This window comes from Streptomyces sp. NPDC008121, assembly GCF_042957155.1.
In the GTDB taxonomy this organism is placed as follows: Bacteria; Actinomycetota; Actinomycetes; order Streptomycetales; family Streptomycetaceae; genus Streptomyces.
In genome coordinates this window covers 1-57,671 of the sequence record NZ_JBIBHT010000003.1, presented here as the reverse complement: position 1 = coordinate 57,671, position 57,671 = coordinate 1, and the positions used below count along the sequence as shown (strand labels likewise).

Genomic DNA, 57,671 nt, shown 5'->3' with positions numbered 1-57,671 from the left:
CGCGTACGGTCCGGCGCAGCACGTCCCGTCGGGCCCGGTGCCCGTCGTACGCCGCCACGGCCTCCGCGCGCCGCACGGCGCCGACCCGGCCGCCGACGACGCCGTAGCCGTACACCGCCGCGTGCTCGGCGGCGAGGGCGGCCTGGGCCGCTTCGAGGGCGCTCATCCCCGGGCTCCTTCGGTCAGCAGGTACGCGTGCGCCGCACCGGCCGCCGCGACCGAGGCGAGCAGCCGGGCGTACTCGGGCGGGGCGTCGAGCAGGGCGGCCGTGTGGACGTCGGCGGTGGCGCGGACCGCCGCGGTCAGCTCCCGCAGCGCCGCGGCCGGATCGGCCGGTACGACGGCGGCGGCGGCGGACGCCGACGGGCGCGCGCCGCCGGGGGACCGCCCGCCCGGGCTCGCGTCCGGGCCGTGCGGGTCCCGCGCGGCGGCGGGGCCGACGCCCGGAGCGGACGAGGCGGCCGGGTCGCCCGTCCCCCCGTCGCCCAGCGCCGTGGTGTGCGCCGCCACCGAGGCCCGCAGCGGCGCCAGCCGGGCGGCCAGCGACGGATGGGCGGTGAGGACCGCGTCGAATCGGGTCAGCAGGGCGCCGCTCGCCGCCGCCGACCTGCGGCGCAGCGCCTCCTCGGCGCGGGCCGCCCGCTCGGCGGCCGACGGGGTGCGCGGGCCGTCCGGGCCGGCCCCGGAGGTGCAGCCGGCCAGGGTCACCGCACCGGCGCCCGCCGCGAGGAGCGCGCGCCTGCCTACCGTCCCCGTGCGCCCCACGTTCGCTCCCTCTGCCTCGATCCACGATCCCGAAGATCACCGCAGGCGAGCGTACCCGCGGCCCGGCCCCATGGACGGCAACACCCCTTGGGACCGGATACCCTTTGGTCTGACACGCGACGACACCACAACAGCACACGCGGCCGAGGAGTCACCCGGATGAGCACCACCCAGAGCGACAGGCTGCGCGGACTCCTGGAGCCGCTCGTCCACGCGAAGGACCTCGATCTCGAAGAGATCGAAGTGTCCCGGGCCGGCCGCCGAGGACTGCTGAGGATCATCGTCGACTCGGACGAGGGCGTCGAACTCGACACCTGCGCCGAGCTGAGCCGCGCCATCTCCGCGAAGCTCGACGAGACGGACGCGATGGGCGAGGGCGAGTACGTCCTCGAGGTCAGCTCGCCCGGCGCCGACCGTCCGCTGACCCAGCACCGGCACTACGTCCGGGCCGCCGGCCGTCTGGTCAAGCTGCAGCTGCACGAGGGCGACGACGTGATCGCCCGGATCCTGACCGTGGACGACGACGGCCTCGACCTCGAGGTGCCGGGCGTGAAGGGGCGCAAGCCCACCGCCCGCCGGGTCGAGTTCGCCGACATCGCCAAGGCGCGTGTCGAGATCGAGTTCAACCGCAAGGACAAGAAGGAAGAGGAGGCGTAGCCGTGGACATCGACGTGAAGCTCCTGAAGGGCTTGGCACAAGAGAAGGAGATCTCCTTCGACCTGTTGGTCGAGGCGATCGAGTCGGCCCTCCTCATCGCCTACCACCGCACCCCCTCGGCCCGCCGCCACGCGCGCGTGGAGCTGAACCGGCAGACCGGTCACGTGACCGTGTGGGCGAAGGAAGACCCCTCCGACCTCGAGGAGGGCCAGGAGCCCAAGGACTTCGACGACACCCCGTCGGACTTCGGCCGGATCGCGGCGAGCACCGCCCGCCAGGTCATCCAGCAGCGGCTGCGCGACGCCGAGAACGACGTCACCTTCGGCGAGTACGCCCGCCGGGAGGGCGACATCGTCGCCGGCCAGGTGCAGCAGGGCAAGGACCCGAAGAACGTCCTCGTCAAGCTGGACGACAAGCTGGAAGCCATCCTTCCGGTGCAGGAGCAGGTGCCGGGCGAGGACTACACGCACGGTCTGCGGCTGCGTACGTACGTCGTCCGGGTGGCCAAGGGCGTCCGCGGCCCGTCCGTCACCCTCTCGCGCACCCATCCCAATCTGGTGAAGAAGCTCTTCGCCCTGGAGGTGCCCGAGATCGCGGACGGTTCCGTCGAGATCGCGGCGATCGCCCGTGAGGCCGGTCACCGTACGAAGATCGCGGTGCGCTCCACCCGGTCGGGTCTGAACGCCAAGGGCGCCTGCATCGGCCCGATGGGCAGCCGTGTCCGCAACGTCATGGCGGAGCTGCTCGGCGAGAAGATCGACATCGTGGACTGGTCGGACGACCCGGCCGAGATGGTGGCCAGCGCCCTGTCCCCGGCCCGGGTCTCCAAGGTCGAGATCGTCGACCTGGCCGCCCGCTCGGCCCGGGTGACCGTGCCGGACTACCAGCTCTCCCTCGCCATCGGCAAGGAAGGGCAGAACGCCCGGCTCGCCGCCCGCCTCACCGGCTGGCGCATCGACATCCGTCCGGACACCGAGCAGCCGGCGGGCGACGACCGCGACCGCGACTGATCGTCCGGGCGAGGGAATAGATCACGCCGTGGTGACGTTCCGCTACGACGAGATCACGACAAAAGACCGTTCGACTTCTGCCCTGAACGGGTGAGGTCGCTACGGGGAGGTAGACTTAAACGTGTCTGGCCGGACGCATGCCCGCGTATGCCCTGAGCGAACCTGTGTGGGATGCCGGGAGCGAGCGGCCAAGAGCGATCTGCTGCGCATCGTGGCGGTCGAGGGCGCATGCGTCCCCGATCATCGCGGTACGCTGCCCGGCCGGGGTGCGTATCTGCACCCCGCCTTGGTCTGTCTCGACCTGGCGGTCCGCCGCAGGGCGTTCCCGAGGGCCTTCAAGGCCCAGGGACCGTTCGAAACGGCGTCGGTACGACAGTTCGTCGAGCAGGCGGCACCGTAAGAAGAAGTACGGCACGGATCACCGTGCGGTCAGGTACCTCGCGAGTTGGAAGTAGGTCGAGATTGCGATGAGCACTCGATGAGTACGCGATGAGTACGCCCATGAAGTAGCGACGGTCCGGCGGTAACCGGACCTAAAAGGAGCGAAGTGGCTAAGGTCCGGGTATACGAACTCGCCAAGGAGTTCGGCGTGGAGAGCAAGGTCGTCATGGCCAAGCTCCAAGAACTCGGTGAATTCGTCCGTTCGGCGTCCTCGACGATCGAGGCGCCGGTCGTGCGCAAGTTGACTGATGCACTGCAGGGGCCCGGCGGCAACGCCGGCAAGTCCGCTGCCAAGCCGGGCGCGCCTCGCAAGGCCGCCCCCTCGAAGCCCGCTGCGCCGTCTCCGGCCGGCGCGGCACGTCCCGCTGCCCCCAAGCCCGGCGCCCCGGCTCCCAAGCCGGCCCCCGCCGCGCCCGCCGCCCCGGTCACCCCGGCGGCTCCGGCGAGCAGCACCCCCTCTCCGGCTCCGGCCGCCTCGGGCCCCCGCCCGGGCCCGAAGCCCGCGCCCAAGCCGGCCACGCCGGCTCCGGCCACCCCCGAGTTCACCGCGCCTCCGTCGGCTCCGGCCGCCGGTCCGCGTGCCGGTGGCGGGACCCCCGGTCCCCGCCCCGCGGGTGGTGCCCGTCCGGGCCAGCAGGCTCCGCGTCCGCAGGGCCAGGGTGCCCCGCGTCCGCAGGGCCAGGGCGCTCCGCGCCCCGGTGGCTCCCGTCCGGCCGGTCCCCGTCCGGGCAACAACCCCTTCACCTCGGGTGGCTCCACCGGAATGGCGCGCCCGCAGGCGCCCCGTCCCGGCGGCGGCGCTCCCCGTCCCGGCGGCCCCGGTGCCGTTCCGGGTGCCCCGCGTCCGCAGGGCGGCCCCGGCGGCGCCCCGCGCCCGCAGGGTCAGGGCGGCGCCCGTCCCACCCCCGGTGGCATGCCTCGCCCGCAGGCTCCCCGTCCGGGCGGCGCGCCCGGCGGTAACCGTCCCAACCCGGGCATGATGCCGCAGCGTCCCGCTGCCGGCCCGCGCCCCGGTGGCGGTCCCGGCGGCCGTGGCCCCGGTGGCCCCGGTGGTCGTCCCGCCGGTGGCGGTGGCGGTCGTCCCGGTGGCGGCGGCGGCTTCGCCGGCCGTCCGGCCGGCCCCGGCGGTGGCGGCGGCGGCTTCGCCGGTCGTCCCGGCGGTCCCGGCGGTGGCGGCGGCGGTCGTCCGGGTGGTCCCGGCGGTGGCGGCGGCTTCGGCGGTCGTCCCGGCGGCTTCGGCGGCCGTCCCGGCGGCCCCGGTGGCCGTGGTGGCACGCAGGGCGCCTTCGGTCGCCCCGGCGGTCCCGCGCGTCGCGGTCGCAAGTCGAAGCGGCAGAGGCGCCAGGAGTACGAGGCCATGCAGGCCCCGTCGGTCGGCGGCGTGATGCTGCCCCGCGGCAACGGCGAAGCCATTCGCCTGTCGCGCGGTGCCTCCCTCACCGACTTCGCCGAGAAGATCGGCGCCAACCCGGCGTCGCTCGTCGCGGTGATGATGAACCTCGGCGAGATGGTCACGGCGACGCAGTCGGTCTCCGACGACACGCTGACGATGCTCGGCGAGGAGATGAACTACACCGTTCAGATCGTCTCGCCGGAGGAAGAGGACCGCGAGCTCCTCGAGTCCTTCGACATCGAGTTCGGCGAGGACGAGGGCGGCGAAGAGGCCCTGGTCTCGCGTCCGCCGGTCGTGACCGTCATGGGTCACGTCGACCACGGTAAGACCCGACTGCTCGACGCCATCCGCAAGACGAACGTCATCGCGGGCGAGGCCGGCGGCATCACGCAGCACATCGGTGCCTACCAGGTCGGTACCGAGGTCAACGGCGAAGAGCGTCGCATCACCTTCATCGACACCCCGGGTCACGAGGCGTTCACCGCCATGCGTGCCCGTGGTGCGAAGTCGACCGACATCGCGATCCTCGTGGTCGCGGCCAACGACGGCGTCATGCCGCAGACGATCGAGGCGCTCAACCACGCCAAGGCCGCCGGCGTCCCGATCGTCGTCGCGGTCAACAAGATCGACGTCGAGGGTGCCGACCCGACCAAGGTCCGCGGTCAGCTGACCGAGTTCGGTCTGGTGGCCGAGGAGTACGGCGGCGACACGATGTTCGTCGACATCTCCGCCAAGCAGGGTCTGCACATCGACTCCCTGCTGGAGGCCGTCGTCCTCACCGCCGACGCCTCGCTCGACCTGCGGGCCAACCCGAACCAGGACGCGCAGGGCATCGCGATCGAGTCCCACCTCGACCGCGGTCGCGGTGCGGTCTCGACCGTCCTGGTCCAGCGCGGAACGCTGCGCATCGGCGACACCGTGGTGGTCGGCGACGCGTACGGCCGCGTCCGGGCGATGCTCGACGACAAGGGCAACAACGTCGAGGAGGCGACCCCGTCGACTCCCGTCCTGGTGCTCGGTCTCACCAACGTGCCGGGTGCCGGCGACAACCTCCTGGTCGTCGACGAGGACCGTACGGCCCGTCAGATCGCCGAGAAGCGCGCCGCGCGTGAGCGCAACGCCGCCTTCGCCAAGCGCGTCCGCCGGGTGTCCCTCGAGGACCTCGACAAGGTGCTCAAGGCCGGTCTGGTCCAGGAACTCAACCTCATCATCAAGGGCGACGCGTCCGGTGCGGTCGAGGCTCTCGAGGCCTCGCTGCTCCAGCTCGACGTCGGTGAAGAGGTCGACATCCGGGTCCTGCACCGCGGTGTGGGTGCGGTCACCGAGTCCGACATCGACCTGGCCATGGGCTCCGACGCCATCGTCATCGGCTACAACGTCCGGGCTGCCGGCCGTGCGGCCCAGATGGCGGAGCGCGAAGGCGTCGACGTCCGGTACTACTCGGTGATCTACCAGGCCATCGAGGAGATCGAGGCGGCTCTGAAGGGCCTCCTCAAGCCGGAGTACGAAGAGGTCGAGCTCGGTACGGCGGAGATCCGCGAGGTCTTCCGCTCGTCCAAGCTGGGCAACATCGCCGGTGTCCTCATCCGCTCCGGCGAGGTCAAGCGCAACACCAAGGCGCGCCTCGTCCGCGACGGCAAGGTCATCGCCGAGGACCTCACGATCCACGGTCTGCGCCGCTTCAAGGACGACGTCACCGAGATCCGCGAAGGCTTCGAGGGCGGTATCAACCTCGGAAACTTCAACGACATCAAGATCGACGACGTCATCGCGACGTACGAGATGCGCGAGAAGCCGCGCGCCTGAGGGCAGCGGTAGGCAGGGGCCGGTCGGCGGAAGTTATTCCGTCGATCGGCCCCGGCCGTTGCGTGTACGGTTCTGGTGTCCCTGCCAAGCGATGGCGTGGCAGGCCACCGAACCCGAACCGGCGGGACATCCGGCACCGCATGTACGTGGGGACTCTGTCCTTCGATCTGCTCCTCGGCGACGTTCATTCGTTGAAGGAGAAACGCTCCGTCGTCCGGCCCATCGTCGCCGAGCTCCAGCGCAAGTTCTCCGTGAGCGCGGCCGAGGTGGGCGACCAGGACCTCCACCGCAGGGCCCGGCTGGGCGTCGCGCTGGTGTCCGGGGACCCGGGGTTCGTATCGGACGTACTGGACCGCTGCGAGCGGCTGGTGGCGGCCAGACCCGAGGTGGAGCTGTTGTCGGTGCGACGACGGCTCCACACTGATGAAGACTGAACGAGCAAGGCGAAGAAGGAGAAGGACCAGTGGCCGACAACGCGCGGGCGAAGAAGCTGGCGGACCTCATCAGGGAGGTGGTCGCCGAGAAGCTGCTGCGCGGCATCAAGGACCCGCGCCTGGGTACGCACGTGACCATCACGGACACCCGCGTCACCGGTGACCTGCGGGAGGCCACGGTCTTCTACACGGTCTACGGCGACGACGAGGAGCGGGCCGGCGCGGCCGCCGGTCTGGAGAGCGCCAAGGGCGTGCTCCGTTCCGCGGTAGGCCGGGCGGCGGGCACCAAGTTCACGCCCACCCTGACCTTCGTCGCGGACGCCCTCCCCGAGACCGCCAAGACCATCGAGGACCTCCTCGACAAGGCGCGCGCCTCCGACGCGCAGGTCCGCGAGGTCTCCTCCGGCGCGCAGTACGCCGGCGGGGCCGACCCGTACCGCAAGCCCGAAGAGGACGAGGACGAAGAGGGCACCACCGCCTGATGAGCACCGCAAAGACGCCCGACGGCCTTGTCATCGTCGACAAGCCGTCGGGCTTCACTTCGCACGACGTCGTGGCCAAGATGCGCGGGATCGCCAAGACCCGCCGCGTCGGCCACGCGGGCACGCTCGACCCCATGGCGACGGGCGTCCTCGTCCTCGGTGTGGAGCGGGCGACCAAGCTGCTCGGTCACCTCGCGCTGACCGAGAAGGAGTACCTCGGCACCATCCGCCTCGGCCAGACGACGATCACCGACGACGCCGAGGGTGAGATCACCGCCTCCGTGGACGCCTCGAAGGTGACCCGCGAGGGGGTCGACGCGGGTGTGGCGGAGCTGACCGGCGCCATCATGCAGGTGCCGTCGAAGGTCTCGGCCATCAAGATCGACGGCAAGCGGTCGTACGCGCGGGTGCGCGGCGGCGAGGAGTTCGAGATCCCGGCCCGCCCGGTGACGGTCTCGTCCTTCCAGGTGTACGACATGCGCGAGGCCGTCGCCGAGGACGGCACGGCCGTCGTCGACCTGGTCGTCTCGGTGGTCTGCTCCTCGGGGACGTACATCCGCGCCCTCGCCCGTGACCTGGGCGCGGGCCTCGGCGTCGGCGGTCACCTGACCGCGCTGCGCCGGACCCGGGTCGGCCCGTACAAGCTGGACGCGGCCAGGACCCTGGACCAGCTCCAGGAGGAGCTGACGGTCATGCCGGTCGCCGACGCGGCCTCGGCGGCGTTCCCCCGCTGGGACGTCGACGAGCGCCGGGGCGGGCTGGTGCTCAACGGCGTCCGCCTGGAGATGCCCTCCTACCCGGCGGGGCCGGTCGCGGTCTTCGGACCGGAGGACCGGCTGCTGGCCCTGGTGGAGGAGCAGAAGGGCAAGGCGAAGAGCCTCGCCGTCTTCGGCTGACCCGACCGCGAGGGATGCTTCGCGAGCGAGGGCCTTACCGTGGAGCGGGCACGCACGCGTGCCCGCTCCACGATCCCCCTCCGGGAGGTTTCTCTCCACCACGGCCCCCTCATTCACCCCTTCGGACGGGCGCTCGGAGTGAAACGGGGGAGCACAAGGGGGCGCGTTCGGCTCCTGAGCTTCTCGGGGTGATCACCGTCGACCTACCGTCGACACCATGGGAAGCGTGGACCTGGCGACGCTGGTGCGGATCTGTGATCCGGCGGGCCGGCCACGGGGGACCGGCTTCGTCGCCGACGACCGGGGCACGGTGGTCACCAGCCACGAAGCCGTCGACGGACTCGCCCGCCTCGTCCTGCACGGGCCGGGCTCTTCGGGCTTCCCGGGCTCCATGGATTCTTCGGGCTCCCCGGATTCACCGGACTCTTCGGGCTCCCCGGATTCACCGGGCGCGGGCGGCTGCAGCGTGGGCGCGGACGCCGTCACCGCCTTCCCCGAATCCGGTCTCGCGCTCGTGCGGACCGAAGGTCTGGGCGTGCGCCCCCTGCCGATCTCGGCCCGCCGTGAGATCGAGGCGGGGACGTACGTACGGATCGCCGCCCACGGCTGGCGCGAGGCGCGGGTGCTCGCCCCGGCCCGGGTCACGTACACCGCCACCGACCGCTTCCACGTCCTCGGCGACGCCGTCGAACTCGCCATCGGCACCGAGGGCGCCGAAGCCCTCCGCCACGGCGGACAGGCCGCGGGCGGCCCCGTCCTCGACCCCGCCACCGGAGCCGTCCTCGCCGTCCTCGGCACCGCGCTCCACGGCGACCACCGGGCGGCCGGGTACGCGCTGCCGCTCGCGACGGCCGGACCGCTGGCCGAACTCCTCCGGCGCAACGCCGCCACCGTCCCCTGCTACGGCCACGACCTCAACCTCGCCGGGGTCCTGGAACTGACTGCCACCTCCACCGGCGCGGCCGCCGCCCCCACCGCCTGGGCCGCACCCGAACCCGTCGCACGCGCCGAGTGCGTCCGGGAGTTCGCCGCCTTCGCCGCCGGCGATGCCCTGGTCCTCGCCCTCGTCGGCGTTCCCGGCACCGGACGCACCACGGCGCTCGCCGCCCACTGCGCGCACCGCGCCCGGGGCGCCGAGCCCGCCCCCACCCTCTGGCTGCGCGGCGCCGACCTGCGTGCCGACGACACCTCCGTCGCCGACGCGGTCGGCCGCGCCCTGCGCCAGGCCGGGCGCATCGTCGCCACGTCCGGGGCCCTCGGCGACGCCACCACCGCCACCCCGGAACGCGCGGCCGCGCTCGCCCGCGCGGCCGATCGCCCGCTGCTCCTCATCCTCGACGGCCCGGAGGAGATGCCCCCCGCCCTCGCCCACCGCCTGGCCGCCTGGACCACATCTACCGAGTCCTGGCTGCGCGCCCACGGCGCCCGCCTCATGCTCGGCTGCCGCCCGGAGCACTGGGAACAGGCGAGCGGCCTCTACTCCCCATCCGCTCTCCACAGCCCGGCCCGCCCGGCCCTGACCGCCCCGCGGGGAGCGGCCGCCGACCCGGCGGCCGGCCTCGGCGCCGGACAGCGCGCGGCCGGGGGACGGAGTGCCGGGTCGGCGGCAGGGCATGGGCGGGGCGCCGGGATGGGCGACGGGCTCGGTCTCGCGAGGCCCCACGACGAGCCGGTGCCCGGCGCCGCGGCCGGGGCCCGGCAGGGAGTCGAGGGCGGCCCCGATGGGTGGCCCGCGTCCTGCGCGGAGGCGGGGCAGGGGAGGGCGCCCGTCCCGTACCGCGGGCCGGGGATGGCCGGGGCCGTCGTGATCGGGGACCTCGGGGAGGAGGAGGCGCGGCTCGTGCGACAGCGGTACGGGCTGGACGAGGGCGGTCTCGCCGCCGCCGACGCCCGCCATCCGCTGGCGCTGCGACTGCTCGCCGAGGTGCGGGAGGCGCTGCCGGGGGAGGTGCCGGGGCGGCCCGGGCGGGAGGACGTCTTCTCCGCCCACCTGGACCTGATGTGCCTGCGCGTCGCGGTACGGATCGCCGCCGGGTCCCGGCCCCTCGTCCGGGGCACCGCCGTCCGCCGGCTCGCCGCGCGGGTGGCGGGCCGGGTCCACGAGGCCGCCCGCCGCTGCCTCGGCCCCGGCCAGGGCGAGCTGGACCGGGAGTCCTTCGAGGAGATGTTCCCGTGGCGGACGGGCTGGGCCTCCGCCGTACTCACCGAGGGCCTCCTCGTCCCGGCCGGCCCCGGCTACCGCTTCGGGCACGAGGAGCTCGCGGACTGGCTGCAGGGCGCCCACCTGGACGTCGACGGCGCCCTGCACGCCCTGGTCCACCGCTGGCACGAAGGCGCCCCGGTACGGCTCCCCTCCCGCTCCCCAGCCGCCACGCTCCCCTCGGCAACGGCCTCCGCCTCCGCCGCGGCCTCGGTCCCGGCCGCGGCCTCCGCCGCGCCCGGCGGCGCGCGAGAGGTGGGCCCGCGCTCGCTCCCCGTACCGCGCCACCGCGTCGGACCCGTCCTCCAGGCCCTGCTCCTCCTCGACCGCGAACAGGGCCCCGACGCCCTCGCCCTCCGCCTGGCCGGACTGGCCGACGCGCTCGCCCGGCTCGCCCACGCCGGTCTCGACGCCACCGACGGCGCCTGGTGGGGCGGTCGGCTCCTCGCCGACTCCCTCCGGTGCGTGCCCGACCCGAAGCCGTACCTCCCCGTCCTGCGTCATCTCGCCGATCTCCTCGGCGGCCACCGTCCGCCCGAGGGCCGCCCCCGGCCCGCCGACGCGTTCGCGCCGTTCGGACCCGGCTTCTGGGAGGCCCTGCGGGTCGGCGAGGACGAGCGCATGGACCTGCTGCGGCGGCTGGTCACCGCCGACGGCCCGGCCCGCGCGGACGGCCCGCCCCGCTACCTCGACACCGTCGCCGCGCGACTCGCCGCCGACCCCCGAGGCGTGCAGCCCTTGCTGTGCCGGTGGTTCGGCGACCGCAGGCCGCTTCCCGCCACCCCGTACGCGACCGTCGGCACCGCCGCCCAGGCGCTGCTCCACACCCACCGCGCCCCGGCCGTCGACGACCTGTGCGAGGCGCTGGTCGCCACCGCGCACCCGCTCGCCGACGGCCTGCTGACCGCGCTCGCCGAGGACGAGCCGTCCGCCGTCTGCCGGGCCGTCGACCGCTGGGCCCACGATGACGGCCGCCCCGAACGCAGGGCCGCGGCCGCCGCGTACGGAGACCTGGTGGCCGAACGCCTCACACCCGTCGCCGAGCCGCCCCCCTGCGACACCGGGGCCACCGGGCCCGACGTCGGACATCTCGCGACCGGGCCCGACCCGGTGCGCCCCATGCGGGTGCCGGACCGGCGGCCGTCGACCGCCGCCGGGCCCGACTCGGTGCGCCCCATGCGGGTGCCGGACCGGCGGCCGTCGACCGTCGCCGGGCCCGACTCGGTGCGCCCCATGCGGGTGCCGGACCAGCCGCCGTCGACCGCCGCCGGGCCCTCCCCGGCCGGCGCCGCCCTCCGTCCGGTTCCCTCCCCGTCGCTCGCGGTCCCCCTTCGGCCGCCCGCGCCCGACGCCGCGCACCGCACGGCCGACGCCCCGCCGCGCCCCACCAGCGACGATCGGCAGCTCCTGCGCTACGCCGCCCTCGCGTTGCTCGCCCGGCCGCGTGATGCCGGGCTGCACGGGCGGGCCCTCGGGATCCTGATCCGCGATCCGCACACCCGGGCGCGCCACCTCCCGCGTGCCCTCGCGGAGCCCGGCGTGCCCGCGCGGGCCCTCGTCCGGGCGCTCCCCACCGACCCCGAGCCAGTGCTCGCCGCCCTCCGTGACCGGCTCGACGGCCCCGAGGAGGCGGCCGGAGAGGTCCTGGCCGCCCTCGCCGAGATCACCGCGCCCGCGCTCGCCCGCCGCGCCGCCGCCCTCGTCCGCGAGTACGTCGACCGCCACCCCGGGCCAGGGCCGGCCCGGCACGCCGCCGCGTACGCCGACCGCCGCCTGGAGCACGGCCCCGCCGCCCGCGCCGTCCTCTTCCCCCTGGTCACCGGCCTCCTCCGGGACCACCCCGCGCACCTCCGCGCCGCCTTCGCCCCCGTCCTCGCCGCGCCCGGCACCGGCGCCTCCCGTCTCCTGCGGGACGAACTCCTCGACGTACTCCTGCGGTACGAAGCCGAGGCGCCCAGCGGCCCGGCCGTCCTGGACGCGCTGCTGCGCGCCGCCGCCCGCGGCTGCGAACGCCGCCCCGACGTCCGCACACGCGACCTCGTCCACCGCACGGGACTGCTCCTCGTCCGCACCCCGGACGGCGCGGCCCGCCTCGACCGGCGGATCGCCGAGCTCGCCCGCGAAGTCCCCGGCTTCGCCGCCCGGCTGGCCGACGGCCCGCCCGACGGGCCCGCCGCGTGGGCCGCGCTCGTCGGCCCCGAGACCCGCAGGACCGTCGAGACCCTCGGCAGTTCCATGCCGATGCGAACCGAAAGCCTGGGACATGGCAGTCTTAGACCTGCGTAATCGGCGAACAGGCGGACGAGGAGCGGTCACAGTGCAACGCTGGCGTGGCTTGGAGGACATCCCCCAGGACTGGGGGCGCAGCGTCGTCACCATCGGCTCCTACGACGGCGTACACCGCGGGCACCAGCTGATCATCGGCCGGGCGGTGGACCGGGCGCGCGAGCTGGGCGTCCCCTCGGTCGTCGTCACCTTCGACCCGCACCCCTCCGAGGTCGTGCGGCCCGGCAGCCACCCGCCGCTGCTCGCCCCGCACCACCGGCGCGCGGAGCTGATGGCGGAGCTGGGCGTGGACGCGGTGCTGATCCTGCCGTTCACGGCCGAGTTCTCGCAGCTGTCCCCGGCGGACTTCATCGTGAAGGTCCTCGTGGACAAGCTGCACGCGAAGGCCGTCATCGAGGGCCCCAACTTCCGCTTCGGCCACCGGGCGGCCGGCAACGTCGCCTTCCTCGCCGAGCTCGGCGGCACGTACGACTACGAGGTGGAGGTCGTCGACCTCTTCGTCAGCGGTACGGCCGGCGGCGGCGACCCCTTCTCGTCCACGCTCACCCGCCGTCTGGTCGCCGAGGGCGACATGGCGGGCGCCCACGAGATCCTCGGCCGCCCGCACCGCGTCGAGGGCGTCGTCGTGCGCGGCGCCCAGCGCGGCCGCGAGCTCGGCTTCCCCACGGCGAACGTCGAGACTCTGCCGCACACCGCCATCCCCGCCGACGGGGTGTACGCGGGGTGGCTGACGGCGGCCGGCGAGCGCATGCCGGCGGCGATCTCCGTCGGCACGAACCCGCAGTTCGACGGCACGGAGCGGACGGTCGAGGCGTACGCGATCGACCGCGAGGGCCTCGACCTGTACGGGCTGCACGTGGCCGTGGACTTCCTGGCGTACGTCCGCGGCATGCTGAGGTTCGACACGCTGGACGACCTGCTCGAAGCGATGGCCGGGGACGTCAAGCGCTGCCGTGAGCTGACCGAGACGTACGACCGGGAGCACCCGGCCGCCTGAGCCCGGCCGGACACCTCCGCCCGGCCGGAGATCTGGACCGGCCGGACACCTCCGCCCGGCCGGAGATCTGAACCGGCCGGACATCTGAACCCGGCCGGACATCTGAGCGTCACCGGACATGTGAGCCCCGCCTGACATCTGAGCCCCGCCGGACCGCCTGAGCCCGGCCCGGCGCGGGACGGCCGATCGGGCCCCCGCCCGCCGTCACCAGGTGACCATCAGCTCCTTCGGGCCGCGGATCAGCCCCTTCACCTGCCACACCGTCTCCTCCGGCGCCCCCGCCAGACGCAGCTCCGGATAGCGCCGCAGCAGCGTCTCCAGCATCACCTCCGACTCCATCCGCGTGAGCATGGCGCCCATGCAGTGGTGTGGGCCGTGCCCGAAGGACAGATGACCGGTGCCCGTCCGGTCGAAGTCGACGTCGTGCGGGTCCGCGAAGACCTCCGGGTCCCGGTTCGCGGCGAGGTACGACGCGTACACCGCCTCACCCGCCCGGATCAGCACGCCTCCGACCTCCACGTCCTCGGTCGCGATCCGCGGCAGCCCCACGCCGTTGCGGTGCGGGATCCAGCGCAGCAGCTCGTCCACCGCCCGGGGGAGCAGCTCCGGCTCCGCCCGCAGACGCGCCATCAGCTCCGGACGGGTGAGCAGCAGCCACACCATGTTGGCGCTGTTGTTGCGGACGGCGTGCGCGCCGCTGATCAGGATCGCCATCGCCAGCGACACGGCTTCGTCCCCGCTGATCCGCCCCTCGCCGAGGGCCTCCGCGAGCTCCCCCGCGAGGTCGTCCCGCGGCTCCGCGCGCCGCTGTTCGAGCAGCCGGGTGACGTAGCCGCGGATCTGCGCCTTGGCCGCCCTGCTGCTCTCCGGGCCGGGGCCCGAGGACAGGATCAGATCGGGCCAGGAGGCCAGCTGCGCGCGGTCCTCGTCGGGGATGCCGAGCAGATCGCAGACCACGGCCATCGGCAGCGGCCCGTGCAGATGCCTCATCAGGTCGGCGGGCCGGCCAGTCTCCTCCATGCCGTCGAGCAGCCGGTCCGCCGTCGCCTGCGCCGCCGGACGCAGCCGACGGGTGCTCTGCCCGGTGAACGTCCTGGTCACGGCCTTGCGCAGCTGCGTGTGGTACGGCGGATCGGCGTAGTTCAAGGCCGCCTTGGATGCCACCATGTGGCCGGTCATGCCGGTCACCTCGCGGTCGAGCAGAGCCGTCCGGCTGAACCGCGGGTCGGAGGTCACCAGGCGGACGTCCTCGTACCGCGTGACGAGCCACGCCTCGTTGTCGGCGGCGAAGGGCAGACGGATGCGGGCCACCGGCTCCTCGGTGAGGAGTTCGGTCAGCAGGGGGTCGAAGTCCAGCGCGGGCAGGTCGTCGACCGCCCAGGTGCGTACCGGCCGTACCGCGGCCGCCGATTCGGAGGGGGTCATGGGGAGGCTGTTCCCGGGTGCGGGAGGCGCCGATACGCCGCGCGCCCACAGCCCCCTGAACGGAGGACGGGCCGGTGGGCCGGCTGCCCGGGGAGGCCGGTCGGGTGACGCACTGTGAGATTTCGGCGGCCCGCGCGGTTGCGGGGCCGCACGCCCCGGGCGAGTGTGGCGGCAGTTCGGTAGACCTGCAAAGGAGCGAGTCTCGTGGTGACTCTGTGCAAGCCCGCGGTGGCCGTGCCCGAGTACGTGATCACAAGGGAGGAGACGCTCGACCTCGCCCGCTCGCGTCACGCCGATCACCCCCAACTCCCGCTGGCGCTCCGGCTGATCGAGAACACCGGCGTCGCCCAGCGGCACCTCGTCCAGCCCATCGAGGCGACCCTGGAACACCCCGGCTTCCAGGAACGCAACGAGCGCTACGAGATCGAGGCGAAGGCCCGCGTCCCGAGCGTCGTCCAGGAGGCCCTGCGCAACGCCGAGCTGCGCCCCGCCGACATCGACATGATCGTCTACGTGTCGTGCACGGGGTTCATGATGCCCTCGCTCACGGCCTGGCTGATCAACACCATGGGCTTCCCCGGCAACACCCGGCAGCTGCCCATCGCCCAGCTCGGCTGCGCGGCCGGCGGCGCAGCCGTCAACCGGGCCCACGACTTCTGCCTCGCGTACCCGGACGCCAACGTCCTGATCGTCTCCTGCGAGTTCTGCTCGCTCTGCTACCAGCCCACCGACCTCGACGTGGGCTCGCTGCTCTGCAACGGTCTCTTCGGCGACGCGGTCGCCTCGGCGGTCGTACGAGGCCGCGGCGGCACCGGGATCGCCCTGGAGCGCAACACCTCCTACCTGGTCCCCGACACCGAGGACTGGATCGCGTACAGCGTCCGATCCACCGGCTTCCACTTCCTCCTCGACAAGCGGGTGCCGACCACCATGGAGCCGCTGGCCCCGGCGCTGCGGGAGATCGCCGGTACGCACGGCTGGGACGCCGACGACCTGGACTTCTACCTCATCCACGCGGGCGGCCCGAGGATCCTGGACGACCTCAGCCACTTCCTCGAAGTCCCGCCGGACGCCTTCCGGTTCAGCCGGGCCACCCTCACGGAGTACGGCAACATCGCCAGCGCCGTCGTCCTGGACGCGGCGCGCCGGTTCTTCGACGAAGGCGGCCTGTCCGAGGGAGCCCGCGGCATCATGGCCGGCTTCGGCCCCGGCATCACCGCGGAGATGTGCCTCGGACGGTGGACCAGGCCCCCCGCGCCCTCCCTGGAATCCGACCTCAACGCCCGCCGGATCATCGGCCACCCGCCCGCGGCGCGCCCCGCGGCCGTCCCGGCCACCTAGGTCGTGTCCGGAGCATGCCGGCTCGCGGGCCCTGGCCCTGGCACCGCGCGTTCCCCCGTTGCCCGTCCCGTCCTTCCGCGAAGGAGACCCACGCCATGTCCGACGTCACCCCGTCGCCCCTCCGCAAGGCCGTTCGCGGTCCCGCCGCGATGACCGCGCTGCTCGCGGGCGTCGTCGCCGTGTCCGTGGCCGGAGCGCCCGCGCAGGCGTCGGCCCCGCACCAGGGCCGCGTCCCCATGCACCAGTGCTGGGTGAACGGCGTCCCCGCCCCGGCCGGGGACCAGGTCGACGGCACCCCGCGGGGCGACGACATCCTCTGCGACAGCGACCTGAACGGCGTCACCGTCTCGGGCGGCGGGGGCGACGACACCATCGAGGTCCGCGGCCTGGTCATCGACTCCGCCGTGACCGGCGGCGAGGGCGACGACACCATCCGCACCAAGCACCTGGTTCCCCAGACCACCTTCAGCATGGTCCGGGGCAACCGCGGCAACGACGTCATCCGCGTGGCCAGCGTGCGAGGCGACGGGGCGCGGCTCGGCGCGATCGTCCACGGCGACGACGGCGACGACAGGATCACCACCGGTTCGGTATCCGGCGCACCCGGCACCTTCAACCGCGGCGGCGGGATCGTCACCGGCAACGACGGCGTCGACACCATCCGGACCGGGATCATCGACTTCTCCGGACGCGTCCTCGGCGGCAGCGAGAACGACACCATCGAGGCCCAGGCCCTCGGCCCGGAGTCGGGCGGTCTGATCCAGGCCGGCCCCGGCGACGACAGGATCAGCGGCCCGGGCGGAGCGACCCTGGTCGTCGGCGAGCACTGGGGGACCGTGGACGCCGGCGTCGGCAAGGACACCTGCCTCGTGAAGTCGGTCTCCACGCGCACGTCCATCAGCTCCTGCGAAACGCTTCCCGCGGCGGCGGGGGAGAGCACGTCCAAGCCCGACGCCCCTGCGGGCGGGCGGCCGACCGGCCCGGGCTCGCAGCCCGATGCCCCCGCGGGTGGGCGGCCGAGCGGCTCGGCTTCCCAGCCCGACGCCCCCGCCGGCGGGCGGCCCACCGGTCCGGCTTCCCAGCCTGACGCCCCGTCCCGGCCGGTCGCCCCCGCGAACCAGAAGCCGACCCAGCCGTAAGCCCCCCGACCGCCCGCGGGAGCGATCCCGTACGGCCCCGCCCGCCGGAACACCCCTCCGTCCGGCGCGCCTCCCGGCCCGCCCGGCGGCCGGGGGTCAGTCCTCCGGCGGGCCCTGGCTCGTCACCCAGTGGCACGCCACCCGGCGTCCACCGCCGCCGCCGGGCAGGACCGGCAGGTCCTCCGTGCGGCAGCGGTCGGCGACCGGGGAGGCCTCGCCCGAGGCGAGGACCTGGCAGCGGGCGTGGAAGCGGCAGCCGGACGGGATCCGGGAGGGGTCCGGGGGTTCGCCGGTCAGCACCACCGGTTCGCCCCCGGACTCCGGGAGCACCGACAGCAGCGCCCGGGTGTACGGATGCCTCGGCGCGGTCAGGACCGACTCCACCGAGCCGGTCTCCACGATCCGCCCCAGATACATCACCGCCACCCGGTCCGCGATGTTCCACGCGAGGCCCAGGTCATGCGTCACGACCAGCGCCGAGAGGCCCAGCTCGTCCCGCAGCCGAAGCAGCAGCGCCAGGATCTCCCCGCGTACCGACGCGTCCAGGGAGGCCACCGGCTCGTCGGCCACGATCAGCTCGGGCTCCAGCACCAGCGCCCCCGCGATGACGACCCGCTGCCGCTGCCCGCCCGACAGCTCGTGCGGATAGCGCAGGAAGAAGCGCTCCGGCGGCCGCAGCCCGGCCCGCGCGAGCGCCTCGGCGACGGCGGCCCGTTCGTCCCCGCCGTACCGGTGGATCCGCAGCCCCTCCGCCACCGCGTCGTACACCGTGTGACGCGGATTCAGCGAACCGCTCGGATCCTGTAGGACCAGCTGGGCCCGCTTCCGGTACGCCCTCAGGGCGCGGGAGCCGTACGACAGCGGCTCACCGGCGAATTCGATCGTCCCGGCCGTGGGCCGCACCAGGCCGAGCAGCGACCGGGCCAGCGTCGTCTTGCCGCACCCCGACTCGCCGACCAGCGCCACGATCTCGCCCGCGCCGATGTCCAGGTCCACCCCGTCCACGGCCCGCGCGGCCGGCCCGCCGCGCCGCCCGGGGAAGACGATCCGCAGCCCGCGCGCGGAGAGCAGCGGACGCGATCCGGCCGCCTCCGGAGCCAGGCCCGCCCCGGCCTCAGGGACCGTGGCCGCCCCGGCCTCAGGGCCCGCCGCGGCCTCCTGGAGCGGCACCGCCCCCGACGGCGAGGACTCCAGCGGCGACGTGTCCGGCTTCAGCGGTTTCATGAGCCACTCCCGACGTGCACGCAGGCGGCCCGGCGCTCCGCGCCCGCCTCCCGCAGTTCCTGGTCCCGCTCCCCGCACACCTCCACCGCCACCGGGCAGCGCGGATGGAACGCGCACCCGCCCGGCAGCTCCGCCGGATCGGGGGGATCGCCCGGCAGCCCGCGCGGCGCCCGCCGCGACGCCGGGTCGCCGATCCTCGGAAACGCCGAGGACAGCGCCCGCCCGTACGGATGCTCGGCCGCGTCGTACACCGACCGCGCCGGGCCCTCCTCCACCACCCGGCCGGCGTACATCACCGCGAGCCGGTCGCAGGTGTCGGCGAGCACCGCCAGATCGTGACTGATCATCAGCAGGCCGATGTCCTCGTCGTCGACGAGCCGCCCGATCAGCCGCAGGATCTGCGCCTGGATCATCACGTCCAGCGCGGTCGTCGGCTCGTCCGCCACGATCAGCCGGGGATCGCAGGCCAACGCCATCGCGATCATCACCCGCTGGCGCTGCCCGCCGGACAGCTCGTGCGGGTACGCGGCCGCCCGCGCCGCCGGCAGTCCCACCTGCTCCAGCAGCCCACCGGCCCGCGTCCGCGCCGCCGCCGGCGTCGCGCGCCCGTGCACCAGCATCGGCTCGGCGATCTGCTCGCCGATCCGCCGCACCGCGTTCAACGAGTGCATCGCGCCCTGGAAGACGATCGACGCCCCCGCCCACCGCACCGCCCGCAGCCGGCCCCACCGCATGGTCAGGACGTCCTCGCCGTCGAGCAGGACCTCGCCCGTCAGCCGCGCCGACGGCGGCAGCAGACGCAGCAGCGCGAGCGCCATCGTCGACTTCCCGCACCCCGACTCGCCCGCCACCCCCAGCTTCCGCCCGGCGGCCAGCGACAGGTCGACCCCCCGGACGGCGGGGACCGCGGACGCCCCCGACCCGTACGTCACCCTCAGATCGCGGATCTCCAGGAGGCTCAACGCCCCACCCCCAGCTTCGGGTTGAGTACGGACTCGATCGCCCGGCCGCACAGCGTGAAGGCCAGCGCGACCAGCGCGATCGCGACACCCGGCGGGGCCAGGTACCACCAGTGGCCGGACGAGACCGCGCCCGCCTCCCGCGCGTCCTGCAGCATGCCGCCCCACGACACCACGGTCGGATCGCCCAGCCCCAGGAACGCCAGCGTCGCCTCCGTCAGGATCGCCGTCGAGATCCCGAGCGTGGTCTGCGCCAGCACCAGCGGCATCACGTTGGGCAGCACGTGCCGGCTCATGACGTGCCCGTGCCCGCCGCCCAGCGCCCGGGCCCGCTCGATGTACGGGCGGGACTCCACCGCGATGGTCTGCGCGCGCACCAGCCGGGCGGTCGTCGGCCAGCTCGTCACCCCGATCGCCAGGACCACCGTCCACATCGACCGGGACATCACCGTCGCCAGCACGATCGCCAGGACGAGCGTCGGCATCACCAGGAACCAGTCGGTGATCCGCATGACCACCGTCGAGAACCAGCCGCCGTAGTGGCCCGCGACGATGCCGACCACCGTGCCGATGGCGACCGAGAGCGCCGCCGCCAGCAGCCCGACGAGGAGCGAGATCCTCGCCCCCCAGACCAGCAGCCCGAGCAGCGAGCGCCCGAACTGGTCCGTCCCGAGCGGGAACGCGGCGCTCGGCGATTCCATGGCCGTGCCCGGCGCGTTCGTCACCGACTGCACGTCGGCGCCGACCGTCAGCGGCGCGAGGAGGGCCAGGGCCGCGATCAGGGCGAGCCCCGCCAGGCCGTAGAGCCCGGCGCGGTGGCCGCGGTACTGCCGCCAGAAGCGGGACACGGCGTTCCGCCGCCGCGCCCAGGTCAGAGAAGGGACGGAGGTCGTCATCGGCCCACCCGGGGGTCGAGCAGCGGATAGAGCAGGTCGGCGACGAGGTTCGCCACGATCATCGCCCCCGCGAACACCACGAACAGGCCCTGCACCAGCGGCAGGTCGGGCACGCTGAGCGCCTGGTAGAACAGCCCTCCCAGACCCGGCCAGGAGAACACCGTCTCGACCAGGATCGAGCCGGCCACCACATGGCCGAGGTTGATGAAGACCATGGTGACGGTCGGCAGCAGGGCGTTCGGCACGGCGTGCCGACGGCGCACGGCGTCGTCGCGCAGCCCCTTCGCCCGGGCCGTCGTCAGATAGTCCCCGCCCATCTCGTCGAGGAGCGAGGAGCGCATCACCAGCAGCGTCTGGGCGTAGCCGACCGCGACCAGGGTGAGGACCGGCAGCACCATGTGGTGGGCGACGTCGAGGACATAGGCGAAGCCGGTTTCGCCCGTGCCGGATTCCATGCCGCCGGTCGGGAAGAGCCCCGGGAGCGGGCCGACGCCGACCGAGAACACGATGATCAGCAGCAGGCCGAGCCAGAAGGACGGCACCGACCAGAGGGTCAGCGCCAGGCCGGTGTTCAGCTTGTCGCCGAGCCGGCCGTGGTTCCACGCGGAGCGGGTGCCGAGCCAGAGCCCGAGCGCCGAGTAGAGCGTGACCGCCACGCCCGTCAGCAGCAGCGTCGCGGGCAGCTTCTGGACGATCAGCTCGCCGACCGGGGCGTGGAACTGGTACGAGGTCCCCAGGTCGCCGCTCAGCGCCTTGGCGCAGTACTCCGTGAACTGCTGCCACAGCGGCAGATCGAGCCCGAACTGCCGGCGCAGGGTCGCCAGTTGCTCGGCCGACGTCGGTACGCCGTGCGTCATCGCCTTGACCGGGTCACCGGGGATGATCCGGAAGAGGAAGAAGCTGGTGACGAGCACGGCGAGCAGCGAGACGAGCGCGCCGCCCAGCTTGCCCGCCGCGTGACGGAGATAGCCGAGGGCGGAACCGGTGCGGGAACCGCCGTCCGTGGCGCGGACCGGTACGGTCCGCGCCACGTCGGCGGGGGCGCCTGCCGTCGTCACGCCGCTACTCGCGGTCGTCGGCGGTGGCACGGCGCCGGACGCCGGCCCAGACGCCGACGGCGACCAGGACGAGCGCCGCCGGGCCGAGGACCAGCCAGAGCGTGGTCGAGGAGCCCGCCTCCGAGCCCTCGGCACCGGCCGTTGTGGAGGCCGGCACGGCCGACCACCAGCTCCAGTAGCCGTCCTGCCCCCAGAGATTGCCGGCGGCCTCCGGCATGGTCGTGAGGGACGCGATCTGGTCGGTGCGGTACGCCTCGAGGGCGTTCGGATACGCCATGACGTTCATGTACCCGGTGTCGTACAGCCGTGACTGCATCTCCTTGACCAGATCCGCCCGCTTGGCGGCGTCGTACTCCGCCGACTGCCGCGCGTAGAGCGCGTCGAACCGCGGGTCGCAGATGAAGTTGTCGGTGGCCCCGGTGTCCTTCGGCGTGGCGGGCAGCGTGCCGCAGGTGTGGATCGACAGGACGTAGTCCGGGTCCGGGTTGACCGACCAGCCGTCGAAGGCGAGGTCGTAGTCTCCCTTCGTCCACGGGTCGCCGACGTTGTCGAGGCACTCCACCTTCAGCCCGATGCCGAGCGCGCCCCACCACTCCTGGAGGTACTTCCCGACCGCCTTGTCGTTGGGGTCGGTGGCGTGGCACAGGATGCGGAAGTCCAGCGGCCTGCCGTCCTTGCCGACCCGCTTGCCGTCGGCGTTCTTCCGGTACCCGGCCCGGTCGAGGAGGAGCGCCGCCTTCGCAGGGTCGTAGCCGAGCCGCTGCCCGGCCGCGGGCTTCCAGAAGTACTGCCCGAAGCGCGGCGGGATGTACCCCTCGCCCTCGACGGCGTGTCCCTGGAAGACCTTGTCGACGATCGTCGTGCGGTCCACGGCCAGGAACAGCGCCTTGCGGACGGCCGGGTCGAGGAGCGCCTTGTGGCCGTTGCCGAAGGTCTTCCCGTCCTTCGCCCGCGCCCCGGGGTTGGTGGCCAGCGCGAAGAAGCGGCGACCGGGCGCGTCGTTCACCTTGATGTTCTTCGCCGACTTCAGCGCCGCGGCCTGAGCGGGCGTCAGGTTCGGTACGAAGGACACCTCGCCCTTCTGCAGCGCGGCGACGGCCGCGTCACCGTCCTTGTAGTACTTCAGGACCAGCTCGTCGAACTTCGGCGCACCCCGCCAGAAGCCCTTGTTCGGCTTCAGCTTGATGTACTGGTCGACCTTGTAGTCGGTGATGACGAAGGGGCCGTTGCCGACGATCGGGAACTGCTTGTCGTTGTTGAACGTCGAGAAGTCCCCGACCTTCTCCCAGACGTGCTTGGGCACGATCGGCACGTCGAGCGCCGTCATCGTCGCCTGCGGCTTCTTCAGCTCGATGACGAGCGTCCGCGGGTCGGGGGCCGTGACCTTCTTGAAGTTGGACGTGAAGCTGCCGTTCGCGGTGGCGGCGTTCTCGTCGGTCATCATCGTGGTGAAGGTCCAGGCGGCGTCCTCCGCCGTCGCCGGCTTCCCGTCGGACCACTTCGAGTCCGTACGGATGGAGTACGTCCAGGTCAGCTTGTCGGGCGAGGACTTCCACGCGGTCGCGAAGCCCGGGATGGGCGTGGCGTCCTTCGCGTCGTAGTTGACGAGGTACTCGTAGGCCAGCCGGTGGACGGTGGTCGAGACGAGCTTCTGGGCGAGGAACGGGCTCAGGGAGTCGACGCTCTGCGAGACCGCCAGGGTGAGCGTGGTGCCGCCGGCCTTCGGATCGTCCGCGGCGGGCGGGGCGGCCTGGGCGGCTGCCGGCGGCACGGCAAGCGCGGTGGCGGCGACACCGGCGGCGAGGAGGAGCCGGCGGAGCCGGGGAGGTCTGGGGCGTCGGCGGGGGGCGACCGGGCGGGGCGGAACCTTCGTGACCATGACCATGGACGTGACCTCGCGTCGTGGATCTTTGGGCGCCAACTGGTGAAGCGAAGGTCTATCAGCGTGGCCGAGCGGCGTCAACGATGACTCAAACCCCTTGTGTACTGCGGGAATGCGAAGAGGCTCCGCACCGGAGAGCCGATGCGGAGCCTCATTGGTCCAAACCTCTGACGCCTTACTGCTGAGGGGCTGGCGGCGCCTGCGGGGGCTGCTGCTGCCACCCGGCCGGCGGGACCTGACCGTCCGGCACCTCGGCCCCCGGCTGCGCCGCCGCCGGAGGCTGCTGCTGCCAGCCCTGGGGCACGCCGGGCTGCTGCGCGGGGTGCGGAGCCTGCCCGCCCGGCTGCTGCGGGTAGGGCGGCTGCGGGGCGTACGGCTGCGCCGGCCCCTGCTGGGCGTACGGCAGTCCCGGCTGCCCGTGTGCCCCCGGTTGTCCGTGCCCGTCCGGCTGGGCGCCGTACGGCTGTCCGGGGTGGCCCGGCTGCGCGCCGTACGGCTGTCCCGGCTGCGGAGCCTGGGGCGCGTACGGCTGCCCCGGGACGGGCGCCCCCGGCTGCGGCACCTGCTGCGCATACGGCTGCGGCTGACCCGGCATCGGCGGGGCCATGTGCGGCGGCATGCCGCCCTGGGGGTCACCGGTCCACAGCCCCTGCGCCTGCTGCGCCCGGACGAAGTCCTCGGCGACCATCGCGGACAGGTGGAAGTACGCCTCGCGGGTCTTCGGCCGCATCATGTCGAGGTCGACCTCGGCGCCCGCCGCCAGGTGCTCGTCGAACGGCACCACGACGACACCGCGGCAGCGGGTCTGGAAGTGCTGCACGATGTCGTCGACCTTGATCATCTTGCCGGTCTCGCGGACCCCCGAGATCACCGTGATCGAGCGCTGCACCAGCTCCGCGTACCCGTGGGCGGAGAGCCAGTCGAGCGTGGTCGAGGCGCTGGAGGCGCCGTCGACGGAGGGCGTCGAGATGATGATCAGCTGGTCGGCGAGGTCGAGCACACCGCGCATCGCGCTGTAGAGGAGGCCGGTGCCCGAGTCGGTGAGGATGATCGGGTACTGCTTGCCCAGGACGTCGATCGCCCGGCGGTAGTCCTCGTCGTTGAACGTCGTGGAGACGGCCGGGTCCACGTCGTTGGCGATGATCTCGAGGCCGGAGGGCGCCTGCGAGGTGAAGCGGCGGATGTCCATGTACGAGTGCAGGTACGGGATCGCCTGCACGAGGTCACGGATGGTGGCCCCGGTCTCGCGCCGCACCCGGCGGCCGAGCGTGCCGGCGTCCGGGTTGGCGTCGATGGCCAGGATCTTGTCCTGCCGCTCGGTGGCGAGCGTCGCGCCCAGCGCGGTGGTCGTCGTGGTCTTGCCGACACCGCCCTTGAGGGAGATGACCGCGATGCGGTAGCAGGACAGGACCGGCGTGCGGATCAGGTCGAGCTTGCGCTGCCGCTCGGCCTCCTCCTTCTTGCCGCCGAGCTTGAAGCGGGAGGCGGCACCGGGCGTCCGGCTCGACTTGGCCTTCTGCTTGTTGTTGCGCAGCAGCCGGTCGGAGGAGAGCTCCACGGCGGCGTTGTACCCGAGCGGGGCGCCCGGCACGGAACGCTCGCGCTGGTCGTGCGTGACCGCCGTGGGCCAGGCCGCCCCGGTCCGCGGGTCCACCGGCGGCTGGTGGCCGTGGCCCTGCTGATCCGGCTGCGGCTGACCCGACTGGTGGGGTACGGACGGCTGCTGCGTCGCCTGCTGCGGGGGCGCCTGATACGCGGCCGGTTGCTGCGCGGCCGGCGGCATCTGCCCGGGACCGGCCTGGGCCCCCGGATGCGGGAAGCCGTAGCCGGCGGGAGCCGGAGCGGGGGCCGTGGGGGCGCCGGGCTGCTGCTGGGCCGCGGCGGGGTGCGGGAAGCCGTAGCCGGCCGGGGCCGGAGCGGGGGCCGCAGGCGTGCCGGGCTGCTGTCCCGGGCCGGGCGGCGGGAAGCCGTAGCCGCCCTGGGGCGCCGGGGCGGTGCCGGCCTGCGGGGCGGTCCCGGGGTGCGGGAAGCCGTAGCCGGCCGGGGCCGGAGCGGGGGCCGCGGGGGCGCCGGGCTGCTGTCCCGGGCCGGGCGGCGGGAAGCCGTAACCGCCCGGAGGCACCGACGCGTTGGGGTCCGGCGCCGAGGCCTGCTGGGGCACGGGCGCGGGAGCAGGCGCGGGCAGGGGCTGGGCGCCGGGGTGGGGGAAGCCGTACCCGCCGGGCGCGGCCTGCGGCGGTACGGGCGCCGGGGCACCCGGCGTCGTCGGAGGGGGCCAGGACGCGGCGGCCGGCAGGGGCGCGGCGGGCGGCACGGCACCGCCCTCCGGCGGTGCGGGCCACTGCGGTGCGGCCGTGGGCGCCGCGGGCTGGAACGACGGCGGCAGCGGCGGCAGTCCGGCGCCCGCGCCCTGCGGGGCGGCACCGGGGCTCCACTGCTCGGGCGCGGCGGCAGGCGCGGCGGGAGCACCGTCCTGCGGGGCCGCGGGCTCGGCCGAAGGGGCGGCGTCGGCGGTGGTGGGGACGGCGTCCTGCGGTGCGGCGGTAGGCGCCTCGGCCGGGGCGGAGTGGTCGGAGCTGCCCGGCTCTTCGGGCGCGGGCCCGACGGCGGCCGGGGCGGCCTCGTCGTCGGCGGACGCGGCGGTCCGCTCGTCCTCGGCGGCGGCCTCGGGGCCGTCACCCTCGGTGGGCTGCTCCGGCACGCCGGACGCCTCGGCGGGGGCCGTCGTGTCGAGGCCCCCCTCGACGGCGTCGGCGCCGCTCTCGGAGGCGGCGCCAGGGGTGGCGGCCACCACCGGGGACTCCGCCGGGGAGCCCGTCGGGGCGGGGCTCTCCTCCGTGGGCCGCGCCGAGGCGGCGTCGGAAGCGGTGGAGGCCTCGGCCCCGGGCGGCGGGACGGGCGCCCCGCCCTCCGCCGACGGGCCCGGGGAGGTGTTCTCCTCGGCGCGGGCGTTCTCCGCGCGTTCGGCGATCTCCGCCATCTCACGCTTCAGCGAGGCGGGGGAGAAGCGCATCGTCGCGCCGCTCTCCAGATCCCCGTTCCCGAACGAGCCGCCGTCCGCCGGAGCCTGAGCCGGGGGCTGAACCTGAGCCGGGGGCTGAACCTGGGCAGGGGCAGGGGCAGGGGCCTGAGCCGGGGGCGGAGTCGACGCCTGGTCCTGATCCCGGTCCCGGTCCTCACCCTGGGCCGGAACGGCAGCGTGCGGAGCCACCGGAGGCGTGGACGGAGCCGGCGCCGGCGCCCACTGCGGCTCGTAACCGCTGCCGGAAGGGATCCGCGGCACCGCGACCGGCGCCCCGGTAGGCGGCGGCGGGGCCGCGCCCGCCGCACCTCCGCTGCCCGACGCGTTCTGCGTGTACCACGCCGGAGGGGTGTAGTCGATGGTGAACTCACCCGTCATCTCGGCGGGATCCGCGTCGGACTGATCGTCGACGGGCGGATTCCAGCCCCCGCGGATCTCGTCCCGATCGCCGTTCACTTTGCCTCCTGGTGTGGTCGCGCACCCGTGTGCCGTCGTGGGCGGGCCTTCCCACCCTAATCGCCAACAGAGTCGATGGGGCAGGGCGGAGTCCCGCCCCCGCCCACCCGCAGGTCACGTCCCGCCCCCATGTGACCTCCCCACATCGCGGAGTGAGCCTCGGGATGGCCGAACGGTGAGGAACATGGGCAAGAAGACGGACGTACGTGAAGAAGTCGTGCGGATCCGGCCGGGGTCAGTCCATGCGTCGGGCGCTGCCCAACAATCCGGTCTCGGCGTCCGTCGCCTGCGTCATGACGAACTGCCGGTCGCCCGCCGTGCACCAGAGCGTCACACCGTCGGCGAGCGTCGACAGCGCCTCCGACTCCCCGCGCGGCAGCCCCATGATGCGGCCGATCTGCACGGCCTCGTCCGGGGACACCCGCTGCACACCGACCAGCGAGGACTTCTCCAGCAGACGCGGCGCCACCGGGCTCAGGTACGGCAGCAGCGTCACCACCGACTGCCACGGCCCCGACACCACCCGGCCGCGCGGCGGCCGCATCCCGCAGTCCCGCACCACGACCACCGGGCTGCCGGCCGAGGCGCCCTGCGGCGGGACCCGCCCGACGTCATGCAGCGTGATGCACGGCTGACCGCCGCCCGCGGCCTGCGCCAGCGTCGTCCACGCGGGCGCCCGGCCCGTCTCCACGGCGACCCGCGCCCCCGTCGCCGCGGCGCGCAGCGCCATCACCTGCGCCGTCCACAGGCCGCCGATGAGCGTCACGTCGTACGGAGTGGGGCGGTTGATGCCCAGCACCGCGGGGCGGCCCTCGGCGTCCACGCCGATGACCATGCCGTCGTCACCGACCGGCAGACCCAGGGCGCCCAGCTGTTCCAGCGGCACCGCGTGACGGTCGCGGCGCGGCCCGATAAGACCGAACCCGAACCGAGGCTTCGTCAGGGACATCAGCGCGCACCTCCCAGCGGCAGCGAGGCCAGCATCCCCGGCACCTGTTCGCGGTCCAGCCGCACGAGCCCGGTCCGTACCCCGCGCGCCGCGCGCTCCAGTTCGTGCCGGGCGGCCACCAGCTCCTCGTCGCTGCGCCCGGTGATGCGTACGTGCCCGGCCACCGTCACCTCCTGCCGGTCACCACCGCTCAGCGTGAGACTGAACGTCGTCGCCAGGGCGGGCAGCGAGGTCAGCAGGGCGACCAGCTGCGGCATCGACGCGCCCGCGCCCCCGCCGCCCAGCTGGGGCCAGCGCCCCACCCAGTAGGTCGTGTGCCGCCGGTCGTCCACCCGCCACGTCCGGGCCGTCTCCTGGGTGCGGCGCGCCTGCGCCTGCCCCCGGCCGGCCTGCGCGATGGCCATCGGGCTCGCGCACGACGACGTGGCGATCGCCGCCGTCAGCTCCTGCTCGGTGAGGACCGTCGCCTTGAACCCGGCGCCCGCCAGCCGGCTCGCCAGCTGGTCCGCCGCCCGCACCACGCACTTCTGCGCGCCCTCCATGCCGCCACCGCGCGCGGCGACCGCCTCCGGGCACAGCTCGGGGTCCAGCTTCAGCGCGATCCAGGTGATGCGGAGCGCCGGGGAGCCGGTCTGCGCCTGCAGGGGACCGTAGTTGCGGGCCGCCATCGACTGGGCGGGCAGGTGAGGGGCGGGCGCCGGCTGGGTGTGCTGGACGATCTGCGCCGACTCCAGCCGGATGCCGTCCACCTCCAGCACGTCCCGTATCAGCGCCACCGGCAGCGGCCGCGCCGAGCGGTCCGGACGCAGCGCCGTCGCCTCCGACTCGACCCGCACCAGCACCGTGAGGAAGGTGCCGTCCCCGATCAGGCCCACCGGACGCCGGTCCCGGTCGCTGTACGCGTACGTCCGCAGCGCCGGATCGCACTCCACGAGCGGCGCGAGACCCGGCTCGGTGCCCTCCGGCACGACGAACGAGGCGGCCCGCCGGGCCCGCGCGCGCAGGGCGAGGAAGGTGCCCAGCCACTCCGGCATCGAACGGCGGTGCCTGCGCACCACCGCCAGCAGCACGAGCAGCGCGGCGACCACACCGGCGGGGACCAGGAGCAACGGCTCGACGACCCAGGCCACGAGCAGCAGCGCCGCCGCGACCTCGATCAGGACGAGCTGTTGCAATCGGAACGATCCGAAGTGTCCGGGCCGCGCCTGGAGCCGTGGCGAGACCGAGGCGGCGGCGGGCGTTCCGCTCGCCGCGTGCCCCGGGACGGGGGCGGGGGCCGCGGCCGCCGCGTGCCGCGTCCGCGTCGCGGATGCCATCATGGAGAATCCCCCCAATTCGTCCCGATCACCCTGGCCCGCCAGGGCTTTGGCGGCTGGATCACCCTACCCGCCCCACAAGCGCCACCGGACAGCAGGCATAGTAGGGGGCCGGTCCGACAGCCGGAGCCCGGGTGCCATGCTCCCCGGGCTCTCGTGTGAAGACTGCGTCTGACGAATAAATGGGGACTCATGGCATCACGGCGGGATGAGCTCAACGCGTACACCTTTGCGAAGAAGCGCACGGTGGCCGCATTCCTCCAACCTTCTCCCTCGGGGACGGAGGAGGGAGCGCCGAAGCCGCTGCGCGCGGTCGTCCCCGGCCTCGTCATCGGCGCGCTGGTGCTGGCGGGGTTCGGCGCCTGGGGCATGTTCAGCCCCAAGGCGCCCAAGGGCTGGGACGAGCCCGGCACCAAGGTGATCGTCGGCAAGCAGTCGACCACCCGCTATGTCGTGCTCTCCACCGGCAAGGGCAAGAACAGGAAGACGCTGCTGCACCCCGTCCTCAACCTCGCCTCGGCCCGGCTGCTCCTCACCCCGCAGAAGTTCTCCGTCATCCAGGTCGACGACGCGACGCTCGACAAGGGCAACCCGCCGCGCGGACCCATCCTCGGCATCCCCTACGCCCCCGACCGGCTGCCCGCCGCGGGCGAGGCCGGGACCCCCAAGCGCTGGGCCGTCTGCGAACAGCCCGGCGGCGGCGCGGGCTCCAGCGTCCAGAAGGCCACCTTCGTCTTCTCCCAGCGCGACTTCGCCCGCACCGAGGGCGCGGGCCAGAAGCTCGCCGACGGCCAGGTCATGTACGTCAAGGGGCAGAAGGACAGCGCGCGTTACCTCATCGACCACACCGGTACGAAGTACCTGGTGCCGGGGACGCCCGATGAGTCGGCCGGCCTCACCACCGCACTCGTCGGCCTCCACAAGGAACCCCAGTCCGTCACCGACGACTGGCTCGCCACCCTGCACACCGGCAGCCCCCTGGAGTTCCCGCGGATCGCCGGCAAGGTCGGCGACCCGGCAGGCCTCGGCGGCGGGCTGAGCAGGACCGAGGACCGGGTCGGCATGGTCCTGCTGGCGCAGACCGGCTCGGGGCCGCAGCACTACGTCGTCATGCCGGGCAAGGCGCAGCCGGTCTCCGAGTTCGCCGCCTGGCTGCTGATCAACTCCCCGCAGACCGACACCCTCGACATGGACGGCAAGGCCACCGCGGTCGACGCCGCCTCCCTCACCCCGGACGCCACCACCTTCGGCGCCCAGTACCGCTGGCCGTCCCGCAAGTCCACCCAGGTCAACGCCGTCAGCGGCGCGGGCGCCCGCGACACCGTGTGCAGCGTCCTCAACAGCGTGGACGACAAGGGCGCCACCACCCTCACCACCTGGGCGGGCACGAAGTACCCGGCCGAGATCACCGCCGGCGGCACCAGCACGTACGTGACGCCCGGCAGCGGCCTCCTCTACACCCAGGTCCAGGGCAACCAGACCCGGCCCGACGGTTCCCTCTTCCTCGTCACCGACACCGGACTGCGCTACGCGGTCCAGGCCAACGGCGACAGCGACGCCGCCCGCTCCGACATCGGCACCGGCGACCAGCAGAAGCAGACCGACGGCCGCCCGGAACCGAGCGAGGCGCAGACGCGTCTGGGCTACGAGAAGGTCACACCGGTCCTCGTCCCGATCGCGTGGTCCGAGTTCCTGTCCAAGGGACCGCGACTCGACACCAACAGCGCCCGTCAGCCGCAGGGTTCGTAGGGGAGTGGCAGTGGTGACGTACCGGTACCGGAAGGCGGCCCTCCTCACCGCCACCGCCCTGACGGGCCTGCTGGCCCTGCCTCCCGCGACGGCCCACGCCGCGGACGCCGGCCCTGCCCGCGCGGCCGGGGACGGTTCTCCCCGCCCGGCCGTGGACGGGCTTCGCCTCGACGGCAGCGGCGAGTGCACCTTCCCCATGAAGAAGCAGATCGAGGGCATCCCCTGGTCGCTCCAGCGGGTGCTCCTGGACGAGCTGTGGCAGGACACCAAGGGCAAGGGCATCCGGGTCGCGGTCATCGACACCGGAGTCGACGACGTCAACCCCCAGCTGAAGCCGGCGGTGGACGCCAAGGCGGGCAAGGACTATCTGAAGCCCGACAAGGACAATCCGAGCCCCGGCGACGACAAGCGCGGCAAGACCGACGGCACGGTCGACGAGGTCGGCCACGGCACCAAGGTCGCCGGCATCATCGCCGCCCGCCCCCGCGCCGGGACCGGCTTCGTCGGGCTCGCGCCCGAGGCCACGATCATCCCGATCCGCCAGAACGACGAGAAGAACAGCGGCAAGTCCGACACGATGGCGCAGGCGATCGACCACGCCGTCGCCAAGGGCGCCCACGTGATCAACATCTCGCAGGACACGACCCAGCCGCTGAGCCTCGAGTCGACGATGGCCAAGGCCGTCGCCCGCGCGCTCGCGAAGGACATCGTCGTCGTCGCCTCCGCGGGCAACGACGGTATGGACGGCAAACAGAAGAACACCTACCCCGCGGCCTTCCCCGGGGTGCTCGCCGTCGCCTCCTCCGACCGCAACAACGAACGGGCCGCGTTCTCCCAGTCGGGCGCCTTCGTGGGCGTCGCCGCCCCCGGCGTCGACATGGTCTCCACCGTCCCCGGCGGCGGCCAGTGCGTCGACAACGGCACCAGCTTCTCCGCCCCGTACGTCGCCGGCGTCGCGGCCCTGCTGCGCGCCAAGCACACGGACTGGACCGCGGCCGAGATCGTCGCCCGTATCGAGCAGACGGCGGTACGGTCCATCAACGGCCGTGACAACCACGTGGGTTGGGGAGTCGTCGACCCGGTCCGCGCCCTCGCCGACGGCGCCGTCCGCCAGTCGGCCCCGAAAGCGGACCCCGGCCCTCCGAAGCCCCCGGCCCCCGAACCGGCCCACCTGGCCCTGACGGAGACGCCGCAGGAACGGACGGAACGGCTGGCCACCTACGCCCTGGGCATCGGTGGAGTACTGGTGGCGGTGGTCGCCGGGACCGCGACGGTGATCCGCGACAGCCGACGCCGCCACGGCCCGGCACGGTGAGCCGGGTCCCGACGAACAGCGCTTTGCAGTTGGAACTGTCGTACCAAATGGCTAGAGTGGTTCAAGAGTTCACGTGACGAGGGGGCACTGAGGTGGAAGCGCCGATCGGGGGCGGCAAGCAGGGTCTTGAGGTCGGAGAGGTCACTCTCCAGAGCTTCTACACCCGCATGCAGAAGCTCGTCGAGGAACTGAAGGGCTCGCCCGCCGAGCACAAGAAGATCGGCGAGCAGAAGGTCACGGCGGCGTCGTACGGCACGGGCTTCGCCGCGGCGACGGAACTGCACACGTCGTACGAGAAGGTCCGGACGAGGCTGGAAGAGCTGACGAGGACTTTCGGCGAGACGCTGGAGGCGATGGGCATCGCGGCCAACATCGCCGACAAGGGCTACACCGGGGTGGACGAAGAGGAGCGCGAGCGCTACGCCGCGATCCAGAAGCGCCATCAGGACGAGTACGAGAAGCGGAACGGCACCGACGGCCAGGCCGGCGGCCAGGGCGACGACAAGCCGCAGCAGCCTGCCAAGGACGCGGGCGGCACCGGGGATTCCGGCGGATTCAGCTAACGGGGGAGTTGCAGCAACATGGCAGGAGAGTTCGAGGGGAAGTCCCTGGACGCCCTGTACGCGATGATCGCGTCGGCCAAGCCGGAGGAGATCACCTCCACCGCCCAGGCTCTGTCGGCAGCGGTGCCGAAGATTCTCGACATCGCCGCCGACCTGCGGTCGTACATCAGCCGTGTCCAGTGGGAGGGCGAAGGAGCCACCGCTTTCCGCACCTGGGGCGCGGGGATGGTCTCCGAGACACTGGTGCTCGGCGACTACACCAGCGTCGTGTCCAGCGAGATGCAGCGCGCGGGCCAGGCGCTGTCCGAGGCGAAGTCGGCGGTGCCGAAGCCGGCGGGCATGTGCTTCGCCGACCCGGAGAAGGAGAAGGCCCGTCTCGAGTCGGAGACCGGCCCGAAGCTCCAGGAGGCGATCCAGCAGCTGGAGCGGCTGTCGTCGTACTACGAAGCGTCGCGGAATCGGATGGCGGCGGAGCGGGAGCCGGATTTCAAGCCCGTCGAGTTCCGGCGAGATGCGGGTGAACGTGCCTACGGTACGGGCGGGAGCGAGAGGAACTATGCCTCCTCTGACGGAACGGGCACGACGCATGGCGACTCCGCGTCGCTCCGCAGCGCCGACAAGCCCTCTCCGGCCCGTACCGAGGACTTCCCCGACCCGGTAATCCTCCCGCCGACGCCGCCCGTGGCGCTGCCGCCGGAGTCCCAGGTCGACACGAACCTCGACTCCGTGACGATTACACCGGAGACACCGACCCGTCCGACGGTGCAGCCGCCGAACACGCCGCCGGTGACGACGGGTGGTCCCCCTCCCGTCGCCCTGCCGCCGATGGCGCCGCCGATCGGCCCTCAGACGACGGGTGGTCCGGTCCTTCGCCCGGCCACCCCCGGGCCGATGGGTTCGACAGGGCCCCTGCGTCCCGGTCTGACCGGCCCGACCGGCCCCTTCGGCACTCCGCCCCGCGCGGTGGAGGGCATCACGGGCGGCCGTCAGGTGCCCGGTCGTCCTGGCCTGACCACCCCGAGGCTGCCCATGGGCCCCGTCGTGGGCGAGGAGCGCGGCAGTCAGATCCCGCGCGGCGCGGGAGGCATGCACGGCCCCGGTGCCGGCATGCAGGGAGCGCCGGGCGGAGGTACGGGCAGCACGGCCGGCCGTCGCCTGGCGGTGCAGCCCGGTGGAACCGTCGGGGCGCCGGGGGCGTCCGTGGCTGGTGGACGCTCGGCCTTCACCCCGGGCGGTACCGGGCTGGTCCGTCCGCCCGGCTCCACCGAGCCCGGCCAGGAGGAGCGGCGGTCGTCGCGCCGTCGCCCCGACTATCTGACCGAGGACGAGGAGACGTGGGCCCCGGGCCAGCGCCAGATCGTCCCGCCCGTCATCGACTAGGAGTCTTTCGCCGATGTCCCCGCTTGCCCGTCTCATGCGCCGCCGTGCGGTCGGCCTGCTCGGCGCGATGACAGCCGTCGTCGCGACGTGGACCGTCGCGGCGCCGGCCGCGATGGCGGAGGACATGCGGTCGCGCCAGTGGTATCTGGACGCCATGAAGGCGGACGAGTTGTGGAAGGTGGCAGCGGGCAAGGGCGTGACAGTCGCTGTCCTCGACACCGGGGTCGACTCCACGGTGTCGGAGCTTCGAGGCAAGGTGCTGCCAGGCCGGAACTTCTCCGACGCGGGAGGAGGACCGGGCCGCATCGACGGGCGGGACGACGATCGCCACGGCACCAATATGGCCATCGCGATCGCGGGCAGCGGTACCAACGGTGGAGTGAAGGGTATTGCCCCCGGAGCGAAGATCCTTCCGGTCAAGACCGGTGACTACGTCGTCTTCGGGAACAGCATGACGCTGAAGGGGATTCGCTACGCCGTGGACAACGGGGCTCGCGTGATCAACATCTCCTCGGCTGGTCCAGCCGACGACGCCGAGGACCGGGACTGGCAGCAGGCTGTCGACTACGCCCAGAAGAAGGGCGCGTTGATCTTCGCAGCGTCTGGGAATGAGGGGAAGGAAATCCCGTTGTACCCGGCCGCCATCCCCGGAGTCATCGCAGTCGGCGCGCTCGACACCAAGGGCAAGGTCGCCAAGTTCTCGAACTACGGGTCTCACCTCGCCATTGCTGCTCCAGGCGTCGAGATCCCCGGCCGCTGCACCAACGACAAGACGAAATACTGCGCTTTCGAAGGCACCAGCCAGGCCACCGCCATCGCCTCCGGCACCGCCGCCCTCATCTGGTCCGCCCACCCAGACTGGACCGCCAACCAGGTCCTCCGCGTCATGATGGAGACCGCCGGCCACGTCGGCGCCGTGCCCAGCAAGTACATCGGTTACGGCTCCGTCCGCCCCGCCCAGGTCCTCCTGGAGGGCAAGGGCAACCCCGGTGACCCGAACGTGAACCCGCTGCTCGCCGCGCAGAAGCGTCAGTCACCCACCCCTTCGACTTCCCCCTCTCCTGACAGCACGGGGGCAAGCGGCAACGGGCAGGCTCAGGCTCCGAACAAGCCCGAGTCGGCAGCCCGGCCCGACGAGAGCGGATTTCCGCTCTGGGGCATCGTCGCGAGTGCCGTCGCGGTCGTCGCCGTCATCGGCGTCGTCGTGGCGGCAGGTATACGCAACAGGAGAGCGTAGCTACGAGCAACGCGCGTGAAGAACTTCATCCGACAATGAGGAGCAGCACATGAGCACGCCCGCAGGTGGGTTCGGACTTGCCGACGATCCGGTAACCCAGGCCAAGAACAAGATCATGCAGACGGGTGAAGAGGTCTCCAAGCAGGCCCGCGAGATGGCCAACATCCTCGAGACCGTCAGCGCGGGCTGGACGGGTGCCGGTGCGGCGGGCTTCAAGACGGCCCAGTCGACCCTGAACGAGGACCACGACACCATCCGCCGGCTGCTCAACGTGCTGCTCAACGCGGTGGGCGAGACGAAGAACCTCAGCAACGCCAATGACCACGAGGTGTTCCAGACCCTCAAGGCCAACAATTCCGCGCTGAACAACGTCTGAGTCCGAGGAGAACACCACGATGTCCGGCATCGATCAGAACACCAAGGTCAAGTACGAGAGCGTCCAGGAGATGGCGAACCGTCTCCGGCTCGTCTCGAAGAACATCATCAAGGACCTCGAGGAGATGAACTCCGCCCTCCGGGTCGTCACCGACACCTGGGACGGTGACGCGCACCGCGAGTACGTCATCCTCCAGGGCAAGTACAAGAAGCGTGCCGAGGACATGAAGGACCGCCTCGAGCTCGTCGCCAAGCAGATCGAGCAGGGCAAGGACAGCTACCGCGCCACGGACGTCAAGGCGTCGCGGCTGTTCACCGAGTCCTACTGACCTCACCGGTCTCGGCCTCGCCGACGTAGCGGAAGGGGCCCGTTCCTCCGGGAACGGGCCCCTTCCGCATGTCTCCGAACCGACCGGCCGGCCGCCTACTTCAGGTCGAACTCGCCGTCCCTGGCACCCAGGACGAACGCCGTCCATTCGGCCTCGGTGTAGCGCAGCACCGTGTCGGGGTCCAGGGAGGAGCGCATCGCCACCGCCCCGCCCGGCAGGTGGGCGATCTCGACGCGCTCCTCGTCGGGGCTGGTGCCCGGGGCGCCCAGCCACTCCACACCGCTGATGTCGAGCGCGTACAGCTCGTCCTTCTCCCTCTGAGTGCCCATCAGGCCGTACTCCTTCGTCAGCGTCGTTGCGGGTCAATGATCGTGGCCCGGGCGGGCCGCTGTCAGACGGACGAACAGATTCACTTCGCCTGCGCGGCGAAGGTCCGCGCCAGCTCCAGGACCTGCTCGGGCTTCAGCGAGGTCTTGCCGGACTCGCCGGTGGTCAACGTCATGGCGACGTCGCCCTTGCCGCCTGAGTCGAGCCGGACCAGCACCACGTTTCCGCCCTGGCTGGGCACGGCCTCTCCAGTCTCCGCCTGCGTGGCCGCCTCGGCGTAGCGCTTCACCTCGTCCATGCTCATGCCGCCCGCCATCTGGATGGTGGGCAGCATGATGTTGACGCTGTTCCCCGCCTCCGCACCGACGGTGAGGACCTTCAGGTCCTCCTTGCCGACGTGGTACGAGCAGGTGACGAGCGCACCGCCCTTGCCCGCCCACGCCGACTGCGGATCCGTGGTCTTCCCGCCCTCGGCCGTGGCGACGGGCTCGCCCGCCTCCGCCCCGGCCGCACCCGGCTCGATGGCCTCTTCGACCTTCGCCGCGTCGGCGGCCTTGCCGGCGTCGTACGGGAGAGGGCACCTGTCGGACCCGCCCTTCCCGTCCTCCTCCGCGAGCGTGATCAGCCGGTCCACGCTCAGGGAGTCCCCGCCCCCGGCGTTGGTCCCTCCGCAGCCGACCAGGGCGGACAGGACGACGGCGCCGACCGCCGCGACGGCACAGCGCTTCAGGTGATGGTGCATGATCCCTCTCAACGTATGGCGGAGTACGGCTTCACCACGGGCTCTTTCACCAGCGGCTGGTTCTGACAGTCCAGGGCCTTGGTGACCTCGCGCGTCATGAGGTAGAGGAAAGACAGCTCAGTCGCCTCCCTCTGCTGGTCTACGTTCTTGCCTCGGTTGACCGTGAGCGTGGCATCGGCGCGGAGAACGGCTTTACGTGACGCCGCACGCAACTCACCGCCCAGCGTGCACGGCGTGTAGAGCTCCGCGCCCAGGTGGCCCGGCGACCCAGTGGCACCGCTCACGTCGTAGACCTTGTCGCCCTCCGTGCTCTGCTTCGCGGGCTCCTCTGCGGGAGACCACGCGAAGCTGAGAACGACGTGATGGTCACTGTCCTCAGGCAGGAACTTGCACAGGAAGGAAGGCGAGGTCGACGCCGGGCCACCCCGCCATTCCTTCAGGTCCGTCTTGAACTGCTCCGCGAAGTACGCGTCCGACATCATGGCGCGGGCCGCGAAGTCGTCCGTCTCGAGTACCTCGCGCAGCGACTTCCCGGCCGCGGAGTCCGCCGACGGGCCACATAGCCCCTCGACCTGCGAGGCGGAGTCTCCGGAGCCGCAGGAGACCGCGAGAAGCGCGAGTGCCACGGCGGCCGCGGAGCGCGTCAGCTTCCGAACTCGGTCAGGTTCCCAGGGGAGCCGCCGCGGCACTGCGTCCGTCCTCCTCACCATCGCTCGCGATGTCATGACGTGGTCTATGACGGATCTTCTCCGGTCCGGGTGATGAGCGGAGTCGCCACGGGAGCCCGCTCCAGCGGCTTGTTCTCGCAGCCGAGGGACTCCGTCGCCCTTCGCGTGATGAGGTAGAGGAAAGAGATCTGCTCCTCCTGTGTGCCGTGATCACGTACAGGGCCGAGATTCATCGTGAAAGACGCTTCCGCATGCAGGGGGATCTTCTTGGATTTCCCATTCAGCTCACCCGGCAAGACGCATTGCGTGTAGAGGTGAGAAGAGGTGTCCGTGGATTCACCCGTCGCGCCGTTCAGGTTGTAGCGGCGGACTGCGTTCTCGGGGGGCGGACTACTTCTGTCGGAGCGTGCAGCCCACTCGAAGGTGATCCGCACCTGACCAGCATCCGGTTGGCCCTTCGGTACGAACGAGCATCCCATGAGGGCATGCATCGACGCCTGGTCCGGATATTTTTGAAGGATTTCCTTCATCTCCTGCGAGAATTGGCTCTCGCTATTGTGCACGTCCGTGCGGAAGGATTTCGTCCGCATCACCTCGTGCAGCAGTTTCTCCTCGGTCGAATTCGCAGGGAGGTTGCACAGATAGTCATCCGGGCGTCCTGCGGGGGGCTCGGAGCTGCAGGAGGTCAACGCGAGAATGCAGGCCAGAGTCAGTGAAGGCCAGGCGCAAAACTTTCGGATGCTCATCCCAGGTACTTCTTTGCCACATTGACACCAGCGTCGTGACCGTTTCCGGCGGCATCCCTTGCCGAATTGAACGGCCCTTCGCTCGGATTCTTCTGGTTCCTCCACTCGTCGTAAATTCGGTTCAAGCCGTCCGTTCCGGCAGAGTAGCTCTCGCTACTCTGATTCTTCCATTGCTCCTCCGCCAGCTTCGTCACATCCTTGGTCCAGTCATACTTGATGGAGTCGATGATTGCGCCACCCGCAGTACCCACGATGGGAATTTCCCCGATCAGGGCATTGGCGCCGATGGCAGAGTATTCCGCCGTATCCTCCGCCCACTCCACACGGTCGTCCTTCTTGTCCGTGTACACATCGACGCCGATCTCGTTCAGGGCACCCATCGCCATTCCGATGTTCTTCGACCGGTGGTCCCACTCGGCGCTCTGTCCGTGGACGGGGTCGGACTGGAAGGACGGAGCCTCCCCCAGCAAGTGTGCGGAATAGGCGCGCTCGGCTTCGTACATCAGGGCGTACGACGGGCCGTCGTCCGCGATTCCGCGCATGACCCTCACCAGGCTCTCCTGCCCCACCGCGATGTGTGCGTTGTCGCCCGAGCCGAAAATGCCGTCCTTGCCGGCCGCCCCGCCGTAGTTCGATTCCTGACCATTGAGGATGATATGCGTGTCGCCCACGTAGTCCGCGAGGGCTCGCGCCATGGGCTGTTGCAAGTTCTTGAGGTCCTCCTTGGCCCACTCGGCCCCGCCCCTGTCCTCGTCGAGGAATCGGATGGCGTTGTGCATGACCCGGGCCTGCCCTTCGCTGTGCGCACCGACAGGGCCGAGCTTTTCGCCCGGCTCGTGACCCGTCGCAGCCGCCTGGATGGCGTTGCCGAGGCCCATGGCCTTCATCGGGTCGTCCATGAACATGGGAGTCCCGTAGATATTGTTCAACCCCTCCTTCGGCCACTCCCGCTCCGTGAGGAGGAACTTCAGGTGCTCGTTCTCGTTCCCGGGCGCCTTGGGGTCGAGGAAGTACTCCGCATCTCCGGGGTCCTTGCTCATGATGTTGAGCAGGCCGTCCAGCGGGTCGGCGGCGACGTTGGGACGCAAGACGTCCCTGAAGTGGGCCCAGTGGTCTGGGTCCTTCTTCTCGATGTCGATCATGTGGTGACCGAGCTCGTTGAGGAACTCCTTGCCGTAACCTTCCGCGTTCCCCTCATTCATGAGGGTGACGAGCACTTGGTACCCGTGTGTCGGGACGTTGTCACCGCGGACGCGCTTCTCGCTGGTGACGTCCTCGCCGCCCAGACTCTTCAACCCGTCCACGAACGGCCTGTACGCGTAGCTGTTCGGGTCCTTCGTCCCGGAGGCGATCGTGTCCGCCAGGCCCGCGTTGATCGAGTTGTAGAACTTCTTGTCGGCCTCCGAGACACCCCGCTCGTTCGCCGCCAGGTTCATCGCGTCCGCGATCTTCAGGGTGTTCTCGGCCCCCAGGCCGTTCAGGTACGCCTCGCTGAAGTGCTTGTCGTCGGAGTTCGCCTTCAGCAGGTCGCGGTAGTGCTCCAGCTCCTGCCTCGACGCCTTGCCCTCGCGGACCTTCTCCGACAGCGCCAGCGCCTCCACGGCCTCCACGTCGTTGACCGGCTTGGAGTTGAAGCCCAGCGGGGCCGTGCCGTCGGCGCCCGAGGCGTTCAGCAGGGCGACCTTCACGTCCGCGTCGAACTCGTTGACCGCCTTGACCGCGTCGCCGATCTTCTGCGTGTACGACATCTCGACGTCGCGCAGGCCCGGGTCGTGGCGGATCGTGTAGGCCTCCTTGTCGCTGACCTTGCTGAAGTCGAAGCTCGCGCTGCCGGACTCGGAGACCTTCATGCCCGCGGTGACGGCCTCGTTCACCGCCGTCGTCACCCGGCCCTTGAGCTCGGTGAACGTGGAGAAGGCGTCCCGGAGCAGCGACTCCATCGCCAGCGCTTCCTTCTGCGCCGAGTCCAGCTCGCTCCGGGTCATGTTGAAGTTGTTCAAGCCCACGGCCTGGCTGTGGCCCGTCCACAGCGGCCCGCCCGTCGCGATGCTCTGGACTTCCTTCTCGTACAGGTCCTCGACCTTCTTGAACTTCTCCGCCATGCTCTTCCAGCCGTCGGCGGCGGTGTTCAGCTTGCTCAAGGAGGTCTGCATGATCTCCTGGTACGTCGGCACCGCGTATCCCCCTAGATTCCCGAAACCTTGGACTGCGCCGGGGCGAAGCCCGACCCCGTGACGATGTCGTTGTTGCTGAACAGCGTGGACGTGTTCCGCAGCGCGACCTTCTCCCCGTCCAGCCGCGCCATCAGCCGCTTCACCTGGCTGTCCCAGTGCTCGTGGGCCTTCTTCAGGCCCGCCGCCGTGTCCCAGCCCTTGAACTCGGTCACGGCGCCGCTGGTGCCTTCGTCGGCCGAGTCGGCGGCCGACTTCACGTCCGGCTGGATCTGCGTCTCGATGGTGTTCGCGGCCTTCTTCTTCCGTGCGGGCGTGGTCGCCAGGTCAGGATTGCCCGGTCCACCGCCGCCACCGGGGTCGCTGGGGACCTGGTTGAGCTGCATGCTCGAGGACTGGCGTTCCATCGCGGCGCTCTTGTCCTGCGCCCACTCGTCCTTGAAGGACATTCGTTCCCCCTTGCTGGATTACGGCGATGTTTGCAGTTTTGAAGTGCTCACGTCCATCGGCAGAGCCACGTCTCCGTCGGCGCGGGCCACGAGACCGGCGCCCGCCGACGAGGCCGGCGCCGACCACGAGACCGGGCGCCCGGCCCACGAGCCCCGCGCCGGCCACGAAACCCAAGCCCGTCTACGAGACCGGCGCCCGTCTACGAGAGCCCCGCCGACGAGCCCCGGCGCCCTCACAGCCCCGGCAGCCGCCCGGTCTGCACCAGCGACGCCGCGCCCCGGCGGGAGACGAAGTAGCCGCGCCCGGCCGGCAGCGGTCGCGGCCGCGCGTTGCCGAGGAGGTCGCCCTCGTTCGGGTCGCCGGAGAGGACCACGCCCTGGGCGCCCAGCTCCTTGATGCGCTGCATGAAAGCCTCGTACATCGAGCGGGAGGCGCCCGCCGAGTTGCGCGCGATGATGAAGCGGACGCCCGTGTCCCGGGCGAACGGCAGGTACTCCGCCAGTGCCGCCAGCGGATTGCCGGAGCTGGTCGCCACCAGGTCGTAGTCGTCCACGATGATGAAGACCTGCGGCCCCGACCACCAGCTGCGGTCCCGCAGCTGCTGCGGGGTCACGTCCTGCGGCGGCTGGCGGCGCGAGAAGACACCCGCCAGGGCCTCCATGTGCATCTGCATCGAGCTGGCCATCGGCGCGTACTCCAGGAGGTGCTCCTCCGGCAGCGCGCCGAGCAGCGCCCGGCGGTAGTCGCCCACGACGAACTTCGCCTCGTCGGGGGAGTACCGTTCCGCGATCTGCTTCGCGATCAGGCGCAGCAGGTTCGTCTTGCCGGACTCGCTCTCGCCGAAGATCAGGAAGAACGGGTCCGTCTCGAAGTTGACGAACACCGGCTCAAGACGCGTCTCGTCGATGCCGATCGCGATGCCGTGCTGCGGGAACTCGAAGCCCTTCGGCAGCTGGTCCGCGGGCACCTTGTGCGGCAGCAGCCGGACGGCGGGCGCGGCCGGACCGTTCCAGGCGCCGCGCACGGCCTCCACGAAGGCCGCCGTGCCCTCCGAGAGGTCCCCGGCGGATCCCGCCCCGTCGATCCGCGGCAGGCCGCCCATGAAGTGCAGCTTCTCCGGCACCTGCCCGCGGCCGGGCACCCCGGTCGGCACGTTGGCCGCGACCTTCCGGTCGAACTCCGAGTCCATGACGTCGCCCAGGCGCAGCTCCAGACGGCTCAGCATCTGGTCCTTGATCGCGGCGCGGACCTCCATGTACCGGGCGGCCGTGATGACGACGTGGATGCCGTAGCCGAGACCGCGCGCGGCGATGTCGGAGACGACGCCCTCCAGCATGTCGTACTCGTTGCGGAAGCCGCCCCAACCGTCGATGACCAGGAAGACGTCGCCCCAGGGCTCGCCGGGCAGCTCGCCCGCGGCCCGCTTGCGCCGGTAGGTGGCGATCGAGTCGATGGAGTTCGCGCGGAAGAACTCCTCGCGCCGGTTCAGTACGCCGAGCACCTCCGCGACCGTCCGCCGCACCCGCTCGGGGTCCAGCCGGGACGCCACCCCGCCGACGTGCGGCAGGTCGGCCAGCGACACCATGCCGCCGCCGCCGAAGTCCAGGGCGTAGAACTGCACTTCGCGCGGGGTGTGGGTGAGCGCGAACGACGAGATCAGCGTCCGCATCAGCGTCGACTTGCCGGACTGCGGACCGCCGACGACCATCATGTGGCCGGCCGCGCCGGAGAAGTCCCGGTACAGCACCTCGCGCCGCTGCTCGAAGGGCTTGTCGATCAGGCCCAGCGGCACGGTCAGACCGCCCGGACGCGTGTACTCCGTCGCCGTCAGCCCCCGGTCCGCGGTCTGCGCCAGCCCCGGCAGCAACTGGTCGAGCGACGGCGCCTGGTCCAGCGGCGGCAGCCACACCTGGTGGGCGGGCACGCCCTGCCCCTCCAGCCGGCGCACGATCACGTCGAGGACGGTGTCCGCGAGCGCGTCGTCCTCCTCCTCGCGCCGCGCCGTCAGATACGCCGGGTCGGGCGCCGCGTACACCACCGGCACCGGCGTCGCCGTGAAGAGCGCCGGCCGCCGCTCGATCGGCATCTGACCGGCCGTGAGCCGGGGCCCGCCGGTGCGGTACGTGCCGGAGACGTACGCCGCCTTGAAGCGGGTCATCTCGTCCGTGCCGAACTTCAGATAGCCCGAACCCGGCACCGACGGCAGGTGGTAGGCGTCCGGGACACCGATCGCCGTACGCGACTCGGCCGCCGAGAAGGTCCGCAGACCGATGCGGTACGAGAGGTACGTGTCGAGGCCGCGGAGCTTGCCCTCCTCCAGGCGCTGCGAGGCGAGCAGCAGGTGCACACCCAGCGAACGGCCGATGCGGCCGATCTGGATGAACATGTCGATGAAGTCCGGCTTCGCGGTCAGCAGCTCGGAGAACTCGTCGATCACCAGGACCAGCGAGGCCAGCGGTTCGAGCGGCGCGCCGGCCGCCCGGGCCTTCTCGTAGTCGTGGATGTTGGCGTAGTTGCCCGCCGACCGCAGCAGTTCCTGCCGGCGCTGCAGCTCACCGCGGATCGCGTCGCCCATGCGGTCGACCAGCGTGAGGTCGTCGGCGAGGTTGGTGATGACGGCCGCCACGTGCGGCATCTGCGACATGCCGGCGAAGGTCGCGCCGCCCTTGAAGTCCGCGAGGACGAAGTTCAGCGTCTCCGAGGAGTGCGTCACCGCCAGACCGAGGACCAGCGTCCGCAGCAGCTCCGACTTGCCGGAGCCGGTCGCGCCGACGCACAGCCCGTGCGGGCCCATGCCCTCCTGCGCGGCCTCCTTGAGGTCGAGCATGACCGGCTCGCCGGCCTCGCCGACACCGATCGGCACCCGCAGCCGCTCGGCCGTCGAACGGGGCCGCCAGGTGCGCGCCACGTCCACCGACGCGGCGTCGCCGAGGTTCAGCAGATCCGTGAAGTCCAGGTTGGCGAGCAGCGGTTCGTCGTCGTCCCCGCCGCCCATCCGCAGCGGCGCGAGCTGCCGCGCCAGCGCCTCGGCGGCCGGCAGCGAGATCCCGTCCGGCACGCCCTCGTAGGCGAAACCGCCGCCCGACTCCAGGCGCAGCCGCCCCGGCCGTACCACCACGGACAGGCCGCCGCGCGGCTCGTCGAGCTCACCGGAGACCACCTCGACGATGGTCACGCCCTGCACGCCCTCCGGCGCCGCGAACAGCGAGTCCGGCGGCACCATCCCGCCGTCCAGGACGACCACCACGTGCGGCTGGTCGAGCACCGGCTGGCTGTCCCGGCTGAACCGCGGCCGCCCGTCGAGCCGCGCCCGCAGCAACTGCTCCAGCTCGCCGAGGTCGTCGCCGATCAGCCGTCGGCTGCCCGCCCCGTCGACCTGCCCGGGCACCTGCGTGTGCGGCAGCCACTTCGTCCAGTCCCAGCGCTCCTGCGCACCGCGCGCCGCCACCACCGCGAGCATGATGTCGTCGGGGGAGTGCAGCGTCACCAGCTGGGAGACCAGGGCGCGCGCCGCCGCCTGGGCCGCCTCCGGCTCACCGGAGACCGTCACGTGGTAGAAGGCGCGCATCGAGACCGCCATCGGCAGCCCGTCCAACGAACCGTGCACGGCCAGGAACTGCTGCATCGCGCCCGCGCACAGCGGCTCCAGCTCGTCCACCGGAGCCGTGTCGGGCGCGGCCAGCGGCGTCGCCAGCTGCTGCGCGCCGAGACCGAGCCGCACCTGGCCGAAGTCCGTGTCGCCGACCCGGCGTTCCCACACGCGTGAGCCCTCGGCGACCACCGACCACAACTGCTCGGGCGCGGGGTGCAGATACAGCTGCGCGTCCCGCTGCTTGCGCGCCGCACGCCGGACCGTACGCCGCGTCTGCGCGAGGTATTTGAGGTAGTCGCGCCGGACATCGGCAATTTGCCCCTGCGTACCCCGACGGAATCGCACCAGCTGGGCGATGACCATGCCGACCGTCGAGACCAGCATCAGGATGCCCATGATCCGCATGAACGGATGGGCGCCCGGCATGAAGAAGAACACCACCGACGACCCCATGCCGAGCATCGGCAGGAGCTGCATCAGCATGCCCTCCTGCTGACCTCTCGGCAGCTCGGGCGGAGGCTCCAGGACCAGTTCCTCGCTGGGCACTTCCGGAGGAAGGGACCTCGGCGGGCGTTTGACGACGATCTGGCTCACCGGCGCATCAATCCCTCGTTACGGGCCGACTTCGTGCGGGAGTTCCGCACCGGCGCCCCCGTCGGCGACGGCCTCCCCCAGGACGGCGATCCTACGTGCAGCCACTCGCACCCGTCCCCGGTAGGGTGGCCCGCGCATTGTGCGCAACCGCGAATCAGGGGGTCCAGACACGTGAGTACGACCGCAGCGACCGGCTTCTGCCGCGTCACCGTCGTGGCGCCGGACAGCCGCATCGACGTCGCACTCCCCGAGGACATCGCCGTCGCCGACGTCTATCCGGAGATCCTGCGGCTCACCGGCCAGACCCAGGCCGCCGGCGCTCCCACCGGCTACCACCTGGTCCGCCGCGACGGATCGGTCCTCGACGGCGCCCGCACCCTTGCCGGTCAGCAGATCCTCGACGGCGAGGTGCTCTCGCTGCGCCCCTTCGCCCAGTCGCTGCCGCCCGCCGTCTTCGACGACGTCTCCGACGCCGTCGCCTCGGCCGTCACCCGCGACCGGCACCTGTGGAGCGACGACCTGCTGCGCGGCGCCGGACTCGTCGGCGGGGTGCTGCTCCTGGTCCTGATGGGCTTCGTGCTGTGGTTCGCCGACCCGGTCCGCCACGACATGCACAGCCTTCCCGGCATCGTCGCCGGCGCCGCCGGCGTGCTGCTGACCGCCTTCGCCGGAGTGCGCGCCCGGGTCTATGCCGACCGCGCCACCGCCGTCGCCCTCGGCCTCGGCGCCCTGCCGCTGCTGCTGATCGCGGGCTCCGGGATCGTCGGCCCCGATGCGGGCCACGGCCCCGGACGCCTCCAGTTCCTGCTCGGCTGCGTGACCGTCCTGGTCGCCTCCGTCGCCCTGGTCGCGCTCACCCCCAGCGGGGACGCGCCCTTCGTCGCCGCGACCTTCCTCGCCGCCGTCGGCACCCTCGCGACCTTCCTCGCGATCCTCACCGAGGCCTCCGCCACCGAGACCGCTGCGGTCTGCGCGCCGGTCGCCATCGGACTCGTCGCCTTCCTGCCCGGCCTCTCGGCCCGCTTCGCCCGGCTCCCCATCGGCTACGCCGCCCCGCGCAGCGCCGCCGACGACGAGTTCCACGCCGACCTGAACCAGCCCGCCGCCGATGAGGCCCAGCCCGTCGACGGCGAGCGCATCGCGCTCCAGGCCCGCCGCGGCCACGAGATGCTGCTCGGCCTGGTCGGCGGCTGCGCCGCCGTCGTCGTCGGCTCGGCGGCCGTCCTCGGCTTCGCCGGCAACGTCTGGGGCCAGCTCCTCGCCCTGGCCGCCGGCCTCGCGATGCTGCTGCGCGCCCGTCTCTTCCGCTACACCTCGCAGGTCGCCTGCGTCCTGGTCGCCGGCATCGCCGCGATCGCCCTGCTGATCCTCGGCCTCTCCCTGAACCCGCCGGCCGACCTGGTCAAGGACCTCCTCATGTACGGGGACCGCGGCGGCCTGGACATCCGTACGATCTGGCTCACCGCGGCCGTCGCCGCCGGCGCCGCCCTGGTCACCGCCATCGGCCTGATCATCCCCAGGAAGGGCCTCTCGCCCTTCTGGGGCCGGCTGCTCGACCTGGCCGAGAGCTTCGTCCTGCTCTCCCTGGTCCCGCTCTGCCTCGCGGTCCTCGACGTCTTCATGGCGGCCCGCTCCCTCACCAGCAAGTAGGGAGCCCGGCCGGACGCCCCCGGGCCCCGGCCGGGGGGCCTCCCCCGGGCTGGTACGCTGGGTGACGGCCGTTTGTGTACGCGCTCCCGGAATCGACCCGGATCCCCGGATCAGGACCTCCTCTGGAAGCTGCGCCCATCGGACCTTCGCCTGTCGAGTCACCGAAGCTCCCCTGAGACCAAGACCAGGGGCACTCGTCGGCGCACGAACACCAAGAGGAGTACCGAGTGTCTCTCGACGCCGCTACGAAGAAGCAGATTTTCGCCGAGTTCGGTCAGAAGGAGGGCGACACCGGCTCCCCCGAGGTCCAGGTCGCGATGCTGTCGCGCCGTATCTCCGACCTGACCGAGCACCTCAAGCAGCACAAGCACGACCACCACTCCCGTCGTGGTCTGCTGATCCTGGTCGGCCAGCGTCGCCGCCTGCTGCAGTACCTGGCCAAGAAGGACATCCAGCGCTTCCGCGCCCTGGTCGACCGCCTCGGCATCCGCCGCGGTGCGGCCGGCGGCGCCAAGTAAGACGCCGTGAAGGGAGCGGTTCCCACCTTTAGGGGGCCGCTCCCTTTGCTGTACGTGCGCGATGTGCCGACCGGCACTTAGTCTGGTCACACAACGCCACACACGAGCGAGAAGCCGCCGGCCCGCCGCCGGTCCTCGGTAGTGGCCCCCGGACCCATACCCCCGGGTGCTTCGATCGAAGACCGGCCCGCACCGAAGGCGCGCTTCTCCTCCATGACCGTCCCCGGCCACACGGGCCGACGGACGAAAAGACGAACACGTAGGAGAAACCCATAGTGGAGAACGAGACCCACTACGCCGAGGCCGTCATCGACAACGGCACGTTCGGCACCCGCACCATCCGCTTCGAGACGGGCCGCCTGGCCAAGCAGGCCGCCGGCTCCGCCGTCGCGTACCTGGACGACGACACGATGGTCCTCTCGGCCACCACCGCGTCCAAGAAGCCCAAGGACCAGCTCGACTTCTTCCCCCTGACGGTGGACGTCGAGGAGCGGATGTACGCGGCCGGCAAGATCCCCGGCTCCTTCTTCCGCCGTGAGGGCCGGCCCTCCGAGGACGCGATCCTCACCTGCCGCCTGATCGACCGCCCGCTGCGCCCCTCCTTCAAGAAGGGCCTGCGCAACGAGATCCAGATCGTCGAGACGATCATGGCGCTCAACCCCGACCACCTGTACGACGTGGTCGCCATCAACGCCGCCTCCTGCTCCACGCAGCTGGCCGGCCTGCCCTTCTCCGGCCCGATCGGCGGCACCCGTGTCGCCCTGATCAAGGGCCAGTGGGTCGCGTTCCCGACGCACACCGAGCTCGAGGACGCCGTCTTCGACATGGTCGTCGCCGGTCGCGTCCTCGAGGACGGCGACGTCGCGATCATGATGGTCGAGGCCGAGGCCACCGAGAAGACGATCGAGCTCGTCAAGGGCGGCGCCGAGGCGCCGACCGAGGAGGTCGTCGCCGCCGGTCTCGAGGCCGCGAAGCCCTTCATCAAGGCCCTCTGCAAGGCCCAGTCGGACCTCGCCGCCAAGGCCGCCAAGCCCACCGGCGAGTTCCCGGTCTTCCTCGACTACCAGGACGACGTCCTGGAGGCGCTCACCGCCGCCGTCAAGAGCGAGCTCGCCCAGGCGCTCACCATCGCCGGCAAGCAGGAGCGCGAGACTGAGCTCGACCGCGTCAAGGAGCTCGCCGCCGAGAAGCTCCTCCCGGCCTTCGAAGGCCGCGAGAAGGAGATCTCGGGCGCCTACCGCGCGCTGACCAAGAAGCTGGTCCGCGAGCGGATCATCAAGGACAAGGTCCGCATCGACGGCCGCGGCATCACGGACATCCGTACGCTCGCCGCCGAGGTCGAGGCCATCCCGCGCGTGCACGGCTCGGCGCTCTTCGAGCGTGGCGAGACCCAGATCCTGGGCGTCACCACCCTCAACATGCTCCGTATGGAGCAGCAGCTGGACACCCTCTCCCCGGTGACCCGCAAGCGCTACATGCACAACTACAACTTCCCGCCGTACTCCGTCGGCGAGACCGGCCGCGTGGGCTCGCCCAAGCGCCGCGAGATCGGCCATGGCGCGCTCGCCGAGCGCGCCATCGTGCCGGTGCTGCCGACGCGCGAGGAGTTCCCGTACGCGATCCGTCAGGTGTCCGAGGCCCTCGGCTCCAACGGCTCGACGTCCATGGGTTCCGTCTGCGCCTCCACCATGTCGCTGCTGAACGCCGGTGTGCCGCTCAAGGCCCCCGTCGCCGGTATCGCCATGGGCCTGATCTCCGAGGAGATCGAGGGCAAGACGCACTACGTCGCCCTCACCGACATCCTCGGCGCCGAGGACGCGTTCGGCGACATGGACTTCAAGGTCGCCGGTACGAAGACCTTCGTCACCGCGCTGCAGCTCGACACCAAGCTCGACGGCATCCCCGCCTCGGTCCTGGCCGCCGCGCTGAAGCAGGCCCGTGACGCGCGTCTGCACATCCTCGACGTGATGAACGAGGCGATCGACGTTCCGGACGAGATGTCCCCGAACGCGCCGCGCATCATCACCGTCAAGATCCCGGTGGACAAGATCGGTGAGGTCATCGGCCCCAAGGGCAAGATGATCAACCAGATCCAGGAGGACACCGGCGCCGACATCACGATCGAGGACGACGGCACCATCTACATCGGTGCCGCCCAGGGCTCGCAGGCCGAGGCCGCCCGCGCCACGATCAACGGCATCGCCAACCCGACCATGCCGGAGGTCGGCGAGCGCTACCTGGGTACGGTCGTCAAGACCACCACCTTCGGTGCCTTCGTCTCCCTCATGCCCGGCAAGGACGGTCTGCTGCACATCTCGCAGATCCGCAAGCTCGCCGGTGGCAAGCGCGTGGAGAACGTCGAGGACGTGCTCGCGGTCGGCGCCAAGGTCCAGGTCGAGATCGCCGAGATCGACCAGCGCGGCAAGCTCTCCCTCGTCCCCGTCATGGCGGACGACGAGAACGCCGCCGAGGACACGAAGGACGACACCGACCAGTGACGTCCCGTAGTTCCGCGACGACGGCCCGCCCCTCCTCGGAGGGGCGGGCCGTCGCCCGTACCCAAACGCTTCTCCCGGGCAAGGACGGCATCGGCACGGTCCGCCGTACGACCCTCCCCGGCGGCCTCCGCATCGTCACCGAGACCCTGCCGTCCGTACGCTCCGCCACCTTCGGCATCTGGGCGAACGTCGGCTCCCGCGACGAGACCCCCACCCTCAACGGCGCCACGCACTACCTCGAGCACCTCCTCTTCAAGGGCACCGCGCGACGCAGCGCCCTCGACATCTCCGCCGCGCTCGACGCGGTCGGCGGCGAGATGAACGCCTTCACGGCGAAGGAGTACACCTGCTACTACGCGCGGGTCCTCGACACCGACCTGCCGCTGGCGATCGACGTGGTGTGCGACATGCTCACCGGCTCGCTGATCCTCCAGGAGGACGTGGACGCCGAACGCGGCGTCATCCTCGAGGAGATCGCGATGACCGAGGACGACCCCGGCGACGTCGTGCACGACCTCTTCGCGCAGACGATGTTCGGCGACACCCCGCTGGGCCGCCCGGTCCTCGGCACCGTCGACACCATCAACGCTCTCGACCGCGGCCGGATCGCCCGCTTCTACAAGAAGCACTACGACCCGACCCACCTGGTCGTCGCGGCCGCCGGCAACGTCGACCACGCCACCGTGGTGCGCCAGGTCCGCCGCGCCTTCGAGAAGGCCGGCGCCCTCACCCGTACCGACGCGGTCCCCGTCGGTCCCCGCGAGGGCCGCCGCGCCCTGCGCACCGCGGGCCGGGTCGAGGTCGTGGGCCGCAAGACCGAGCAGGCCCACGTGGTCCTCGGCATGCCGGGGCTGCCCCGCACCGACGAGCGCCGCTGGGCGCTCGGCGTCCTGAACACCGCCCTCGGCGGCGGCATGTCCTCCCGCCTCTTCCAGGAGGTCCGGGAGAAGCGCGGACTGGCCTACAGCGTGTACTCGTACACCTCGGGCTTCGCCGACTGCGGCCTCTTCGGGGTCTACGCCGGCTGCCGCCCGAGCCAGGTCCACGACGTGCTCGGCATCTGCCGGACCGAGCTGGACAAGGTGGCCTCCGAGGGCCTGACCGACGACGAGATCGGCCGCGCGATCGGCCAGCTCTCCGGCTCGACCGTCCTCGGCCTGGAGGACACCGGCGCGCTGATGAACCGCATCGGCAAGAGCGAGCTGTGCTGGGGCAGCCAGATGTCGGTGGACGACATGCTCGCCCGGATCGCCGCGGTCACCCCCGACGAGGTCCGGGAGGTCGCCCGCGAGGTGCTCGGACAGCGCCCCTCGCTGTCCGTCATCGGGCCCCTGAAGGACAAGCAGGCGGCACGCCTGCACGAATCCGTCTCCTAGAGGGAGTTTCAGAGCAATGAGCAAGCTGCGCGTGGCGGTCCTCGGAGCCCAGGGCCGGATCGGCTCCGAGGCCGTCCGGGCCGTCGAGGCCGCCGAGGACATGGAACTGGTCGCGGCCCTCGGCCGGGGCGACAAGCTGGAGACGCTCGCCGAGTCGGGCGCCCAGGTCGCCGTCGAGCTGACCACCCCCGCCTCGGTCATGGAGAACCTCGACTACTGCGTGAACCACGGCATCCACGCGGTCGTCGGCACCACCGGCTGGACCGAGGAGCGCCTCGCGCGGCTGCGGACCTGGCTCGACGCCTCCCCGGAGACCGGCGTGCTCATCGCGCCGAACTTCTCCATCGGCGCCGTCCTGACCATGAAGTTCGCCCAGATCGCGGCCCCGTACTTCGAGTCGGTCGAGGTCGTCGAGCTGCACCACCCGAACAAGGTCGACGCCCCCAGCGGCACGGCGACCCGGACGGCCCAGCTGATCGCGGCGGCCCGCGCCGAGGCCGGCCTCGGCGCCCAGCCGGACGCCACCGCCACCGCCCTGGACGGCGCCCGCGGCGCCGACGTCGACGGCGTCCCGGTCCACGCCGTACGCCTGCGGGGCCTGCTGGCCCACCAGGAGGTGCTGCTCGGCGGCGAGGGCGAGACGCTGACCGTCCGTCACGACTCGCTGCACCACTCCAGCTTCATGCCGGGCATCCTCCTGGGCGCCCGCCGCGTGACCACCGCCCCGGGCCTCACCTTCGGCCTGGAGCACTTCCTGGACCTGGGCTGACGGCCATGGGCGGAAAGATCACGTACTTCTTCCTCGCCACCGTCCTCGTGCTCGTCTTCGGAGTGGTGGCGATGGAGGGCGTCCTGCTCGTGCTGACCGGGGAACCGGCCGCCATGGGCATGGGCGTGGTGGCGTTCCTGCTGCCCGGCGTCGGCGGTTGGTTCCTCTGGAAGAACACCCGCTTCGCCCGCCGCGCGCAGCGGCTCGCCGAGCAGCTGGAGGCCGAGGGCGGCCTGCCGGTGGACGACCTGAAGCGCACCGCGGGCGGCCGGATCGACCGGGACTCGGCCGACGAGGTGTTCGCCAGGCGCCGCGCCGAGACCGAGGACTCCCCGGACGACTGGCGCTGCTGGTTCCGGCTCGCCGTCGCCTATCACGACGCCCGCGACACGCCGCGCGCCCGCAAGGCGATGCAGCGTGCCATCGCCCTCCACGAGGACCGCGCGGTCAGCGCGTAGCGGTCACCGCGCCGTACTCCGCGTTCCACGCCTCGATGGTGTCCGCGGCGCGGTCGAAGGCCTCGACGCGGGACAGGAAGTCGGCATTGTGGTCGGTGAGCAGCGTGATCCGCTCACCGCCCTGCCGTACGAGGATGAGGGCCTGGCCCTGGACGGTGCGGGGGAGCCCCAGCCAGCGCACCGGCTGCTGCACCGTGCGCACGTCGCCGGCCTGCCGCCACTCCAGGGTCTTCGTCGAGAAGAACCCGACGCGCCGCAGGCCGTGGCGGCTCACCCAGGTGCCCACGCGCAGCATGCGCAGCGCACAGACGATGATCACGGCGGCCAGCGTGAAGGTGGCCCCCGCCCCGGGCAGGGCTCCCGCCGCCGCGACGATCACCGCGGCGAAGAGCACGAACGACGCGAGGAGCAGCGCGAGCGCCGCCGCCCCCACCCGCCAGGGCCCTGGCCGGTACGGACGACGCCACTGGTCGTGGTCGTCGAACGGCAGCGCGACATCGTCGGTCGCGTCATAGGCGCGGTCGGCCGTCAGGAAGGGCAGGGGCACGACAGGTCCTCACTCACAAGCACGCTCGAAGGGGCTGTGCCCGGTGAGGCTACCCAGGGGGTCTCGACCGGGCCACCCCAGGGGGCCGAAACGATCAGCGGCCGTCGGAGGCCTCGGAGTGCTGCCGGTGGCCCTCGGCGGCGCCCGACTCCATGGCGGGCATGCCGAAGAGCAGCGACCCGACGAGACCGGCCACGACGGTCAGCCCGACCAGCGTACGGCCCGCGAGCTGGGAGACGCTGAGGCGCTCCCTCGGCGGGGGAGTGACGTTACTGCGGAAGCGGTCGGCCTCGGCCACGAACGCGAACGGAACGGGCTCTCGCCGGCTGAACATGAGGAAGCACTCCTTGGGTCTGTGGTGGGCGGTGTCACAGATACAGACGACGAAAGCGACGTTTTGGTGCCCCTTTTCCCCGAATCGACCGAACAAAGCCGTCCGGGCGGGTGCACGGGGCCCACTGTCGGTGGCTCCCCGTAAAGTGGGCGCCGCCCGTGCGACGCGATGGAAGGACACCCGCCGGTGAGCGACACCCCCGAGGACATGAAGCCCAGTTTCCGCAGCGATGTGACCGTCGAGCTGGTGAAGCACAGCGCCGCCGACACCGACGTGCTGTGGGCGGCCCGTGTCTCCACCGCCGGCGAGCAGTCCCTCGAGGAGCTGAGCAAGGACCCCGAGCGGTCCAAGGGGCTCATCAACTATCTGATGCGCGACCGGCACGGCAGCCCGTTCGAGCACAACTCGATGACCTTCTTCATCAGCGCCCCGATCTTCGTCTTCCGCGAGTTCATGCGCCACCGCGTGGGCTGGTCGTACAACGAGGAGTCGGGCCGCTACCGCGAGCTCCAGCCGGTCTTCTACATCCCCGGACAGGACCGCAAGCTGGTCCAGGAGGGCCGCCCGGGCAAGTACGTCTTCGTCGAGGGCACCGAGGAGCAGTACAAGACCGCAGGCGCCGCCATGGAGGAGGCGTACATCCAGGCGTACGAGCGGTACCAGGAGATGCTGGCCGCGGGGGTCGCCCGCGAGGTCGCCCGTGCGGTCCTGCCGGTCGGACTCTTCTCCTCGATGTACGCCACGTGCAACGCCCGCTCGCTGATGCACTTCCTCGGTCTGCGCACCCAGCACGAGCTGGCGAAGGTGCCGTCGTTCCCGCAGCGGGAGATCGAGATGGTCGGCGAGAAGATGGAGCAGCACTGGTCCCGGCTCATGCCGCTGACCTACGACGCGTTCAACAAGAACGGCCGTATGGCCCCATGAGGCACAGATGTACGAACACCTCGCGCGAAGTGTCCGTATTGCGACGTTTCACGAAGTTCATCTAGGCTGATCAAACGGACCCGGCACTGCTTGAACCCCCGAGCAGGCAGTGCCGGGCTCCTCTTCTCACGTCCCCCGAGGGGACACCGGACGCCGAGCAACGAGTAGCGTGTGACCCATGGCTCCGATCTCCACTCCGCAGACCCCCTTCGGGAGGGTCCTCACCGCCATGGTCACGCCCCTCACGGCGGATGGCGCACTCGACCTCGACGGTGCCCAGCGACTGGCCGCCCATCTGGTGGACGCAGGCAACGACGGCCTCGTCATCAACGGCACCACCGGCGAGTCCCCGACCACCAGCGACGCGGAGAAATCGGAGCTCGTACGAGCGGTACTGGAGGCGGTCGGCGACCGCGCCCACGTCATCGCGGGGATCGGCACCAACGACACCCACCACTCCGTCGAGCTGGCCCGTACCGCCGCCCGTGACGGCGCGCACGGCCTGCTCGCCGTCACGCCGTACTACAACAAGCCCCCGCAGGAGGGCCTGTACCGGCACTTCTCGGCGATCGCCGACGCCACCGAGCTTCCGGTGATGCTCTACGACATCCCCGGCCGCAGCGGCGTCCCGATCGACACCGAGACGATCGTCCGGCTGGCCGAGAACCCCCGGATCGTCGCCAACAAGGACGCCAAGGGCGACCTCGGACGCGCCAGCTGGGCCATCGCACGCAGTGGCCTGGCCTGGTACTCCGGCGACGACATGCTGAACCTGCCGCTGCTCTCCGTGGGCGCCTGCGGCTTCGTCTCGGTCGTCGGCCATGTGGTGACGCCCGAGCTCCGCGCCCTCCTGGACGCCCACCTGAACGGCGACGTCCAGAAGGCCACCGAGATCCACCAGCGGCTGCTGCCGGTCTTCACCGGCATGTTCCGGACCCAGGGCGTCATCACCTCCAAGGCCGCCCTCGCCCTCCAGGGCCTCCCGGCCGGCCCCCTGCGCCTGCCGCTCGTGGAGCTTTCCCCGGAGGAAACCGCCCAGCTCAAGGTCGATCTCGCCGCCGGCGGGGTACAGATCTGACAACGGACTTCACAACTGAATATCCGATCCGTCCGACGCGACGAGCGACACCCGACGTCCGACGTGATCTTCCGACAGACAACAGCAAGTGCACGAATGTCATGCGCGCCACGTGCCGAAGCGGTACGTGGCGCGTGTGGTGAGGAGAGTCTTTTGAGTCATCCGCATCCTGAACTCGGCGCCCCGCCGAAGCTCCCCAAGGGCGGCCTTCGCGTCACCCCGCTGGGCGGGCTCGGCGAGATCGGCCGCAACATGACGGTCTTCGAATTCGACGGCCGCCTGCTCATCGTCGACTGCGGCGTCCTCTTCCCCGAGGAGGAGCAGCCCGGCATCGACCTGATCCTGCCCGACTTCACCACGATCCGGGACCGTCTGGACCAGATCGAGGGCATCGTGCTCACGCACGGTCACGAGGACCACATCGGAGCGGTCCCGTACCTGCTCCGCCTGAAGCCGGACATCCCGCTGATCGGCTCCAAGCTGACCCTCGCCCTGATCGAGGCGAAGCTCCAGGAGCACCGGATCCGCCCCTACACCCTCGAGGTGAAGGAAGGCGACCGGGAGAACCTGGGCCCCTTCGACTGCGAGTTCATCGCGGTCAACCACTCCATCCCGGACGCACTCGCGGTCGCCGTGCGCACCCCCGCGGGTCTGGTCGTCGCCACCGGCGACTTCAAGATGGACCAGCTCCCGATGGACGGCCGGCTCACCGACCTGCACGCCTTCGCGCGGCTCAGCGAGGAGGGCATCGACCTCCTGCTGTCCGACTCGACGAACGCCGAGGTCCCGGGCTTCGTCCCGCCGGAGAAGGACATCTCCAACGTCCTGCGGAACGTCTTCGCGAACGCCCAGAAGCGCATCATCGTGGCGAGCTTCGCCAGCCACGTGCACCGCATCCAGCAGATCCTGGACGCGGCCCACGAGTACGGACGCCGGGTGGCCTTCGTCGGCCGCTCGATGGTCCGCAACATGGGCATCGCCCGTGACCTGGGCTATCTCCGGGTGCCCGCCGGCCTGGTCGTCGACGTCAAGACCCTCGACGACCTTCCGGACGACGAGGTCGTCCTCGTGTGTACGGGGTCGCAGGGCGAGCCGATGGCGGCCCTGTCCCGGATGGCCAACCGCGACCACCAGATCCGGATCGTCCAGGGCGACACCGTGATCCTGGCGTCCTCGCTCATCCCGGGCAACGAGAACGCGGTCTACCGCGTGATCAACGGCCTGAGCCGGTGGGGCGCCAACGTCATCCACAAGGGCAACGCCAAGGTCCACGTCTCGGGCCACGCCTCGGCCGGCGAGCTGCTGTACTTCTACAACATCTGCAAGCCGAAGAACCTCATGCCGGTCCACGGCGAATGGCGCCACCTGCGCGCCAACGCCGAGCTCGGCGCCATGACGGGTGTCCCCAAGGACCGCATCGTCATCGCCGAGGACGGCGTGGTCGTCGACCTGATCGACGGCAAGGCCAAGATCGTCGGCAAGGTCCAGGCCGGCTATGTCTACGTCGACGGCCTCTCGGTCGGCGACGTCACGGAGGTCCACCTCAAGGACCGCCGCATCCTCGGCGACGAGGGCATCATCTCGGTCTTCGTGGTCGTGGACTCCTCCACCGGCAAGATCGTCAGCGGCCCGAACATCCACGCCCGGGGCTCCGGCATCGAGGACTCGGCGTTCAGCGCCGTGGTCCCCAAGGTCGAGGAAGCCCTCAACAAGTCCGCCCAGGACGGCGTGGTCGAGCCGCACCAGCTCCAGCAGCTCATCCGCCGCTCGGTCGGCAAGTGGGTCTCGGACACCTACCGCAGGCGTCCGATGATCCTCCCGGTGGTCGTCGAGGTCTGACCCTCGACCCCCCAACCAGGAGCGGGGCGCCTCGATTTGCATCGGGGCGCCCCGCTCCAGTACGTTTACGGCTCCGCCTGAACGGGAAGCCCGGCACCTTCGTGTGCACGAACGGGTGAACCGGGAGGGGCGGGAATTCCGACTCAGAACTTCTGATAAAGTCGGAACCGCCGGAAAGGAAAGCGCGAAAGCGAATTCCAAGAAGGCGAAACCCGCTCCAGCGGGTGGCGGAAACGGAAATCGGATCTGCTAAGCTGGAAACACGAAAGACCGAAGGGAAAAGCCCGGAGGAAAGCCCGAGAGGGTGAGTACAAAGGAAGCGTCCGTTCCTTGAGAACTCAACAGCGTGCCAAAAATCAACGCCAGATTAGTTGATACCCCGTCCATCTTCGGATGGCGAGGTTCCTT

General features: G+C 71.7%; 47 protein-coding genes (1 of these 47 running past the window's edge). 27 read left to right on the top strand and 20 right to left on the bottom strand.

Going from position 1 to position 57,671, the window contains the following annotated elements:
• Positions 1 to 166 carry the beginning of a DUF4439 domain-containing protein gene (locus tag ACFZBD_RS10380; protein ID WP_391138696.1) on the bottom strand. Its footprint begins 263 nt before the window's first position, so 166 of the gene's 429 nt are visible here — the first part of the coding sequence; it begins with the start codon at positions 164 to 166; the stop codon falls past the left edge of the window.
• Positions 163 to 765 carry a hypothetical protein gene (locus tag ACFZBD_RS10375; protein ID WP_391138694.1) on the bottom strand — a complete coding sequence of 201 codons (603 nt, stop codon included), beginning with the start codon at positions 763 to 765 and terminating at the stop codon, positions 163 to 165. The genes ACFZBD_RS10380 and ACFZBD_RS10375 overlap by 4 nt, the downstream gene beginning before the upstream one ends.
• A gap of 159 nt (positions 766 to 924) precedes the next feature.
• Here ACFZBD_RS10375 and rimP point away from each other — a divergent pair, with 159 nt between their 5' ends.
• The 9 genes from rimP (at position 925) to ACFZBD_RS10330 (ending at position 13,367) form a co-directional block, all read left to right on the top strand.
• Positions 925 to 1,422: a ribosome maturation factor RimP gene (rimP, locus tag ACFZBD_RS10370; protein ID WP_391138692.1), complete on the top strand. Its 498-nt coding sequence runs from the start codon at positions 925 to 927 to the stop codon at positions 1,420 to 1,422.
• A gap of 2 nt (positions 1,423 to 1,424) precedes the next feature.
• The gene (gene nusA / locus ACFZBD_RS10365) at positions 1,425 to 2,432 is read left to right on the top strand and encodes a transcription termination factor NusA (protein WP_391138690.1); all 1,008 of its coding nucleotides are present in this window, start codon (positions 1,425 to 1,427) and stop codon (positions 2,430 to 2,432) included.
• A 121-nt stretch (positions 2,433 to 2,553) separates the two neighbouring features.
• Entirely contained in the window at positions 2,554 to 2,832 is a 279-nt protein-coding gene (locus tag ACFZBD_RS10360) for a DUF448 domain-containing protein (protein WP_391138688.1), read from the top strand.
• A 147-nt stretch (positions 2,833 to 2,979) separates the two neighbouring features.
• A complete protein-coding gene (infB, locus tag ACFZBD_RS10355; RefSeq protein ID WP_391138686.1) occupies positions 2,980 to 6,072 on the top strand; it encodes a translation initiation factor IF-2 in 3,093 nt (1,030 codons plus the stop codon).
• A 140-nt stretch (positions 6,073 to 6,212) separates the two neighbouring features.
• Entirely contained in the window at positions 6,213 to 6,506 is a 294-nt protein-coding gene (locus ACFZBD_RS10350; RefSeq protein ID WP_019889861.1) for a DUF503 domain-containing protein, read from the top strand.
• Positions 6,507 to 6,535: 29 nt separating this feature from the next.
• The gene (gene rbfA, locus ACFZBD_RS10345; RefSeq protein WP_391138683.1) at positions 6,536 to 6,988 is read left to right on the top strand and encodes a 30S ribosome-binding factor RbfA; all 453 of its coding nucleotides are present in this window, start codon (positions 6,536 to 6,538) and stop codon (positions 6,986 to 6,988) included.
• Positions 6,988 to 7,884: a tRNA pseudouridine(55) synthase TruB gene (truB, locus tag ACFZBD_RS10340; protein ID WP_391138681.1), complete on the top strand. Its 897-nt coding sequence runs from the start codon at positions 6,988 to 6,990 to the stop codon at positions 7,882 to 7,884. Before rbfA ends, truB begins: the two co-directional genes overlap by 1 nt.
• Positions 7,885 to 8,101: 217 nt before the next feature.
• The gene (locus ACFZBD_RS10335; protein ID WP_391138679.1) at positions 8,102 to 12,370 is read left to right on the top strand and encodes a trypsin-like peptidase domain-containing protein; all 4,269 of its coding nucleotides are present in this window, start codon (positions 8,102 to 8,104) and stop codon (positions 12,368 to 12,370) included.
• A gap of 31 nt (positions 12,371 to 12,401) precedes the next feature.
• On the top strand, positions 12,402 to 13,367 hold the full coding sequence (locus ACFZBD_RS10330) for a bifunctional riboflavin kinase/FAD synthetase (protein WP_391138676.1): 966 nt from the start codon (positions 12,402 to 12,404) through the stop codon (positions 13,365 to 13,367).
• A gap of 204 nt (positions 13,368 to 13,571) precedes the next feature.
• Here ACFZBD_RS10330 and ACFZBD_RS10325 read toward each other — a convergent pair whose 3' ends face one another.
• Complete coding sequence (locus tag ACFZBD_RS10325) at positions 13,572 to 14,792, bottom strand: cytochrome P450 (RefSeq protein ID WP_391138674.1); 1,221 nt, start codon at positions 14,790 to 14,792, stop codon at positions 13,572 to 13,574.
• Between the two features lie 204 nt (positions 14,793 to 14,996).
• Here ACFZBD_RS10325 and ACFZBD_RS10320 point away from each other — a divergent pair, with 204 nt between their 5' ends.
• Positions 14,997 to 16,133: a 3-oxoacyl-[acyl-carrier-protein] synthase III C-terminal domain-containing protein gene (locus ACFZBD_RS10320; protein ID WP_391138672.1), complete on the top strand. Its 1,137-nt coding sequence runs from the start codon at positions 14,997 to 14,999 to the stop codon at positions 16,131 to 16,133.
• Positions 16,134 to 16,228: 95 nt separating this feature from the next.
• Complete coding sequence (locus ACFZBD_RS10315; protein ID WP_391138670.1) at positions 16,229 to 17,272, top strand: hypothetical protein; 1,044 nt, start codon at positions 16,229 to 16,231, stop codon at positions 17,270 to 17,272.
• Positions 17,273 to 17,368: 96 nt separating this feature from the next.
• Here the strand turns inward: ACFZBD_RS10315 and ACFZBD_RS10310 are convergent, their stop codons facing one another.
• The 8 genes from ACFZBD_RS10310 to eccE form a co-directional block, all read right to left on the bottom strand.
• Positions 17,369 to 18,496, bottom strand: coding sequence for an oligopeptide/dipeptide ABC transporter ATP-binding protein (locus ACFZBD_RS10310; protein WP_391138668.1), 1,128 nt, complete (start codon positions 18,494 to 18,496; stop codon positions 17,369 to 17,371).
• Positions 18,493 to 19,458 carry an oligopeptide/dipeptide ABC transporter ATP-binding protein gene (locus ACFZBD_RS10305; protein WP_391138666.1) on the bottom strand — a complete coding sequence of 322 codons (966 nt, stop codon included), beginning with the start codon at positions 19,456 to 19,458 and terminating at the stop codon, positions 18,493 to 18,495. The genes ACFZBD_RS10310 and ACFZBD_RS10305 overlap by 4 nt, the downstream gene beginning before the upstream one ends.
• Positions 19,455 to 20,351: an ABC transporter permease subunit gene (locus tag ACFZBD_RS10300; protein WP_391138664.1), complete on the bottom strand. Its 897-nt coding sequence runs from the start codon at positions 20,349 to 20,351 to the stop codon at positions 19,455 to 19,457. The genes ACFZBD_RS10305 and ACFZBD_RS10300 overlap by 4 nt, the downstream gene beginning before the upstream one ends.
• Positions 20,348 to 21,409: an ABC transporter permease subunit gene (locus ACFZBD_RS10295; protein ID WP_391138662.1), complete on the bottom strand. Its 1,062-nt coding sequence runs from the start codon at positions 21,407 to 21,409 to the stop codon at positions 20,348 to 20,350. The genes ACFZBD_RS10300 and ACFZBD_RS10295 overlap by 4 nt, the downstream gene beginning before the upstream one ends.
• Before the next feature lie 4 nt (positions 21,410 to 21,413).
• On the bottom strand, positions 21,414 to 23,288 hold the full coding sequence (locus tag ACFZBD_RS10290; protein WP_391139643.1) for an ABC transporter substrate-binding protein: 1,875 nt from the start codon (positions 23,286 to 23,288) through the stop codon (positions 21,414 to 21,416).
• 178 nt (positions 23,289 to 23,466) lie between these two features.
• Positions 23,467 to 26,769, bottom strand: a complete 3,303-nt coding sequence (locus ACFZBD_RS10285; RefSeq protein WP_391138660.1) for an SCO5717 family growth-regulating ATPase — start codon at positions 26,767 to 26,769, stop codon at positions 23,467 to 23,469.
• Between the two features lie 235 nt (positions 26,770 to 27,004).
• Positions 27,005 to 27,718 (bottom strand): hypothetical protein, encoded by a 714-nt coding sequence (locus ACFZBD_RS10280; protein ID WP_391138658.1) that lies wholly within the window; start codon positions 27,716 to 27,718, stop codon positions 27,005 to 27,007.
• Positions 27,718 to 29,034 (bottom strand): type VII secretion protein EccE, encoded by a 1,317-nt coding sequence (gene eccE / locus ACFZBD_RS10275; RefSeq protein ID WP_391139641.1) that lies wholly within the window; start codon positions 29,032 to 29,034, stop codon positions 27,718 to 27,720. Before eccE ends, ACFZBD_RS10280 begins: the two co-directional genes overlap by 1 nt.
• Positions 29,035 to 29,226: 192 nt before the next feature.
• Here eccE and eccB point away from each other — a divergent pair, with 192 nt between their 5' ends.
• The 7 genes from eccB to ACFZBD_RS10240 all read left to right on the top strand — a co-directional run bounded on the left by eccB (position 29,227) and on the right by ACFZBD_RS10240 (position 35,982).
• Positions 29,227 to 30,783 carry a type VII secretion protein EccB gene (eccB, locus tag ACFZBD_RS10270; RefSeq protein ID WP_391138656.1) on the top strand — a complete coding sequence of 519 codons (1,557 nt, stop codon included), beginning with the start codon at positions 29,227 to 29,229 and terminating at the stop codon, positions 30,781 to 30,783.
• 13 nt (positions 30,784 to 30,796) lie between these two features.
• Positions 30,797 to 32,098 carry a type VII secretion-associated serine protease mycosin gene (gene mycP / locus ACFZBD_RS10265; RefSeq protein WP_391138654.1) on the top strand — a complete coding sequence of 434 codons (1,302 nt, stop codon included), beginning with the start codon at positions 30,797 to 30,799 and terminating at the stop codon, positions 32,096 to 32,098.
• 92 nt (positions 32,099 to 32,190) lie between these two features.
• Entirely contained in the window at positions 32,191 to 32,661 is a 471-nt protein-coding gene (locus ACFZBD_RS10260; protein WP_391138652.1) for a hypothetical protein, read from the top strand.
• Between the two features lie 18 nt (positions 32,662 to 32,679).
• Complete coding sequence (locus ACFZBD_RS10255) at positions 32,680 to 34,041, top strand: hypothetical protein (RefSeq protein ID WP_391138650.1); 1,362 nt, start codon at positions 32,680 to 32,682, stop codon at positions 34,039 to 34,041.
• A gap of 13 nt (positions 34,042 to 34,054) precedes the next feature.
• A complete protein-coding gene (locus tag ACFZBD_RS10250) occupies positions 34,055 to 35,278 on the top strand; it encodes a S8 family serine peptidase (protein ID WP_391138648.1) in 1,224 nt (407 codons plus the stop codon).
• 49 nt (positions 35,279 to 35,327) lie between these two features.
• Positions 35,328 to 35,654, top strand: a complete 327-nt coding sequence (locus ACFZBD_RS10245) for a WXG100 family type VII secretion target (protein WP_365721481.1) — start codon at positions 35,328 to 35,330, stop codon at positions 35,652 to 35,654.
• 19 nt (positions 35,655 to 35,673) lie between these two features.
• Complete coding sequence (locus ACFZBD_RS10240) at positions 35,674 to 35,982, top strand: WXG100 family type VII secretion target (RefSeq protein ID WP_391138646.1); 309 nt, start codon at positions 35,674 to 35,676, stop codon at positions 35,980 to 35,982.
• 95 nt (positions 35,983 to 36,077) lie between these two features.
• Here ACFZBD_RS10240 and ACFZBD_RS10235 read toward each other — a convergent pair whose 3' ends face one another.
• The 7 genes from ACFZBD_RS10235 to eccCa form a co-directional block, all read right to left on the bottom strand.
• Positions 36,078 to 36,311, bottom strand: coding sequence for a DUF397 domain-containing protein (locus ACFZBD_RS10235; protein WP_391138644.1), 234 nt, complete (start codon positions 36,309 to 36,311; stop codon positions 36,078 to 36,080).
• Positions 36,312 to 36,391: 80 nt separating this feature from the next.
• Positions 36,392 to 37,051 carry a hypothetical protein gene (locus ACFZBD_RS10230; RefSeq protein ID WP_391138642.1) on the bottom strand — a complete coding sequence of 220 codons (660 nt, stop codon included), beginning with the start codon at positions 37,049 to 37,051 and terminating at the stop codon, positions 36,392 to 36,394.
• Positions 37,052 to 37,059: 8 nt separating this feature from the next.
• On the bottom strand, positions 37,060 to 37,677 hold the full coding sequence (locus tag ACFZBD_RS10225) for a hypothetical protein (RefSeq protein WP_391138640.1): 618 nt from the start codon (positions 37,675 to 37,677) through the stop codon (positions 37,060 to 37,062).
• 107 nt (positions 37,678 to 37,784) lie between these two features.
• Entirely contained in the window at positions 37,785 to 38,465 is a 681-nt protein-coding gene (locus ACFZBD_RS10220) for a hypothetical protein (RefSeq protein ID WP_391138638.1), read from the bottom strand.
• Positions 38,462 to 40,639, bottom strand: a complete 2,178-nt coding sequence (locus tag ACFZBD_RS10215) for a hypothetical protein (RefSeq protein WP_391138636.1) — start codon at positions 40,637 to 40,639, stop codon at positions 38,462 to 38,464. Before ACFZBD_RS10215 ends, ACFZBD_RS10220 begins: the two co-directional genes overlap by 4 nt.
• A gap of 11 nt (positions 40,640 to 40,650) precedes the next feature.
• Positions 40,651 to 41,085, bottom strand: coding sequence for a hypothetical protein (locus ACFZBD_RS10210; protein WP_391138634.1), 435 nt, complete (start codon positions 41,083 to 41,085; stop codon positions 40,651 to 40,653).
• A 233-nt stretch (positions 41,086 to 41,318) separates the two neighbouring features.
• Positions 41,319 to 45,272, bottom strand: coding sequence for a type VII secretion protein EccCa (eccCa, locus tag ACFZBD_RS10205; protein ID WP_391138632.1), 3,954 nt, complete (start codon positions 45,270 to 45,272; stop codon positions 41,319 to 41,321).
• Positions 45,273 to 45,443: 171 nt separating this feature from the next.
• Here eccCa and eccD point away from each other — a divergent pair, with 171 nt between their 5' ends.
• From eccD to ACFZBD_RS10175, 6 genes are all read left to right on the top strand, one after another.
• Positions 45,444 to 46,922, top strand: a complete 1,479-nt coding sequence (gene eccD, locus ACFZBD_RS10200; RefSeq protein WP_391138630.1) for a type VII secretion integral membrane protein EccD — start codon at positions 45,444 to 45,446, stop codon at positions 46,920 to 46,922.
• 227 nt (positions 46,923 to 47,149) lie between these two features.
• Complete coding sequence (gene rpsO, locus ACFZBD_RS10195) at positions 47,150 to 47,440, top strand: 30S ribosomal protein S15 (RefSeq protein ID WP_147979976.1); 291 nt, start codon at positions 47,150 to 47,152, stop codon at positions 47,438 to 47,440.
• 275 nt (positions 47,441 to 47,715) lie between these two features.
• Positions 47,716 to 49,938 (top strand): polyribonucleotide nucleotidyltransferase, encoded by a 2,223-nt coding sequence (locus ACFZBD_RS10190; protein ID WP_391138627.1) that lies wholly within the window; start codon positions 47,716 to 47,718, stop codon positions 49,936 to 49,938.
• Positions 49,935 to 51,314 carry an insulinase family protein gene (locus ACFZBD_RS10185; protein WP_391138625.1) on the top strand — a complete coding sequence of 460 codons (1,380 nt, stop codon included), beginning with the start codon at positions 49,935 to 49,937 and terminating at the stop codon, positions 51,312 to 51,314. Before ACFZBD_RS10190 ends, ACFZBD_RS10185 begins: the two co-directional genes overlap by 4 nt.
• Before the next feature lie 16 nt (positions 51,315 to 51,330).
• Positions 51,331 to 52,083, top strand: coding sequence for a 4-hydroxy-tetrahydrodipicolinate reductase (dapB, locus tag ACFZBD_RS10180; RefSeq protein WP_391138623.1), 753 nt, complete (start codon positions 51,331 to 51,333; stop codon positions 52,081 to 52,083).
• 5 nt (positions 52,084 to 52,088) lie between these two features.
• Positions 52,089 to 52,541 carry a hypothetical protein gene (locus tag ACFZBD_RS10175; protein ID WP_391138621.1) on the top strand — a complete coding sequence of 151 codons (453 nt, stop codon included), beginning with the start codon at positions 52,089 to 52,091 and terminating at the stop codon, positions 52,539 to 52,541.
• On the opposite strand, the gene ACFZBD_RS10170 is transcribed toward ACFZBD_RS10175, so the two are convergent.
• Positions 52,531 to 53,088 carry a hypothetical protein gene (locus ACFZBD_RS10170; RefSeq protein ID WP_391138619.1) on the bottom strand — a complete coding sequence of 186 codons (558 nt, stop codon included), beginning with the start codon at positions 53,086 to 53,088 and terminating at the stop codon, positions 52,531 to 52,533. The genes ACFZBD_RS10175 and ACFZBD_RS10170 overlap by 11 nt on opposite strands.
• Positions 53,089 to 53,182: 94 nt before the next feature.
• A complete protein-coding gene (locus ACFZBD_RS10165; RefSeq protein WP_391138617.1) occupies positions 53,183 to 53,422 on the bottom strand; it encodes a hypothetical protein in 240 nt (79 codons plus the stop codon).
• A 186-nt stretch (positions 53,423 to 53,608) separates the two neighbouring features.
• Here ACFZBD_RS10165 and thyX point away from each other — a divergent pair, with 186 nt between their 5' ends.
• From thyX to ACFZBD_RS10150, 3 genes are all read left to right on the top strand, one after another.
• Positions 53,609 to 54,346, top strand: coding sequence for an FAD-dependent thymidylate synthase (gene thyX / locus ACFZBD_RS10160; protein WP_391138615.1), 738 nt, complete (start codon positions 53,609 to 53,611; stop codon positions 54,344 to 54,346).
• Between the two features lie 178 nt (positions 54,347 to 54,524).
• Positions 54,525 to 55,424 carry a 4-hydroxy-tetrahydrodipicolinate synthase gene (gene dapA, locus ACFZBD_RS10155; protein ID WP_391138613.1) on the top strand — a complete coding sequence of 300 codons (900 nt, stop codon included), beginning with the start codon at positions 54,525 to 54,527 and terminating at the stop codon, positions 55,422 to 55,424.
• Positions 55,425 to 55,577: 153 nt separating this feature from the next.
• Positions 55,578 to 57,263: an RNase J family beta-CASP ribonuclease gene (locus ACFZBD_RS10150; protein ID WP_391138611.1), complete on the top strand. Its 1,686-nt coding sequence runs from the start codon at positions 55,578 to 55,580 to the stop codon at positions 57,261 to 57,263.
• Positions 57,264 to 57,671 lie beyond the last annotated feature (408 nt).

Bases quoted from the DNA above. Each gene is read 5' to 3' on its own strand.
- rimP (WP_391138692.1), top strand. From the start codon at position 925: ATGAGCACCACCCAGAGCGACAGGCTGCGCGGACTCCTGGAGCCGCTC.
- ACFZBD_RS10350 (WP_019889861.1), top strand. From the start codon at position 6,213: ATGTACGTGGGGACTCTGTCCTTCGATCTGCTCCTCGGCGACGTTCAT.
- truB (WP_391138681.1), top strand. From the start codon at position 6,988: ATGAGCACCGCAAAGACGCCCGACGGCCTTGTCATCGTCGACAAGCCG.
- ACFZBD_RS10335 (WP_391138679.1), top strand. From the start codon at position 8,102: ATGGGAAGCGTGGACCTGGCGACGCTGGTGCGGATCTGTGATCCGGCG.
- ACFZBD_RS10325 (WP_391138674.1), bottom strand. From the start codon at position 14,792: ATGACCCCCTCCGAATCGGCGGCCGCGGTACGGCCGGTACGCACCTGG.
- ACFZBD_RS10315 (WP_391138670.1), top strand. From the start codon at position 16,229: ATGTCCGACGTCACCCCGTCGCCCCTCCGCAAGGCCGTTCGCGGTCCC.
- ACFZBD_RS10310 (WP_391138668.1), bottom strand. From the start codon at position 18,496: ATGAAACCGCTGAAGCCGGACACGTCGCCGCTGGAGTCCTCGCCGTCG.
- ACFZBD_RS10300 (WP_391138664.1), bottom strand. From the start codon at position 20,351: ATGACGACCTCCGTCCCTTCTCTGACCTGGGCGCGGCGGCGGAACGCC.
- ACFZBD_RS10290 (WP_391139643.1), bottom strand. From the start codon at position 23,288: ATGGTCACGAAGGTTCCGCCCCGCCCGGTCGCCCCCCGCCGACGCCCC.
- ACFZBD_RS10280 (WP_391138658.1), bottom strand. From the start codon at position 27,718: ATGTCCCTGACGAAGCCTCGGTTCGGGTTCGGTCTTATCGGGCCGCGC.
- eccE (WP_391139641.1), bottom strand. From the start codon at position 29,034: ATGGCATCCGCGACGCGGACGCGGCACGCGGCGGCCGCGGCCCCCGCC.
- eccB (WP_391138656.1), top strand. From the start codon at position 29,227: ATGGCATCACGGCGGGATGAGCTCAACGCGTACACCTTTGCGAAGAAG.
- ACFZBD_RS10255 (WP_391138650.1), top strand. From the start codon at position 32,680: ATGGCAGGAGAGTTCGAGGGGAAGTCCCTGGACGCCCTGTACGCGATG.
- ACFZBD_RS10250 (WP_391138648.1), top strand. From the start codon at position 34,055: ATGTCCCCGCTTGCCCGTCTCATGCGCCGCCGTGCGGTCGGCCTGCTC.
- ACFZBD_RS10245 (WP_365721481.1), top strand. From the start codon at position 35,328: ATGAGCACGCCCGCAGGTGGGTTCGGACTTGCCGACGATCCGGTAACC.
- ACFZBD_RS10240 (WP_391138646.1), top strand. From the start codon at position 35,674: ATGTCCGGCATCGATCAGAACACCAAGGTCAAGTACGAGAGCGTCCAG.
- ACFZBD_RS10235 (WP_391138644.1), bottom strand. From the start codon at position 36,311: ATGGGCACTCAGAGGGAGAAGGACGAGCTGTACGCGCTCGACATCAGC.
- ACFZBD_RS10230 (WP_391138642.1), bottom strand. From the start codon at position 37,051: ATGCACCATCACCTGAAGCGCTGTGCCGTCGCGGCGGTCGGCGCCGTC.
- ACFZBD_RS10220 (WP_391138638.1), bottom strand. From the start codon at position 38,465: ATGAGCATCCGAAAGTTTTGCGCCTGGCCTTCACTGACTCTGGCCTGC.
- ACFZBD_RS10210 (WP_391138634.1), bottom strand. From the start codon at position 41,085: ATGTCCTTCAAGGACGAGTGGGCGCAGGACAAGAGCGCCGCGATGGAA.
- dapB (WP_391138623.1), top strand. From the start codon at position 51,331: ATGAGCAAGCTGCGCGTGGCGGTCCTCGGAGCCCAGGGCCGGATCGGC.
- ACFZBD_RS10175 (WP_391138621.1), top strand. From the start codon at position 52,089: ATGGGCGGAAAGATCACGTACTTCTTCCTCGCCACCGTCCTCGTGCTC.
- ACFZBD_RS10165 (WP_391138617.1), bottom strand. From the start codon at position 53,422: ATGTTCAGCCGGCGAGAGCCCGTTCCGTTCGCGTTCGTGGCCGAGGCC.
- dapA (WP_391138613.1), top strand. From the start codon at position 54,525: ATGGCTCCGATCTCCACTCCGCAGACCCCCTTCGGGAGGGTCCTCACC.